General features: G+C 38.7%; 51 protein-coding genes and 1 riboswitch (2 of these 52 cut by a window edge). Of the genes, 16 read left to right on the forward strand and 35 right to left on the reverse strand.

The features are described from left to right. The 6 genes from der to AB3I00_RS11640 all read right to left on the reverse strand — a co-directional run. Positions 1–237 carry the beginning of a ribosome biogenesis GTPase Der gene (gene der, locus AB3I00_RS11615; RefSeq protein WP_002290177.1) on the reverse strand. The gene continues 1,074 nt to the left of window position 1, outside the view, so the window shows 237 of its 1,311 coding nt (coding positions 1–237); it begins with the start codon at positions 235–237; its stop codon lies off the left edge, out of view. Positions 238–418: 181 nt separating this feature from the next. Beyond that, complete coding sequence (rpsA, locus tag AB3I00_RS11620) at positions 419–1,648, reverse strand: 30S ribosomal protein S1 (protein WP_002290176.1); 1,230 nt, start codon at positions 1,646–1,648, stop codon at positions 419–421. Positions 1,649–1,782: 134 nt separating this feature from the next. Further along, positions 1,783–2,463: a (d)CMP kinase gene (cmk, locus tag AB3I00_RS11625; RefSeq protein ID WP_002309595.1), complete on the reverse strand. Its 681-nt coding sequence runs from the start codon at positions 2,461–2,463 to the stop codon at positions 1,783–1,785. A 48-nt stretch (positions 2,464–2,511) separates the two neighbouring features. Continuing rightward, positions 2,512–3,147 carry an SAG1386/EF1546 family surface-associated protein gene (locus AB3I00_RS11630; RefSeq protein WP_002315217.1) on the reverse strand — a complete coding sequence of 212 codons (636 nt, stop codon included), beginning with the start codon at positions 3,145–3,147 and terminating at the stop codon, positions 2,512–2,514. Positions 3,148–3,212: 65 nt separating this feature from the next. Beyond that, complete coding sequence (locus AB3I00_RS11635; protein ID WP_070770707.1) at positions 3,213–4,616, reverse strand: ATP-dependent DNA helicase RecQ; 1,404 nt, start codon at positions 4,614–4,616, stop codon at positions 3,213–3,215. Then, the gene (locus AB3I00_RS11640; RefSeq protein ID WP_070770726.1) at positions 4,603–5,634 is read right to left on the reverse strand and encodes a helix-turn-helix domain-containing protein; all 1,032 of its coding nucleotides are present in this window, start codon (positions 5,632–5,634) and stop codon (positions 4,603–4,605) included. Before AB3I00_RS11640 ends, AB3I00_RS11635 begins: the two co-directional genes overlap by 14 nt. 30 nt (positions 5,635–5,664) lie before the next feature. On the opposite strand from AB3I00_RS11640, the gene AB3I00_RS11645 reads away from it, so the two are divergent. After that, entirely contained in the window at positions 5,665–5,886 is a 222-nt protein-coding gene (locus AB3I00_RS11645) for a ferredoxin (RefSeq protein ID WP_002290171.1), read from the forward strand. A gap of 162 nt (positions 5,887–6,048) precedes the next feature. On the opposite strand, the gene AB3I00_RS11650 is transcribed toward AB3I00_RS11645, so the two are convergent. From AB3I00_RS11650 to AB3I00_RS11730, 17 genes are all read right to left on the reverse strand, one after another. Beyond that, on the reverse strand, positions 6,049–6,786 hold the full coding sequence (locus AB3I00_RS11650; RefSeq protein ID WP_002329099.1) for an alpha/beta hydrolase: 738 nt from the start codon (positions 6,784–6,786) through the stop codon (positions 6,049–6,051). 154 nt (positions 6,787–6,940) lie between these two features. After that, complete coding sequence (locus AB3I00_RS11655; RefSeq protein ID WP_368025257.1) at positions 6,941–8,281, reverse strand: M20 family metallopeptidase; 1,341 nt, start codon at positions 8,279–8,281, stop codon at positions 6,941–6,943. A 232-nt stretch (positions 8,282–8,513) separates the two neighbouring features. Continuing rightward, a complete protein-coding gene (locus tag AB3I00_RS11660) occupies positions 8,514–10,037 on the reverse strand; it encodes a YfcC family protein (protein ID WP_002290168.1) in 1,524 nt (507 codons plus the stop codon). 377 nt (positions 10,038–10,414) lie between these two features. After that, entirely contained in the window at positions 10,415–11,026 is a 612-nt protein-coding gene (locus tag AB3I00_RS11665) for an ECF transporter S component (RefSeq protein WP_002290166.1), read from the reverse strand. A 123-nt stretch (positions 11,027–11,149) separates the two neighbouring features. Continuing rightward, a riboswitch (FMN riboswitch) is annotated at positions 11,150–11,274 on the reverse strand. Positions 11,275–11,355: 81 nt separating this feature from the next. After that, positions 11,356–12,072 carry a pseudouridine synthase gene (locus tag AB3I00_RS11670; RefSeq protein ID WP_002313886.1) on the reverse strand — a complete coding sequence of 239 codons (717 nt, stop codon included), beginning with the start codon at positions 12,070–12,072 and terminating at the stop codon, positions 11,356–11,358. Then, a complete protein-coding gene (gene scpB, locus AB3I00_RS11675) occupies positions 12,073–12,648 on the reverse strand; it encodes an SMC-Scp complex subunit ScpB (protein ID WP_002290163.1) in 576 nt (191 codons plus the stop codon). It lies immediately after the preceding gene. Beyond that, positions 12,632–13,402, reverse strand: coding sequence for a segregation/condensation protein A (locus tag AB3I00_RS11680; protein ID WP_277885141.1), 771 nt, complete (start codon positions 13,400–13,402; stop codon positions 12,632–12,634). The genes scpB and AB3I00_RS11680 overlap by 17 nt, the downstream gene beginning before the upstream one ends. Then, positions 13,399–13,770 (reverse strand): GNAT family N-acetyltransferase, encoded by a 372-nt coding sequence (locus AB3I00_RS11685; RefSeq protein ID WP_002290158.1) that lies wholly within the window; start codon positions 13,768–13,770, stop codon positions 13,399–13,401. Before AB3I00_RS11685 ends, AB3I00_RS11680 begins: the two co-directional genes overlap by 4 nt. A gap of 18 nt (positions 13,771–13,788) precedes the next feature. Continuing rightward, the gene (xerD, locus tag AB3I00_RS11690) at positions 13,789–14,676 is read right to left on the reverse strand and encodes a site-specific tyrosine recombinase XerD (RefSeq protein ID WP_010732791.1); all 888 of its coding nucleotides are present in this window, start codon (positions 14,674–14,676) and stop codon (positions 13,789–13,791) included. 95 nt (positions 14,677–14,771) lie between these two features. Then, positions 14,772–15,245, reverse strand: a complete 474-nt coding sequence (locus tag AB3I00_RS11695; RefSeq protein ID WP_002290152.1) for a Fur family transcriptional regulator — start codon at positions 15,243–15,245, stop codon at positions 14,772–14,774. 104 nt (positions 15,246–15,349) lie between these two features. Then, entirely contained in the window at positions 15,350–16,213 is an 864-nt protein-coding gene (locus AB3I00_RS11700) for a virulence factor B family protein (RefSeq protein WP_002290150.1), read from the reverse strand. A 281-nt stretch (positions 16,214–16,494) separates the two neighbouring features. Next, positions 16,495–18,600, reverse strand: coding sequence for a cell division site-positioning protein MapZ family protein (locus tag AB3I00_RS11705; protein ID WP_368025284.1), 2,106 nt, complete (start codon positions 18,598–18,600; stop codon positions 16,495–16,497). Between the two features lie 219 nt (positions 18,601–18,819). After that, the gene (rpoD, locus tag AB3I00_RS11710) at positions 18,820–19,929 is read right to left on the reverse strand and encodes an RNA polymerase sigma factor RpoD (protein WP_002290142.1); all 1,110 of its coding nucleotides are present in this window, start codon (positions 19,927–19,929) and stop codon (positions 18,820–18,822) included. 23 nt (positions 19,930–19,952) lie between these two features. Beyond that, complete coding sequence (gene dnaG, locus AB3I00_RS11715; protein ID WP_368025258.1) at positions 19,953–21,794, reverse strand: DNA primase; 1,842 nt, start codon at positions 21,792–21,794, stop codon at positions 19,953–19,955. Positions 21,795–21,975: 181 nt separating this feature from the next. Further along, entirely contained in the window at positions 21,976–24,291 is a 2,316-nt protein-coding gene (locus tag AB3I00_RS11720) for a cation-translocating P-type ATPase (RefSeq protein ID WP_024634656.1), read from the reverse strand. A 188-nt stretch (positions 24,292–24,479) separates the two neighbouring features. Next, positions 24,480–25,340 carry a DUF368 domain-containing protein gene (locus tag AB3I00_RS11725; protein WP_368025259.1) on the reverse strand — a complete coding sequence of 287 codons (861 nt, stop codon included), beginning with the start codon at positions 25,338–25,340 and terminating at the stop codon, positions 24,480–24,482. Between the two features lie 57 nt (positions 25,341–25,397). Then, positions 25,398–26,030 (reverse strand): lysozyme family protein, encoded by a 633-nt coding sequence (locus AB3I00_RS11730; protein WP_002290135.1) that lies wholly within the window; start codon positions 26,028–26,030, stop codon positions 25,398–25,400. A 165-nt stretch (positions 26,031–26,195) separates the two neighbouring features. Here AB3I00_RS11730 and AB3I00_RS11735 point away from each other — a divergent pair, with 165 nt between their 5' ends. Next, positions 26,196–26,957 (forward strand): alpha/beta fold hydrolase, encoded by a 762-nt coding sequence (locus AB3I00_RS11735; protein ID WP_368025261.1) that lies wholly within the window; start codon positions 26,196–26,198, stop codon positions 26,955–26,957. Between the two features lie 25 nt (positions 26,958–26,982). Next, positions 26,983–29,574, forward strand: a complete 2,592-nt coding sequence (mprF, locus tag AB3I00_RS11740) for a bifunctional lysylphosphatidylglycerol flippase/synthetase MprF (RefSeq protein WP_368025263.1) — start codon at positions 26,983–26,985, stop codon at positions 29,572–29,574. 189 nt (positions 29,575–29,763) lie between these two features. Here mprF and tuf read toward each other — a convergent pair whose 3' ends face one another. Next, positions 29,764–30,951, reverse strand: a complete 1,188-nt coding sequence (tuf, locus tag AB3I00_RS11745; RefSeq protein ID WP_002289463.1) for an elongation factor Tu — start codon at positions 30,949–30,951, stop codon at positions 29,764–29,766. A 367-nt stretch (positions 30,952–31,318) separates the two neighbouring features. On the opposite strand from tuf, the gene AB3I00_RS11750 reads away from it, so the two are divergent. Next, entirely contained in the window at positions 31,319–31,675 is a 357-nt protein-coding gene (locus tag AB3I00_RS11750; protein ID WP_002290132.1) for a YxeA family protein, read from the forward strand. A gap of 293 nt (positions 31,676–31,968) precedes the next feature. Here the strand turns inward: AB3I00_RS11750 and AB3I00_RS11755 are convergent, their stop codons facing one another. Continuing rightward, positions 31,969–32,973, reverse strand: coding sequence for a nucleoid-associated protein (locus AB3I00_RS11755; protein ID WP_002290131.1), 1,005 nt, complete (start codon positions 32,971–32,973; stop codon positions 31,969–31,971). Between the two features lie 165 nt (positions 32,974–33,138). On the opposite strand from AB3I00_RS11755, the gene AB3I00_RS11760 reads away from it, so the two are divergent. From AB3I00_RS11760 to AB3I00_RS11770, 3 genes are all read left to right on the forward strand, one after another. Then, positions 33,139–33,990: an aldo/keto reductase gene (locus AB3I00_RS11760; protein WP_002290130.1), complete on the forward strand. Its 852-nt coding sequence runs from the start codon at positions 33,139–33,141 to the stop codon at positions 33,988–33,990. A gap of 16 nt (positions 33,991–34,006) precedes the next feature. Continuing rightward, positions 34,007–34,252, forward strand: a complete 246-nt coding sequence (locus AB3I00_RS11765) for a hypothetical protein (protein ID WP_002290128.1) — start codon at positions 34,007–34,009, stop codon at positions 34,250–34,252. Positions 34,253–34,437: 185 nt separating this feature from the next. Next, on the forward strand, positions 34,438–35,142 hold the full coding sequence (locus AB3I00_RS11770) for a hypothetical protein (RefSeq protein WP_002290126.1): 705 nt from the start codon (positions 34,438–34,440) through the stop codon (positions 35,140–35,142). 725 nt (positions 35,143–35,867) lie between these two features. Here AB3I00_RS11770 and AB3I00_RS11775 read toward each other — a convergent pair. Beyond that, complete coding sequence (locus AB3I00_RS11775) at positions 35,868–36,641, reverse strand: phosphatidylinositol-specific phospholipase C (RefSeq protein ID WP_368025265.1); 774 nt, start codon at positions 36,639–36,641, stop codon at positions 35,868–35,870. A 156-nt stretch (positions 36,642–36,797) separates the two neighbouring features. Further along, a complete protein-coding gene (locus tag AB3I00_RS11780) occupies positions 36,798–39,239 on the reverse strand; it encodes a hydroxymethylglutaryl-CoA reductase, degradative (protein ID WP_086286116.1) in 2,442 nt (813 codons plus the stop codon). Positions 39,240–39,423: 184 nt separating this feature from the next. Between AB3I00_RS11780 and AB3I00_RS11785 the strand changes: the two genes are divergently transcribed. Then, positions 39,424–40,578 carry a hydroxymethylglutaryl-CoA synthase gene (locus AB3I00_RS11785; protein WP_002335590.1) on the forward strand — a complete coding sequence of 385 codons (1,155 nt, stop codon included), beginning with the start codon at positions 39,424–39,426 and terminating at the stop codon, positions 40,576–40,578. Between the two features lie 22 nt (positions 40,579–40,600). Here the strand turns inward: AB3I00_RS11785 and AB3I00_RS11790 are convergent, their stop codons facing one another. Both AB3I00_RS11790 and AB3I00_RS11795 read right to left on the reverse strand, forming a co-directional pair. Continuing rightward, the gene (locus tag AB3I00_RS11790; protein ID WP_368025266.1) at positions 40,601–41,353 is read right to left on the reverse strand and encodes a methyltransferase domain-containing protein; all 753 of its coding nucleotides are present in this window, start codon (positions 41,351–41,353) and stop codon (positions 40,601–40,603) included. A gap of 245 nt (positions 41,354–41,598) precedes the next feature. Beyond that, positions 41,599–44,265 carry a cation-translocating P-type ATPase gene (locus AB3I00_RS11795; RefSeq protein ID WP_368025267.1) on the reverse strand — a complete coding sequence of 889 codons (2,667 nt, stop codon included), beginning with the start codon at positions 44,263–44,265 and terminating at the stop codon, positions 41,599–41,601. A 341-nt stretch (positions 44,266–44,606) separates the two neighbouring features. Here AB3I00_RS11795 and cls point away from each other — a divergent pair, with 341 nt between their 5' ends. Further along, positions 44,607–46,058, forward strand: a complete 1,452-nt coding sequence (cls, locus tag AB3I00_RS11800) for a cardiolipin synthase (protein ID WP_002315234.1) — start codon at positions 44,607–44,609, stop codon at positions 46,056–46,058. 185 nt (positions 46,059–46,243) lie between these two features. Here cls and thiD read toward each other — a convergent pair whose 3' ends face one another. Then, the gene (thiD, locus tag AB3I00_RS11805; RefSeq protein ID WP_002291833.1) at positions 46,244–47,059 is read right to left on the reverse strand and encodes a bifunctional hydroxymethylpyrimidine kinase/phosphomethylpyrimidine kinase; all 816 of its coding nucleotides are present in this window, start codon (positions 47,057–47,059) and stop codon (positions 46,244–46,246) included. Positions 47,060–47,353: 294 nt separating this feature from the next. On the opposite strand from thiD, the gene AB3I00_RS11810 reads away from it, so the two are divergent. Beyond that, positions 47,354–47,629: a hypothetical protein gene (locus tag AB3I00_RS11810; RefSeq protein ID WP_002315235.1), complete on the forward strand. Its 276-nt coding sequence runs from the start codon at positions 47,354–47,356 to the stop codon at positions 47,627–47,629. Positions 47,630–48,051: 422 nt separating this feature from the next. Then, positions 48,052–48,507 carry a Spx/MgsR family RNA polymerase-binding regulatory protein gene (locus tag AB3I00_RS11815; RefSeq protein WP_002291831.1) on the forward strand — a complete coding sequence of 152 codons (456 nt, stop codon included), beginning with the start codon at positions 48,052–48,054 and terminating at the stop codon, positions 48,505–48,507. Between the two features lie 161 nt (positions 48,508–48,668). On the opposite strand, the gene AB3I00_RS11820 is transcribed toward AB3I00_RS11815, so the two are convergent. The 4 genes from AB3I00_RS11820 to AB3I00_RS11835 all read right to left on the reverse strand — a co-directional run bounded on the left by AB3I00_RS11820 (position 48,669) and on the right by AB3I00_RS11835 (position 51,811). After that, entirely contained in the window at positions 48,669–49,418 is a 750-nt protein-coding gene (locus AB3I00_RS11820; protein WP_002315237.1) for a permease prefix domain 1-containing protein, read from the reverse strand. Continuing rightward, positions 49,419–49,745 (reverse strand): PadR family transcriptional regulator, encoded by a 327-nt coding sequence (locus tag AB3I00_RS11825; protein WP_002291828.1) that lies wholly within the window; start codon positions 49,743–49,745, stop codon positions 49,419–49,421. A gap of 147 nt (positions 49,746–49,892) precedes the next feature. Beyond that, positions 49,893–50,333 carry a universal stress protein gene (locus AB3I00_RS11830; RefSeq protein ID WP_002289467.1) on the reverse strand — a complete coding sequence of 147 codons (441 nt, stop codon included), beginning with the start codon at positions 50,331–50,333 and terminating at the stop codon, positions 49,893–49,895. 80 nt (positions 50,334–50,413) lie between these two features. Then, entirely contained in the window at positions 50,414–51,811 is a 1,398-nt protein-coding gene (locus AB3I00_RS11835) for a glycoside hydrolase family 1 protein (RefSeq protein ID WP_002291826.1), read from the reverse strand. A gap of 153 nt (positions 51,812–51,964) precedes the next feature. On the opposite strand from AB3I00_RS11835, the gene celB reads away from it, so the two are divergent. From celB to AB3I00_RS11855, 4 genes are all read left to right on the forward strand, one after another. Continuing rightward, positions 51,965–53,236, forward strand: a complete 1,272-nt coding sequence (celB, locus tag AB3I00_RS11840; protein WP_002315239.1) for a PTS cellobiose transporter subunit IIC — start codon at positions 51,965–51,967, stop codon at positions 53,234–53,236. A gap of 127 nt (positions 53,237–53,363) precedes the next feature. Continuing rightward, positions 53,364–54,083, forward strand: coding sequence for a GntR family transcriptional regulator (locus tag AB3I00_RS11845; protein WP_002315240.1), 720 nt, complete (start codon positions 53,364–53,366; stop codon positions 54,081–54,083). 351 nt (positions 54,084–54,434) lie between these two features. Beyond that, positions 54,435–55,409 (forward strand): ring-cleaving dioxygenase, encoded by a 975-nt coding sequence (locus AB3I00_RS11850; protein ID WP_368025269.1) that lies wholly within the window; start codon positions 54,435–54,437, stop codon positions 55,407–55,409. Between the two features lie 55 nt (positions 55,410–55,464). Beyond that, on the forward strand, positions 55,465–56,070 hold the full coding sequence (locus tag AB3I00_RS11855) for an alpha/beta hydrolase (RefSeq protein WP_002335586.1): 606 nt from the start codon (positions 55,465–55,467) through the stop codon (positions 56,068–56,070). A gap of 206 nt (positions 56,071–56,276) precedes the next feature. Here the strand turns inward: AB3I00_RS11855 and AB3I00_RS11860 are convergent, their stop codons facing one another. Beyond that, positions 56,277–57,251 carry an alpha/beta hydrolase gene (locus AB3I00_RS11860; RefSeq protein WP_002315245.1) on the reverse strand — a complete coding sequence of 325 codons (975 nt, stop codon included), beginning with the start codon at positions 57,249–57,251 and terminating at the stop codon, positions 56,277–56,279. A 114-nt stretch (positions 57,252–57,365) separates the two neighbouring features. On the opposite strand from AB3I00_RS11860, the gene AB3I00_RS11865 reads away from it, so the two are divergent. Further along, positions 57,366–57,671 carry the 5' portion of a MerR family transcriptional regulator gene (locus AB3I00_RS11865; protein ID WP_368025271.1) on the forward strand. Its footprint extends 129 nt past the window's final position, so the window shows 306 of its 435 coding nt (coding positions 1–306); its start codon is at positions 57,366–57,368; the stop codon falls past the right edge of the window.

Raw genomic sequence — 57,671 nt, forward strand, 5'->3', positions numbered from 1 at the left:
CGCGATTTCTGCTTGATGTTTGATCTGATCCATAAAAGGTTCATCACCAAGATCAATTCCGCCTGTGTCGATCACGCTAAATTCTCGACCTAACCATTCGCCTTTTGCATAAATACGATCACGAGTTACTCCAGGAGTATCTTCGACAATCGAGATACGCTCACCAGCGATGCGGTTAAAAATCGTAGACTTACCGACGTTCGGGCGGCCAACGATTGCAATTGTTGGATTTGCCATATTATTTCCTCCTCACAAGTTTCCAATCTCACTTAGTTTAACGAATGCAATGCCAACTTTCAAGCATAGATTGTCAATTAAACGAAGTATTTTTATTCCTTAATGAAATACTCACCGCTTTTCAAAAGAAAAACTGAGACAAAAGCAGCTGCTTTCATCTCAGTCACAGATACAAAATCAATTATTTTTCAGAATCATCGGTTGCTTTTTCTTCTACTTCTTCTTTCAACGCATCCCCTAAAATGTCTCCCATAGTGAATCCAGTATTTTCTTCTGGTAATTCATAAGACTCCACATTTTTTGGTTCTTCTTCTGAAGCTGGTTTTTCTTCTAAAGCTTTGATGCTCAATGCAATACGATGTTCTTCTGGATGGATCTCCAGTACTTTCACTTTCACTTCGTCGCCTTCATGAAGTACTTCGTGAGGTGTGGCGATATGTTTATGTGAGATTTGAGAGATATGGACTAGTCCTTCTACTCCAGGGAATACTTCAACAAAGGCACCGAAACTTGTTAGACGTTTAACAGTTCCGTCCAATACTGCTCCAACTGGGGCTTTTGTATCGATTTCTGACCAAGGTCCAGGCTGTGTATCTTTGATTGACAAGGAAACACGTTCTTGTTCAGGGTTGATAGACAACACTTTGACGTTTACTTCGTCATTAACAGCTAACACATCACTTGGTTTTGCTACATGACTATGAGAAATCTCTGAGACATGGACTAGACCGTCAATTCCGCCTAGGTCGACAAATGCCCCGAAATCAGTAAGACGTGCGACACGTCCGCTGAGAACATCTCCCTCATGAATCGTTGAAAGGATTTCTTTTTTCTTTTCTTCTCTTTCATTTTCAACTACCGCTTTGTGCGATAAGATCAAACGATTTTCTGATGGTTCGATTTCAATGATTTTAAAGCTCAATGTTTTGCCTTTATAATCTGAAAAATCCGCAACAAAATGATCTTCCACCATTGATGCAGGGACAAAGCCACGCACACCGACGTCAACGACTAAACCGCCTTTGACAACATTTGTAACAGGTGCTTCAATTACCTTGCCGTCTTGGAAATCTCTTTCAATGTCTTCCCAAACTTTTTTAGCATCTAAACGGCGTTTTGAAAGAAGATAGCTGCCGTTTTCTTTATCTTTGCCAATCGTACTGATAACGACTAAGTCTAATACATCGCCGACTTTCACTACTTCGTTGATATCTTCTACTGGTAAAGTTGATAATTCTTTTGCCGGAACGACGCCTTCAACTCCGGCCCCTTCGATTCCGACAATTACTTGTTTGTCTTCGATAACCAAAACTTCGCCCTTAACAACATCGCCAACTTTTACTTCTTGGACGCTTTTCATTGCGTCTTCCATTGACTGGTTGTTCTCTTGATTTTGATCAAATTCTGTCATAACACTTGTCCTCCTAACCAACATTCTGCCGTAAGTACGGTACTGTTTTTAGTTTAATTGATTATTCAAAAAAAATAAAGCGATTTCGTTCGTTTTCCTTGAAAAAACAATTGTTTTTCAGTTTTTTTCTTCATTTAAAAAAGAAGATATCCCTTTTCTAAAACGACGGCTTTTATCGCTGCAACGACTTCTGGAATGGATTTGCCGGTAGTATCGATACGAACAGCGTCCTCTGCTTGCTGCAGCGGAGAAACTTCCCTTGTTGAATCATAATGGTCTCTTGCCTGTATCTCTTTTGTTAGTGTTTCAAGATCAGTCGGAATCCCCTTTTCTTGGTTCTCTTTGAATCGTCTTTCTGCACGCTCACTTACGCTTGCTACTAAAAAGATTTTTACTTCTGCATTCGGCAATACAGCTGTCCCGATGTCTCTTCCGTCCATCACAACGCCACCGCGTTCGCCTATTTTCCGCTGGATAGCAACTAGTTCTTCTCTGACTTTCCCATGAGCAGAGACTTCTGAAACAGCTTTTGTGACATCTGGCTGACGGATTTCTAGTGTGACGTCTTTTGATGCTGTGAATACATGCTGCCCATCTTCTTGTTGTGAAAAAGAGATAGGATACTTTTTGATCAGTGAAACTAGTCCTTCCTCATCTGAAAAAGATACATTATTCGTAATAGCTAGATAAGTCACTGCGCGATACATGGCACCGGTATCCGTATAAATATAATTTAATTCTTTTGCTAAGATTTTGGCAACGGTGCTTTTTCCAGATGAAGCAGGTCCGTCGATCGCAATACTGATTTGTGTCATGATATAACTCCTTTTTCTCAAAAAAAAAGCCGCAAAGCGCGGCTATTATTATTTAATTCTTAGTTCTTGACCAGGGTAAAGCATAAAGTTGTTTGGATCTAAGCCATTCAATTCAAACAATTGGTCAGTGGTGATTCCTGCACGCTCAGCCACTTGTTTTGGACCTTCGCCTGCTTGAACAGTCGTTGTCGTACCGGCTACAGCTGAGGAAGAAGGTGTTGTTTCTGCTGCATTGCTGCTTGAATCCCCTGCTTGATAAGTTGTGTCACTTGAGGAAGAAGGTGTTGTCTCTGCTGCAATACTGCTTTCTGACGTTACCCCTGTATCTTGAGAAACAGTAGATTCTTCCGCCATTGTACTAGATTCTACTGTTGAAGTCTCAGTTGACTCCTCTTTTGTTGTACTTGTGGAACTTTCTACTACTGATGTCGAAGTTTCAGAAGAAGATGCTGCTGTTGCATTGTTGCTTGATCCGTTTCTGATCCAGAAATAAGCACCTGCTGGAATAGCGATACATAAGACTAGTAAAATCAAAAATAGCGAAAGAAATAATGTATTTCCTTTCTTTTGTTGTCTCTGAGAACTTCTTGATGAAACCTCATCATCTGTATCATAGATTGGTTGTTCCCATGGTTCTTGTGTTTCGTTATTTTCTGTAGATTGATGTCTATCTTTTCTGCTCACTGTTTTACCTCCTAAACTCTATCGTGTGTATTATACCATAGGAAAAAGTGTCTTGTCCTAAAAAATCAATGTTCCATGTTTTTTTTAAATAAATTTAGTAAAATCGATTCCCAATGAAGCGGTTCAGTCTTAGAAAAAGCCTTTTTCTTTGGTAGAAGTTCTACTTTTGCGCCATCAATATCACAACAATTCTGCGGCTTTTTGGAAAGTTCTTCCCCAAAATAAGCCAAGATGAATTTTCTGCGGCAGTCTTCTTCATGGATATAACGAAGCATCTGCTGCAGGCGGAATTCTTTTTCTTTTTCCTGACGTTTGAGCCGTTCCACCCAATTTTCTGGTTTTTCAGACTGCTGGATCAACTCCATCCATTTTTTTTGCAGCTCATCAAATGGCGCTTGCTCTGCTGCATATTCCAAATAAAGCTCAAAACTTTGTCGCTGTTCTCTAGAAAGTTGATTAAAGAAATAATGAATACGTTCATCTCCACTTTGATATAAAAGGATTGCTGCACTTTCTTCCTGATCTCTGCCTGCTCGACCGATTTCTTGTACATAGTTTTCCAGACTGTCTGGCAAATCGTAATGGATCACATAACGAATATCAGATTTATCGATCCCCATACCAAATGCGTTCGTAGCAATGAGAAACTGCAGCTGATTTTTTACAAACTGTTGCTGAAGCTGTCTTCTTTGAGCTGTGTCAAGGCCACCGTGATAATATCCAACTGAAAAGCGCTCCCTGAATAAATGATACAAACGTTCGACTTCTTTTTTTGTTGCACAATAAATAATTGCCGCACCATGTGCACTTTCCATGAATTGTTCAAGTTCTTGTTCTTTTTGCTGCGTTTTTCGAACAAAAAGCGAGATGTTTTGTCGATTGACTGATTGTCTAACCTCTTTTGTCTGTCGATCAAATAGCACCTGACGTATATCTTTCGCTACTAAATCTGTCGCTGTCGCGGTTAGAGCCAATGTGACCGGGTTTCCTAAATGCTCGCGGATTTTTCCTAACTGTTGATATTCTGGCCGAAAATCAACTCCCCATTGTGATACACAATGTGCCTCATCCACTACATATAGCGCTATATCCTGTTTTTTCAGCTGCTCTAAAAGAGAAGGGTTAGTCAACATTTCCGGACTCAAAAATAAAAATTTATATTGCGACAGATGACGGAGAACGTATCCTCTTTCAGCTCGCGAAAGCAAGCTATTGAAAGCAGCTACTCGTTTTTCCCCTCGTTTTTGCAGTTGTGTCACTTGATCTTCCATGAGAGAAAGTAGCGGTGACACGATGAGAACCATCCCATCCGTTAAATACCCTGTTAATTGATAGCACAGGCTTTTCCCCGTTCCTGTAGGCAAAATAGCGAGAGTATCTTCTCCATCAAGCAACGCCTGAATAATTTCTTCTTGGCCGGGTCGAAATGAATCGAATCCAAAATATTTTTTTAATTCATTTATTAACATTCTGTATCGCTTCCTTTCTCAATAGATAGATTTGATACAAACGAAATTCTCCATAATCTAATTGTCCATCTACATTCCATTCGCTGAAGCGCCACTCTCGCACGGAATCCTTATTTGGTTCCAATCGTTCGACCGTTTCTTGAGAGAGAACCCGCTCGTATGGAAAATCATCAAAAAACAAGGCCCACTCAATAAGATGATCTGTTACCGTCCCTTTTTTTAAATGACGGATTGCCATGATCTGGTCAATTGTCTGACCATTCATAAACATCTGCTTGGTGATCATCATGCTTTGATTGAAATTTTGCTGTAATAACGGATCAATCAACACATACCATAGCGAATCTGGCCGTTCTTCTATTTGTGCGAGCAAAAGATGGATACATCTGCTTTGTTGTAAATAAACAGCTGACTCATCATTGGTTTTTGCTAGCTGATACGGCAGAAGTCCTGTTTGATCATTTCCAGAGAATTGGTTAGCTAAAAAATTGGCTGCTCCTTCTGGTATCTCCGAAAACAGCTGCGCTAAACTTTCATACGCGCTATCAATCAAAATTCCACGTGGCAATCTGCTTCCACTAAGCCATTTTTTCAGTTGGAAAGTATAAAAAGGACTTGTCTCTGCTGGAAGATAATCTTGGTTCCCAGATGCCAGATTAGAAATCACTTGAACAGCAAATTTGATGAGCCGCCAACTAGTTTCCCCAGTTCGTCCATATCGGTCAAAACGCAAACCAGTATATTCTGTGTGAAGTTCAGACAACCTATCTGCTCCTGCAGACGTTAGTTTTGCTTCATTTTCATTTATTTCGATCCATCCTTGCTGTGCAAGTTTTTGCATAATCTGATAAAACTTGTCTTGCTTCAAATCTGGAAAACTGTTATGAGCAAATAAAAGTTCGTGAGTAAATCCGAAAATAAGTACTGAAGTCGTTCGTTTTCCCACAAGGAGCTGGTAAAGAGAGCTGACTCGCAGCTTGTTTCTTGATGAAAATAGCGATAAAATAAAAACAATCATATTATTCTCCTTAAGTTAGGATGGTTAGAAATGTCACTACTATGTAAACTTGTACCTGAACGCTGTATTGCATGCGGTCTTTGCCAAATCGAAGCGCCGGATATTTTCGATTATGATGAAGAAGGAATCGTTTTATTTGCCCAAGAACCAGAGGCTCATCAACAGTTCGTCATGCCGGAAGAAGAAGCGTATGTAAGAAAAGCGTATCAGAAGTGTCCAGTCCGGGCGATTTTATTAGAAAATAAAATGTAAGTCAAACTAAGCTTTAAAAATGGATACTAGATTTTCTAAACTTAAAGATAAGCCGGGATCTGTTTCTCCCGTTCCGTGAAATCCCGACTTATTTTGAAGGTTATATTTACTATCTATTTATTTGACTTGTTTTTTTCATAGACCCTATAGGTCCCATTTCGGTTATTTCAACTTTTTCAGCCAGTTTTCCAATGTATTGACAATCACAGTTTGCTGATCTGCGTTAGAAATTTCTGCTTCTCCATCTCCTTTTTGCTCACCATAGCTACCAAAACCTCCATGGTTCCCGCCGTTGATTGATACATACTCTGTTCTTTCTGGTAAGTACTGCTTGGCTTCTTCATAAGCTTTCTGATTCAATACTTTATCTTTAGTTGCTGTAATGGATAAAACTGGGACAGCTGATTCTTTCAATGTTCCTTTTTTATCGGGATAGCTTGCCATGAAGAATACCCCTTTTAAATGACTGTCTGAATGATTCTTATTCGCATATCGACTTGCCATGACACCGCCTAAAGAGTGACCACCGATCACATAATCGGAATCTGGAAAATCTTCTTTGATCTTATCCGCTTTGTTTCCACCTATCACTGCTAGATCAAGAGGCATTTTGACAATAGCAACTGAGTAGCCGTTTTTTGCTAAATCTTGCGCCCAAATACTATAACTTTCTGGTTCTACGAGAGCACCAGGATAAAAAATAAGTAATGGAGACTTTGCCTGATTCTTTTTCTCTCCTTCAAAAAACAAGTAATCTTCTTTGTTTCTTCCTTCTTTTACCACCTTTTGTGCTTCTGAAGATGGTTCGTACGTATTTTGCTGTATATAGTAATAACCGCCTCCGCCAAGTAATCCTAAAATAATGACTAAGCCAATTAGTATTCGTCTAAATATTTTCAATTTCTCCCACCTTTTCTATCTGAGTTTATACCTTCTTCTCAATCAAGTATGATTATACCTTAAAAAAAATAAGAGAAAAATGCAACCTTTCCAGCACCAAATAAAAAAGACGGAATATCCATTCGAATATCCGCCTTTTTTATATGATTGTTTTTTATTTAGCGCACAAACGATACACTGCTTCTGCATAAATTTCCATTGCTTTATACATACTGCTTAATTCCCATCGTTCATTTGCCTGATGCATGAAGTCAGGAGTATCAGGGAACATCGCACCGAATGCCACACACTGGTTCATCGTACGGGCAAACGTAGCGCCACCTGATACAAATGGTTCAGTCATGTCTCCAGTAATCTCGCGATATGTCCCCAATAGGTTTTTCACTAACTCACTGTCCAATGGCACGTATAATGAATCTAGGAAGTCAAACTCTTCATAAGACAACTCATATTTTTCTACTGTTTTAGTTAATTTAGCTACTAAATCCTCTTTTTTGAATGTCACAGGAATTCTCATATCTACACCGATTTTTGTTTGTTCTGGTGTGATTTCCAAACTTGCAAAGTTCATCGTTAACTCACCAGATTGTTCATCTTCTGTCTTGCCCACGACTGCTTCACCAGTTGCATTTTCTTGAACTAATTTTCCTAAGAAATTGATTGGGCCAAAATCGAATACTTCTGAAAGAGCGATTGCCAGACGAGAAATAGCATTCACTCCTTGTGCGGCATCTTTCGCGTGGATACTTTTACCAAGAACGACGATTCCTTCGCCTTGTTCTTCGAAATCGAATCCGTGTTTTTTCAATGCTTCTTTTACTTCATAAATCTTTTCACCAGAATAAGGAGCGGCATCAGGAACAACATTCAGCGCTCCGCCAGCTTTTACAGAAAAATCGTTCGTTCCAGGACCTGTCAAGTAAGCTTGTAGTAAGCCTTTTTCCGCATAAATTAAAGGGAATTCAGCGTCTGGCGCAAATCCTTGCGTAATGCCTTCTTCTTTCTCGTTATATTTTTCTAAACAACGCCACAAATTTTCTTCATCTGTACCAAAGATAAAACGAATACGTGTTTTGAATTCCACACCAGCGTCCATCAAAGCTTTTACAGCATACATTGCCGCAATGGAAGGACCTTTGTCATCTTGGGAGCCGCGACCAACTAACCAGCCGTCTTTTACGGTTGGATCGAATGGTTTCGTTTCCCAATTGTTTTCGTCGCCTGCCGGAACAACGTCCATATGACACAAGATACCGAATAATTCATCTCCTGAGCCAATCTCTGAATAACCGTAATAGCCTTCTGGATCTTTAAATGTTCTAAATCCTAGCTTTTCACTGATTTCCAATACTTTGTCCAAAGCTTCAATCACTTTTTTACCGAAGGGGTGTCCTTGCCCTGAATCTGCTTCATCTAGTACGGAAGGGATTCGGATCAATTCGCTCAATGATTCTAATGCTTGTTCATGATGTTGTTCTGTCACAAATTGTTTCATGATTTTAACCTCCTAATATGTTAAAAAGGGTTATGTCAAATGCCTCCGACACAACCTCTTCTTCTCTAATAATGACGTTTTAAGCCTGCTCCATCAGCAAGCAGAATGTTCTTAATGATGAAAGAAAAAACACTCACTGAATGGAGCAATCGACTTATCCACGTGCTTATTGATAGCCGTATATCGGTTTCTTCACTCTTATGATAGACCTTGTACCTGTATTTGTCTAGGTTTAGAACATTGCTGCTACACCTAGGATCACACAGATGGCAACAAATAATATCGCAATTAATTTACCAGTAAATTTCCACCACACTGAAACATCGAAACGAGCAATCGCTACAGCACCCATTACGATAGCAGATGTTGGCGTAATCAAGTTTACTAAGCCAGACGCAGATTGATAAGCAGTGATAACTAAATCCTTCCCTACACCGGCAAATTCACCCATAGGTCCCATGATTCCCATTGTTGCAGCAGCTAAGCCAGAAGTTGAAGGAATCAAGAATGACATAGGAATATAGAAAATAAATGTAATGATGATAAATACGCTTGAAGATAATGAACTTAATCCTTGTTCGCCCCAGTGTAAGATAGTGTCTGTAATCAACCCGTTGTTCATAACCACTTGGATACCACGAGCAACAGCTACTACGATAGCTACACCAATCAAGTCAGAAGCACCAGCTAAAAATTCAGAGACGAATTCAGATTCTTTCATACCATACGTGATTGCTACGACGATTGACATGACTAAGAACAACATAGTAATTTCTGGGAAGTACCAGTCACCTAGTGGAAGCATGCTTTTACCTAAAACAGTTCCTAGTACCGGAAGATTTGTTAACCAGTTTGTCAACGATTCAAAAATTGTGAAATTCGCATTCAAGGTTGTCCAAGGAATCAAACTGATGATCATGATACCAAAAGTAATGAAGAACAATACATTTACATGTTTTTGTTTTTTCGTGATTACTTCTTGGCGACCGATTGCTTCGATATCGAAATGTTTCATATCTTCTTTACGTTGATTGTATACTAATGATTTTGTTGGATCTTTTTCGATTTTTGATGCATAGCGATACACATATACAATAGAAATAGCTAACAAAATAACGAACATCAAGAATCGAAGACCAATCCCTTCACCCATCGAAATCCCAACAGCTTGCGAAGCTACGCCGGTTGCGAAAGGATTGACCGTTGAAGCTAAACAGCCTACTTGAGACCCTACTAATACGATGGCTACTGCTACCACTGTATCAAAGCCTACTGCCATCATAACTGGGATCAGTAAAGCATAGAACGGAATCGTTTCTTCCGCCATTCCGTAAGTAGATCCGCCTAATGCAAATAACAGCATCAATACTGGAATAAGCATTTTTTCTTTTCCTTTGAATTTCTTCACAACTGAAGCGATTCCGGCATCTAGGGCGCCTGTTTTGTTGATAATACCTAAAAATCCACCAACAACTAAAATGAAGAAAGAGATTGGGATTGCAGCAGGTGTTTCTTTAGTTAGCTCCCCCGCTGGTACACCTAGCATCCCATTGATTGGCGCCATGAAAATATCCCACAGCCCTTGAGGATTTTGTTGTACTCGTTCATATGATCCAGCGACAATGTTGCCTGCATCGTCTACACTATAGTGCCCAGCTGGTATAAACCAAGTAAGTACAGCGATTACTGCAATAATAATGAATAAGACCGTATACGCTGAAGGCATTTGAAATTTTTTCTTCTTTGTTTGTTCCATCTTCTTCTTCCTTTCTTTTCCGTTAGAGACATCATTTTTGGCTCTAATGTTATTTTATCAAAAAGAGTATCAGAACAAAAATAATAACACGCATTTTATAAAACTTTTGTTCAAAAAGTTCGTTTTTTCCTATTTTCTCCCCCTTTCCTTAGGTTTTTAAAGCTTTCTTCATTTTCATTGTAGCGTTTCCTTTTTTATATAAACAAACATTTCCGTCTTTTAAAAGGAGAAGGATTTCACATTCCAAAAGAACTAATTGATTTTTATGCATAAATAAAAAAAATACTCAAAACAAACAAATAAAACGTTTACAATATTGCATGTATTGTATTTTTTTCCAAAAAAAAGATCAAGAAATTTCTTGATCTTTTTGACATTTATTTAACTGCTGTATGACGTTGTTCCATCTGATGTTGTTTTCGACTTAACCATGGAAGAAGTTGCGCATGTAGCACTAAAAAGACAGCACTCACGATGAATCCTTTGATCAAGTTGAAAGGAACAATCCCAATCAATACATAATTTGCTAAAGACATCCCCAACATCTGTGTCGCGTTCAGTCCTAAAAACATTAAGTAAAGAGGCGTAATAACGAAATAATTCGCGATACTCATGAAAATAGTCAGAGCAATCGTTCCTGTAATCACACCTAAAAATTTATTTCTTCCTTTATGCTGTTTCTTTACACTAAAGAAGTAATAAATCGGAAAGGTAAAGATCGTTGTTGATAAGAAACTAGCTGTGTCTCCCACTAGGTTATCTGGAGAAAAACCTGTAGTCAGCAGATGTAATACTGAACGCAAGAACGCTGTTGCTACTCCGGCCGCTGGACCGAATAAGAACATACTGATCAATACCGGGATATCACTAAAATCAATCTTCAAAAAACTAAAAGCCGGCATGATCGGAAAAGCAAAATACTGTAAAACTAACGCGATCGCAGCAAACATCGCTACTGCAACCATTTTCTGTACACGGGTGTTCTTCATTTGAAATCCTCCTGTTAGGACTCCTCTTCAGCGAACTTTTTGACGTTTCTCTCCAAATGAAAAAACTCTATTTTCCAGGGAAAATAGAGTTAGAGTTATTTGATCAAGTGTGCGTCAAATAAGCCCTATCTTCTTTATCCAGACTGTACTGTCGGTATCGGAATTTCACCGATTCAGCTATTTTTTGCAAAATAGGTCGTGGACTATAACCACCGGTCGGGAATTTCACCCTGCCCCTGAAGACGAACCTTATATAATTTTTGTTTACATGTTCATTATACATATCTCTTCAAAAAACGCAACATTTAACGCTTATAAAAAGTAAGTGTTTATTTTGAATGATTCAATAAGCTGCTGACTTCTTTTTTGTTCAATTCACGATAATCCCCAGGGCGTAAACCTTGTAATGTCAAATCACCGTATTTTTCACGTTTTAACTTTTGCACAGGAAGCCCAACTGCTTGAAGCATATTTTTCACTTGATGATTCCGTCCTTCGTGGATCGTCAATTCCACGATACTGTGATTTGTCTTAGGATCCACTGATAAAATTTGGAATTTAGCTGGAGACGTTTTTCGTCCTTCGATCTTTATTCCTTTTGCCAAAGGTGCAAGCATCGATTTTGTCGCAATCCCTTTTACTTTTGCGACATAAACTTTATCCACTTCATGTTTTGGATGTGTCAGGCGCTGGGCAAAATCTCCATCATTTGTCAGCAGTAAGATGCCCGAAGTATCGTAGTCCAGTCGACCTACGGGGTAAATTCGTTCTTTTACCATTGGCAGAAGGTCCGTAACGACTTTTCTTCCTTTGTCATCTGCTACAGCAGAAATGACTCCTTTAGGTTTGTACAATAAATAATAACCGTATTCTTCTTGATAAATTGGCACTTCATCCACTTCCACAGTGTCATGTTTTCCAACTTTTATCCCTAATTCTCTTACAACTTGTCCGTTTACTTTTACACGTCCTGCAAGGATAAATTCTTCTGCTTTTCGACGAGAAGTGATGCCAGCGTGGGCAATTACTTTTTGTAATCTCTCCATTTACAATTGTTCTCCTTTATTCATTCCATCAAAGAATAGATCTGGTGACACATCTTCTTCAAGTGAAATTTCCATTTCTTGTGTATCAGGCAGTTCCTCTAATGATTTCAGCCCAAAATAATCCAAGAAGTAACCAGTTGTTCCATATAATATCGGTCGACCTGGTCCTTCTACTCTGCCTTTTTCTTCAATCAGTTTATGAGCAGCCAGACGCTGTACCGCTCCTGAAACCTGAACGCCTCGAATCTGCTCGATCTCAGCTCGTGTGATCGGTTGTTTATAGGCAATGATTGCTAAAGTCTCGACAGCGGCTTGAGATAACGTGTTCGATGTTCCTTGTGCATATCGCTTGAGCAATGGCGCTAGCTCTTTTTTAGTCGTTAATACATAATGGCTTTCCGTTTCAAAAATATGCAAAGCTGAGTGCGGGTTTTGAGCGTAAGAGTCTTTTAATTCTTTCACTAAATTTGCGACTTCTGCTTCACTGAGATTCAACAGTCCGCTTAATTCTTCATTACTGATTCCTTCCTCGCCAACAATAAAAAGAAGGGCTTCAAGTTCACTTAATTTCGTCATGTTCGGTATCTCCTACTGCTGGATAAAGCATAATTGATTCATAGTTTTCTTTTTGTTGCGCAATAATCTGTCCTTTTTTCATCAACTCTAGCAAAGCCATAAAAGTAGTGACAACTTCACTTTTGGAAGGCGACTCAAAAAAAGAGTCGAAGGTACAGCCATGCGTATTTCTTTTTATACGCTCTTCGATAAAGATCATTCGTTCTTCAATCGTTGTATCATCGGGCGTGATCGTTTTTTCCACTTTTTGAGAAAATTTCTTACGTTCCAAAATTTTCTGCATGGCACGGATCAGATCAATTTTTTTGACTTGTCCTCGCTTCAACGGTTTTTCAACATCCGCCAATCCATCGATGTTCATAGGGTCTTTTGTGTAATAAAGACTTCGTTCCTCTGCTTTTTCTGTTAATTTTTCAGCCGCATACTTATACTTACGGTATTCTAAAAGCTGAGTGACCAATTCTTCTCGAGGATCTTCTTCCCATAGTTCTTCATCATCTGTAACAAACTCTTGGATAGGGAGCAACGTCTTACTTTTGATTGCCATCAATGTAGCAGCCATCACTAGGTATTCTCCTGCAACAGCTAGCTCTAGTGTCTTCATTGTATGGATATAATTCATATATTGCTCTGTGATCGTAGCGATTGGTATATCATATATATCGATTTCCATTTGCTGAATCAGATGAAGCAGCAGATCGAGAGGTCCCTCGAATACATCTAATTTAATATTGATCTCCGTCAACTCATTCACTCTTTCTTCTTTTTCTTTGCTAGCCACTTTCCAATATAAGGCTCTGTGATTTCAGTTGCACGGATGGAGACATCCGGATACTTTTCTTGTAATTCATCTAACATTTGGAAGCCCATGTTCTCACCGCGATAAGATGGATTCAAAGAAATGTCATGGATAATCAGCTGATCGTTCGTTGCCCAATAAACACCAATGATTCCTTGAATGTTGGTCGAACCTTCCGGCGTAAAGAAAAAAAGTTCATAATCATCTTCAGATTCGTACGTATCTATCTCCTTCAACAAAGAAGACTTACCTGTCAGCTTCTTATGGAAACTCAACAGTCCCATAGCAATTTTACGGTTTTCTTTTCGGTAATGTGTTAACATCTTCTCACCTTCCTATGACTAAGCCCTTGGAAAATGCTGCTTATAAACATCTGTCATCCTTTTTTTCGTGATATGTGTATAAATCTGTGTCGTAGAGATATCCGCGTGACCTAACAATTCCTGTACTGTCCGCAAATCTGCTCCGTTTTCTAGCAAATGGGTGGCGAAGCTGTGCCGTAGCGTATGCGGCGTTACTTCTTTGTAAATCCCAGCCTCTCTTACTAGCTGTTTCAGATTTTTCCAGATTCCTTGCCGGGAAAGACCTTTTCCATGATTATTGACAAATACATGCATTTCAGATGCGTCCTTTACAAGTAACGGACGTGCTTCGTCTAAGTAGCGTTCCAGCCATTGGATCGCATAATCACCTAAAGGAATAATCCGCTCTTTATCTCCTTTACCGACTGTCTGTACCAGCCCAAGAGAAAGATGAAGATCTCCCAATTTCAATCCAATCAATTCACTGACGCGCATCCCAGTAGCATACATGACTTCTAAGATTGCACGATCTCTTATTCCTAACGTTTTTGTCGTATCAGGTGCTTCAATCAGCTTTTCTACTTCTGCCAGCGTCAATGTGCTTGGTAATTTCTGCGCTTTCTTTGGCGTATCGATATGCTGCATTGGATCATGATCCGTGATACGTTCTTGTCGTAAAAACTGATGGAATCTTCTGAGGCTTGAGATCATCCGCGTAACGGTTGCTGTCGCTTTTTTTTCTTCATGCAGTTTTTCCAGAAAACGGATGACTAAAAAACGATCGACATCTTGCCATGAAGCAACTTTCTGCTCTTCTAGAAAATGCAAGTACTGTTCCAAATCACGTTCATAGCTTTGACGTGTATTGGCGGATAATCCCCGTTCAATATTCAAGTAGTGGAGATAATCGTTGATTTGCTCTTTCATAATAATCCCCCTCATGCCTCTCTATCATATCAGATACCGCTTCATTCTGATAGTCTTTTTCCATAATCTGAGCAAAGAAAAAGCCGTCTAGACACTCAGACGGACTGGTTTCTTTTTTCTTTTTCATAGCATTCCTGACAGATTCCATGGAACGTCAGACGATGATCTTTTACTAAAAAATGATAACGTTCTTCTACTACTTGCTCCACTTCAAGTAATAGATCCTCTTCTACTTCCTCGATTGTGCCGCAGTTCAAGCATAGTAAATGATGATGGAAATGTTTAGCGCCCTCTTTTCTCAAATCATAACGGGCTAATCCATCATTAAAACTTACTTTATCGACAATTTTTAATTCTGTCAAGATTTCAAGGGTTCGATAAACAGTAGCAAGTCCAATTTCTGGACTCTTTTTTTTCACTAAAAAGAAGATCTCTTCTGCAGACAAATGCTCTTTCTCATTCTCCAAAAGCACAAGCAGGGTAGCTTCTCTTTGCGGTGTCAGCTTGAACCCCGATTCATGTAGCTGCTGTTTTGTTTTTTTCATCGCCGAAATAGCATTCATGACCATTTACTCAACCCCAACAATTTATAATAATTACAATTTAGAAAAACAATAACACTGTGTTAATTAAAATTATTATAAGCTAGTTAAGAAAAACATGCAAGGGATTCTCAATTAGATTTTTTGACTAATTTTGTCACACCGTTTTCTTGTTTAATCAGTCCTTGTTTCAAAAGATTGCCTAATGCTCGCTTAAAAGCACCTTTGCTGATGCCGAAAGCTTTCATGATGTCTTCTGGATCTGATTTATCTGTAAAGTTGATTTGCTGATCTGCAGAACGTTCTAAAATGGTTAAAATCATTTGTGCATCATCTGATATTGCTTCATACGCTCTTGGTTTCAATGAAAGATTCAGTACACCATCTGGTCGGACACCGATCACACGCCCTTTTACCTGCTCGCCTAGTCGAGGTTCGTTATATCGTTCAGAAGGATGGATAAACCCAAGATAGAAATCTTCAGTCAAAACATACGTACCTGTTAATTTCAAACGGTAGGCTGTTCCTATCACATCTTTGTTTTTCATTTCTTCTGTTCCATACTTGCTTAAAGATTTGAATATTTTTTCGTCTGCTAAACTACCCCAAACACGATCCTTTGCATCAACTCTAAGGGAAATCATCAAACGATCTCCCTTTTTAGGCCACAGCTCTGTCATGGTCGGTAATTCATCAAGAGATACGACAAAGTCTTTATCTGGAAGACCGATATCGACAAATGCGCCTAAATCTTTTCGTGTAGCAGTAACGATCCCAAATGCATAGTGACCGATGCGACTTTTTGGAATTTGTGTAGTGATCCGGTTTTCATGTTTTTGATTTTGGTAGCCGAATCCTTCCACTGCCTCACCGATTTTGTGCTCGCCTTCTGATTTGCTTAAGCCAAAGGTTTGCCCATTTTTTTGGACAAAGTAATTTTTTTCATTTTCATCAATAATAATACCTGTAAATATAGTTGCTAATAAATCGTTCATTTTTTTCTCCCTCTATAGTGAAAGGTTTTCTTAATACATTTCTTTGCTATCATAACATAATGTTATCTACTTGAATAGCTGAGCCTTGCTTTGGAAAGGTGAAAAAAGGAGTATGACAACAGTTATGTCATACTCCCCTTTTTTGAATAAACGGTGTTTACCTGCCAACTCCTCGGTTTCAAGTCACACTATTCATCAAACATGAGAAGCTGTTTTTTGAAATTGTTCCTTGTGACTCAGAGTGAAACGGCAGGCTCACAACCTCTTTCGTTTAGTTAAAACTAATTGCTCCCATTTCCTCCGAACCACCCAGTTTTACAGTTGATCGTTACGATATAAAATGGCAAAGCACTTTCTCCAATGCCTTTCATCAATGCAGATTTTGTTGAAGTAGCATATAGATTGTAATAGCCTTCCCCATTTTCGATTCTGGCTTTTTCTAATCTGTATCCTCCTTCAACGATATATCCACGTTGGATACATGTAGCAATCACTTTGCTTTGGACACCTGGTGCCCACGTCCATGCTGGATTAGATGCATCGGCAATATCACTTGCTCTGGCAGATTTGATTGGCTGATTCGCTGAGTTTGAAGAGGAAGGAGTCGAGGATGCCGCTTCTTGCTGTGCTGCTTGTGCGACCGCAGCTTGTTGAGCGGCTTGAGCTGCAGCTGCTGCTTGAGCAGCTTGTTTTGCTTGTTCTTCAGCTGCTTTTTTCGCTTCTTCTGCTTTTTTCTTTTCCTCTTCTTCTTTTTTCTCTTTATCAGTGAGCATCTTGTCTACTTGTTTCAATTGTTCATTCAACTGAGCAGATAGATCTGTATTTTTCACCTTTTCTACTGCTTCTTTTGCTGTCTTGTATTGGTCGCGTGTCGCTGAACCCACTACTTTTCCGTCTTTAAAGACTATAGCTGTTTTTTCTTTAGCTGTTTGCAATTCAGCATATTGATTTTTAGCTTCTGTTTGTGCTTGTTGAATCAATTTTCCAAAATCTGTGTTATCCGTTTCGATCGTTTGTATCTCTTTATCTGCTTTCAACTTGATGTCATCTGCTAGATGATCATCGACGATCACAGGTGCTACGAACCATTCATTCACTTTCTGGATATCTTGGATCTTAGATTGGATATCTTGATAAGTTGTTTCTAACGCTGAATATCCTTTTTCATTCTTAAGACTTGATAAATCATTTTTTAGTTTCGATAGATCTTGATGAATCATATCTGCACGAATAAATTGATGGTGATCATCTGTATAAAAGGCAGCAAGTTTCCCATGAAGGTCTTCCATTTGTTGCTGTCTTTTTGCTTCTGCTGCTACTTCGGCTTCTACTTTTTGATGATGGTCATAATAAGCCCAGCCTCCCCCACCTAGTAGAAGAACTGCTGCTAAAGCGAGATAAGGCACTTTTTTTGATTTTTTCTTTTGTGTCTTATCTAGATCTTTTTTTTCTAGGTTTGATTCTTGAGGCGTTTTTTCAGTATTTGGCACGATTGTTATTGGTTCTGTTTCTGCTTCAATCAGCTCAGGCTGGTTCTCTTCTTTTTCTATTTTAGCTTCAAGAACAGTGTTATCTTCACTTGCAGATTGACTTTCAGCATCGGCTTCATTATTTATTTCATCTGACTCTGTTGACTTCTTGTCTGCTTTTTCGAGCATTTCTTTTTTCTCTGCTTCCGGCAATCCATTCGATTTCTCGTCTTCTGATTGTTTTTCAGACAATACTTCAGTTTTTTCCGAGATATCCGTTTTTAGATCATTCGTTTTTAATGATTCTTTACCTGCAGCGTTTACTCTACTAATGGCTTTTTCAGCGTCTTTTTCAGCTTCATGTTCTGGATCTACTTTGTTTTCCTGTGCAATTTTTTCACTGATCATTTTGAGTAGCTCTTCCGCGTGCTCTTCCTTTGTATCTTCACGATGTGCTTTGATATAGGCGGATAGTATCGAATTTTCTTCCTCATTATCGACGATTTCTTTTAGTTCAGCTACTCTTCTTTTTTGTTTTGATTCAAGGGTTTCTTCTTGATTCTTTCCTGATTTTTCCAAAGTCTCACGAACAGTCGCTTTCTTCTGTTCCCTTTTTTCTTTATTGGCTACTTTATCGTGAGTAGATGATACATCGTCTTCTGATTCTGTTTTTTCGAATAATTCCATCACAGATTCGAGAGGTAGATCTTTCAATTCCGACCATTCGATTGGATCGTTTAATTCTGTATCAGGAAAGACTGCGTCTTCAGTTGATTTATCCTGCATAGTTTCATCTGCATTTATTTCTTCGATTGTTTCTTTTGTTTGCTGATCTTCTGCAGTTAGTTGATGACCGCAGTCTGGACAGATATTGTTCTCATCCATTTTTTTCGATCCGCAATTTGGACATTTTTTCATCACTTAGCGATCGGCTCCTTTACTAGGTTTACGCTACCATTTAATCTATCATATTCTATACGTTACGCCAATAGCTTATTTTTAGGATTTACTTAAAAATAATGAATAAATTTTCTTCCTATAGAAAAAAAAGCTTGAGACCGCGTAGTCCCAAGCTTTTTTTCTTTTAAAATAAACCAAACCATTTGACTGATTTCTCTTCTGGTCAATAGTTTGTGCTTATTCTAAGAAGTCTTTTAATTGTTTCGAACGAGAAGGATGGCGTAATTTTCTCAATGCTTTAGCCTCGATCTGACGAATACGTTCCCGAGTAACACCAAATACTTTTCCTACTTCTTCCAGTGTTCTCGTACGTCCATCGTCTAGGCCAAAACGTAAGCGAAGGACATTCTCTTCCCGATCAGTCAATGTATCTAGTACATCTTCCAATTGTTCTTTTAGTAGTTCATATGCTGCGTGTTCTGCTGGACTTGTTGCTTCTTGGTCTTCGATGAAATCACCTAAATGAGAATCATCTTCTTCACCGATTGGCGTTTCAAGGGAAACAGGTTCCTGCGCGATTTTCAAGATTTCGCGGACTTTTTCTGTCGGAAGGTCCATTTCTGCACCGATTTCTTCCGGCGTAGGTTCTCTTCCCAGGTCTTGCAACAATTGACGCTGGATACGAATCAATTTATTGATTGTTTCTACCATGTGAACTGGAATACGGATCGTACGTGCTTGGTCGGCGATTGCACGAGTAATTGCTTGACGAATCCACCATGTAGCATAAGTAGAAAACTTGAATCCTTTGCGATAATCGAATTTTTCAACTGCCTTCATCAGCCCCATATTTCCTTCTTGGATCAAGTCAAGGAACTGCATGCCTCGCCCTACATAACGTTTAGCGATACTTACTACTAAACGAAGGTTTGCTTCTGCTAAACGCTGTTTTGCTTCTTGGTCGCCTTCTTCGATTTTCAATGCTAACGCTACTTCTTCTTCCGCAGTTAAAAGGGAGACACGGCCAATTTCTTTCAGATACATACGAACCGGGTCATTGATTTTTACACCGGTTGGCGCAGAGAGATCTTCTGTTTTTGCCTGTTCAGCTTTTTTCTCAGCACTTTTCAAGCTGTGAATTGATGGATCACCATTTTCATCCACCACACTGATACCTGCGTCTTCAATCTTTTGGATCAATTTGTCCATTTCATCTGCATTCAAAGTGAATGGTGTAGCAAGCTGATTGGATAAATCATCATATACAACTTGTCGTTTGGGTTTGTTTTCTTTGATGAAAGCTGCTACTGCTGCTTCATACTTTTTTTTATCTGTTCCATTTGCCATAAAAGAAGGCCCCCCTTGAGTAGCTATTTGGCTTGTTTTAACTGTTTCGTTAAATTGATGATTTCGATCGTCAATTCAAGCTCAAGCTGTTTGTTCCCAGTACGTCTGGCTTCTTGCTGCATTTGTTTTTTTAATGTTATTTCATCAGCTAAGCCAGATTTGCTGATCACATCTAGCAAGTCTTGGATTTCCCGTGGCGAACTTTCTTCTGCCACCGGTAGATATTCGATCTCCATCACCAACCGCCTTAAATTTTCATCTTGCAAAAAGTCTAAAAACTCTGCAAGGTTGAATTCATAATGTTGTGAGACATATGCATCGAATAAAAAATAAACTTCTGCATATGCGTCGTGGATAAACTGAAATTCTCGTTCTTTTAAAATATTGCGGACAGAAACTTCTTTAAATGCGCGGTACAACAGAATCTGCTCTGCCTTTTCTACCTGCGTCAACGGTCTCTTCTTCCGTGCAGTTTCTTGTCTCTTGGTCTGCGTATGTTGGTTTTCCTGAGGTTCTTGACGATTTTGCTGATTTGTTCTTCGGAGCTCACGCAATTGTTTTTGTATCGTCTCTCTGCTGACCTGAAACTCTGTGGACAGCTGCGATAAATACATATCTTGTTCAATTGGTGAAACGACTCGGCTAAGTTCAACTAATAATTCTTCAAGGTATTCGATTTTGTCTTTTTCATTCTCTAAATTTTTCCCTTGTTTCAAATAACGTGATTTAAAAGTAAAAACTGTTTCACGCCCATGAGCCACTAATTCTTGAAAAGATGCTTCCCCATACTTACGGAGATATTCATCAGGATCAAGCTTTTCTGGAACGACTACGACCGAAAGTCCTAAGCGACTATTTTGCCGAAGCAATTCAATCCCTCGATTGGTTGCTTCAAAACCTGCGTTATCTCCGTCATAACAAAAAACCAGTTCTTTCGTCAGTTTTTCCATTTGCTGGATCTGTTGAGCTGTCAGACTTGTTCCCATGGAAGCTAATCCAGTTTTGATACCAGCCTGCCATGCAGCAATCACATCCATAAAACCTTCGAACAACAAGATTTCTCCATTTTTTCGGATATCGCTTCTTGCTTTATCAAGATTAAATAAAACTTGTCTTTTATTAAACAATTCTGTTTCCGGACTGTTCAAATATTTGGGCTGATCTTTTTCCTGCCCTTTTTCAGGTGCAAGCCAGCGTCCTGAAAACCCGATTGTCTGGCCTTGAGGATTACGAAGGGGAAACATCACCCTTTGGTAAAAACGGTCCGACAGACGGCCATCATCATGTGTGACAAACAATCCAGAACGTTCTAACAATTCATTTGAGAATGATTCATTCTTGAAGACTTGCTGAAGAAACGAGCGTTCATTAGGCGCAAACCCGATATTGAATTCTTCAATCAATTCTAAAGACAACCCACGACTTTGCAAATATTCTAGGGCTGGCTGTCCCGCTTTTGTATGCAACAGCATGTGATGATAGATTTCCGCTGCTTTTTCATGAGCAGCAATCAATTTTCCTGTAGCAGATTCAGGATTTTGTACAGCTACCGTTCGCTGACGCCATTGATCTTCCAACGGAATCTGTTCGAAATCTGCTACTTTTATCACTGCTTCTGGAAAACTCAGTCCTTCTAGTTCTTGAAGAAAAGTAAACACGTTTCCGCCCTTGCCGCAACCAAAGCAATGAAAGATCTGCTTGTCTTCTGCAACAGAGAAGGATGGTGTGCGTTCTTCATGAAAAGGACACAGCCCTAAGTAGTTTTTACCAGACTTTTTCAATTGGACATATTGTCCAATCACCTCAACGATATTCGTTTGACTGCGTACCGTTTCGATAACTTCTTGAGGAATCCGTTGAGCCATTTTTCCACCCCCTGCTTTATTGATATCTTTTCGTTTTAACAAAAGATATTTCAGGAGAATAACCGGTAAAAAATCGCACTAACTGAAATCAGTGCGATTTTAAAGGACACAATTATACATGTTTGATTGTATCATATTTCAATTCTTTTTCAAGTATAACACATTTCTATTTAATTAAGCATCAATTTGCTACTCTTTTCAGTAGCTGATTTTGAATATCAGCCTTCCAGTACAATAATCGAAGGACAATATTTATGATCATGAACATAACGAAGTATCCTATGGTTTCTCCTAAACCTAAGTTTACTTCCAAAATTCCGTGGAACAGCATCGCAGCTACATATATCCCTACGATTGTCGTTACTGCTAAGAATATTCGCAACGGGTTGAAAGGATAACAAGCTTTTACAACTGCCATGCAGCTGATTCCAATTAGCAAGTAATACATCAACGTAGTGGTTTCACTACTTCCCCACGCGAACGTTTTTCCAAGTAGATACACTGCTATGATATTCACTACTACAAGCAAGGCATTCGGCAACGCGTTGATAAGTGCAGTAGGCAAGTAACGGTAAGTGATTTTGCGTTTATCTTGTTCAAATGATAAAAAGAAGGAAGGATACCCTTCAATCGCCAAATCAATCAGCGTAATCTGGATAGGGATAAATGGAAATCCAATAGCTGTAACGGCACAGATAATCGATAAAATAAAAGAATAAATCGTTTTGATGAAAAAGATACCGGAGACTTTCGTCACATTGTTGACTACCCGACGTCCTTCAAACAGGACTTCTGGCAATGTCGTAAAATCAGAGTCCAACAATACCAGATTAGCAATTTGACGTGTCGCTCCGTCACCTTCTGCCATGGCGATACTACAATCTGCTTCTCTTAATGCCAAAACATCATTTACGCCGTCACCTGTCATCGCAACCGTTCTGCCGCTATCTTTCAATTCATTTACCAGTAATTTCTTTTGCTGAGGACTCACTCGACCAAAAACGGTATATTGATGTGCAGCTTCTCGCACGTCCGATTCTTCAGTAACCTGAGAAAGGTCGATATACGCATCATAATTCGGTAATCCTGCACGTCTAGCAATATTGGAGACAGTAAATGGATTATCTCCAGAGATTACTTTCAGGTCAACGCCTTCCTCATGAAGATAAGCTAGTGTTTCTGGCGCATTTTTTCGGATTGGATCATCGATTTCAAACAGAGCAACTGGCTCAACAAACGCGGGGTTTTCTTCGTTTAATTGCTGATTTGGAGCAATCCCCAACATAAGTACGCGATAGCCATTCGCTTGAGCTGTTTTTAGACTATCTGGCAGCCGATCTTCTTCCACCAAGCGTTCAGGTGCTCCTACGTATACGACTCCTAATTCTGGAAACTCCATCGCACCCCATTTGCGATCAGAAGAAAATGCGACTTTGTTTGTTACATCATAACGATTAGAAAGCTCAAAATACTCTCTCATCGCCCGCATGGTGATGTTGTTATCACTGCTTTCTGCAAGATACGTTCCCATAATTTCTGGAATAGCTTTTTCATACAGCGGATGTAATGCTTCTACACGCTGGATACTCATTTTCCCTTCAGTAATGGTTCCTGTTTTATCCAAACATAATGTATCGACGTGAGCAAGTGTTTCAATGGAATACATGTCTTGAACAAGAATCCGTTTTTTTGCCAGTTTTGTTACACCTGTCGTTAACGCAATACTTATCAGCAATACTAATCCCTTTGGAAGCATCCCTAACAAAGCTGCTGCAGAGGCAATAACTGAAATCTTGATAGAAGCATCGCGAATGAACAGTGCCTCCAAAAATAGTATGATCCCTAAAGGAATAATCACGAAACTAGTGAACTTGGATACTTTACGAATCGAATCTACAAGTTCAGAATGAATAGCTTTGTGGGTTTTTGCCTCGCTAGTCAAGCGGACAGCATAATTATCTGCCCCTACTCGGATGACTTCAGCCATGACAGAACCACTTGTCAAAAAGCTCCCAGAAAGCAATTCAGCTCCAGCTTCTTTGACAATCAAGTCAGATTCACCTGTCAAAAGAGCTTCATTTGCTTCTGCCCGTCCTGATATGACCTGCAAATCGGCTGGTATCTGTTCTCCTGCTCCGATTTTTACCAAATCTCCTAATACCAGCTCTTTAGTAGAAATCGATTGTTCTTTACCGTCCCGAATCACTAGTACTTCTGATTGGGAAACAATCGATAATTTCCGTACAAGATTTCTTGCATGTATTTCTTGATAAATTCCAATAACGATATTCACGATAATAATTGCTAAATACGCCATGTTGGAATAAGCACCTACAAATAACAGGCAAATCCCGATACCGAAGTTCAGAAAATTGAATAACGTCAATATATTATCGCTGAATATTTGCTTTGTACTTTTTGATGCATCTTCCTGGTAGTCATTTTGCTGGCCAGAAGCCATTTTTTGAACTACTTCTTGCTGTGTAAGTCCATTCATTTTCTTTTTCTCCATTTTCCGCCAACTTTCAAAAATAATCACGTGTTTAAGTCTAGCGTGTTCCAAGATTAAAAACAACTTGTTTTTATAAAATTTATAGAAAAACACACGAATGATTCTTACGAAAAAGATGCTGATCTTTTTTGTATGAATCACCCGTGTGTTGTTTTTTTATTATCGAACTATCTTTACTTATATTGTTCTTCCAAACGGCTCATCCACCATCCTAGTGCTGTACCAGCTACAAAAAGAACAGGACAAGCTAGCACGCCAGCGACTCCCAATCCCGCGTAATCAGTAGGGATGATCATAATCGTTGAAGCAAAAACGACGCCTAAAATAAAATGGAATAGCTTACTGTATGCCTTTGAGAAAATATAATCCATGATTTTTGACAAGCCAAGGACACAAAGAACCCCACCAATTCCGATCGGCAAGATGACTTCAAACCGAACTTCTTTAAATCCGTCAGCCATCGCTTTGTACAATCCCATATATACCAAAAAATTAGAAGGACTCAATCCTGGGACAATCATCCCTAAACCAATCAATCCGCCGGCGATCAGCCAAGTCCCAAAATTCTGATCTACTTGTCCATCAAATAATCGAGCACCGTATAATAAAAACAAATAAGCCAGAACAAAAGTAACAACCACGATAATCACATCAGAAGTATCTCGTCCTTTTTTTCCTGCTTCTTTCCATAACGCAGGAACAGTTCCGACGATACACCCAACAAAAAACCATAATATTGTTGTTTCATACGCCCCTAATAAAAAACTGACTAAAAAAGAAAGTAAAAAGATGCCTGTCACTCCGCCTAGACCAACAGGCAGGAAAAACAAAACATTTTCTTTGAAATTTTTTGTGATATGGGCTAGAAAAGAAATCAGTCGCTCATACATGCCAAAAACAGCTGCTAATGCACCACCGCTGACCCCCGGCAAGATAAATCCTGAACCGATAAACATTCCCTTCACAAACCGCAACATCCAATCTTTGGTTGTGTACCCCACTTTTTGATTTTCCATTTTTTGCCTTTTTTCCACTATTTGCGCACTCCTTCTTTCAACTCATTTTATTATGTTTAGATATTTCCTACTCGTTTATTTAAAGACTTTTTCGTAAGTCTCTATTATTTTTTCATTCATTTTGACAATATCAGGATAAAACATGTTACCTCCATTATGATAGAGATAGCCGCCGTTGTAAAGCAAGGACTGGATTCGCCAATATCGGTACTGTTTTCCTTCCTCATTTCCTAAAAGCGGGCTTAACACATCTTTAGAATACGCTTCTGCTAGTTCTACTGTGTTTTCTCCGCCATGATTTTTTACATAGGCAATATAATCTTTCCCAAAATTATACGCTTGGACAGCGGTCCACAGATCACATCCTTGTTTTTTTGCTTCCATTATCATCTCCGCCAAATATTTGACCCCTTGATCAATACTGTCAGCTGGATTATCAATGATATCGGCTTCTCCATGCAAACTCTCTGAACTCTGCATGAGATCTGTGCCTTTTCCTTTTGATTCGGTCAAGATTATTGCCTTGATCAATTTTTCGTATGCTTCCATATGATAATTTTTTGCAGCTGTCGTTATTTCTATTTGATAGCTTTCCACCCGTTTTACTGAGCGATAAGTTCTTCCTCCTAAAAACAACACCGCACCAATGACCGTTAGAAGGATCATGTAAAAAAGAATACGGATAATAGATAATCGTTTTCGCTTCATTTCATCACCTAGTTATTTTGACATCTTTTTTATCTTACTATTTCTTTATCTTCTTGGCTATTTCTTCCTTAAATTCTGTGTACACCTTAAGAAAAAATGAATTTTCCTGTGTTTTTTATCATCTTACGAAAATGATCGTTGTTTTTCAGTAAAAACGATTGCCCAATGACTGTTATAATCGTTATACTTTACACAGTAGGTGATTATGTGAAAAAAGAAAAGAAATATGCAAAAATGGCAGATGGGAGCGAAATTTATTATGAAAAGAGTGGTCAAGGCTTCCCACTCTTTTTACTGCATGGCAATGATGGCAGCGGCCGCTTTTTTTCAGAACAGGTTCCCGTGCTTGAACGCTACTATACTGTTTATCTAGTAGACAGCCGAGGACATGGCCGTTCAACAAATGAAGCATCTATATTGAATTTTCATTTGATGGCTGAGGATCTGAATACGATTATGTTGCTAGAAGAAATCAATCAGGCAGATTTTCTTGGATTTAGCGACGGCGCAAATTTGGCATTGGTATTTGCCAGCAGCTTTCCTCAAAAAGTTCATCGATTGATTTTAAATTCTGGAAACACGCTAGTTAAAGGCGTTCGTTTTTCTGCCAGAGTCATCAGCAATTTTCATTATGCATGGGTATGGTTGCTCTCTTTATTTCGCCCAAGCCTTCGCAAAAATCTGTTAGTTATTAAGCTATTGCTGCATGATATCGGCCTTACAGAAAATGATTTAAAAAAAATCAACTCCCCAACTTTGATTATTGTAGGAAAAAAAGATGTGATCAAACTGAAACATTCTCTGTATATAGCTAAAACTATACCAAAGGCTTCTTTTGTACTTGTAAAAGAACAAGGACATGAATTAGCTAGAAAAGATCCTGAACGCTTCAACCGAGAAGTTCTTCAATTTCTTTCTGAAACATAATTATTAGGAATAGAAGGTGATTTATTTGTTAAAAACTACCATACGATGGCTGAAAAACCATCTAGGACTGTTCAAAACAATCTTTTTGATTTCTGTCATTGTCATTATTGTCGGTGAATTGATGTCCATCGGTAAGACTCTATCTATCCAGCAATTAGGAGAAACGTTTGCCACTATACCTATTTGGAAAAGCGGACTTATGCTGTTGATTGGTCTTGTCTCTGTGTTACCTATGATTGGTTATGATATTATTTTGAATCGGATGCTTGAACAAAAGCAGAATCCTCGTTACTTGTTTGAGACAAGCTGGCTGATCAATACAATCAACAATATTGCCGGTTTCGGCGGGTTTGTCAGTGTGGGGCTTCGCTCTGAGCTATATGGACAAAAGAAAGAGAGCAGAAACGTGATCCAGGCATTATCGAAAGTTTTCTTGTTTTTGATGGCTGGACTTTCTATTTACAGTCTGCTTTCTTTTTTACTTGTAGTCTTCACGCCAGTTGCTCCTTTCTTGAAGCAATATTGGATATGGCTGATTGGCGGTGGTCTGTATTTCCCTGTTGTCTTTTTATTCACTACTTTCAAAAAGAAAGGATTCCTGGGTGGTACCTCACTTAAAACGCAAGGACAGCTCTTGCTTGTTTCATTATTGGAATGGTCTGGTGTCCTGTTCAGTTTCCTTTCTGTTGGTTACCTAATGGAAATCCGAATCGATCTGTGGCAAACGATTCCGTTATTCATTGCTGCTTCAGTGATAGGGATCGTGTCTATGATTCCTGGCGAGATCGGCAGTTTCGATGTAATGATGATTATCGGATTATCTGCTATTGGTGTGCCAAGAGAAACAGTCGTTGTGTGGATCTTGCTTTATCGTCTGTTCTACTACATCATTCCGTTTTTGATTGGAATCGTCTTTTTCTTCAAAAATATCGGTTCCACTTTTGATCAACGTTATTCAGGGATCCCTAAGCAGTTAGCAACAGAAATCGCGCATAAAATCGTGGTTGTCCTCTTATACTTTTCTGGAATCATGTTGGTACTTTCTGCCACTATTCCGCAAGCTTTTACAGAGTTTCGCTGGCTTCATAGTTTGAACCCATTGAAATTCCACTTTATTATCCAATTTCCTAGTATATTATTAGGATTTCTTTTGATTGTTATGGGGAGAGGGATCGCTGCACGCGTAAAACGAGCCTATCTGCCTACAATTTTCTTGATCGCACTCGCTTTGTTTTATGTTTTATTAAGCGATTTTAGCTTCACACCGGTGATTTTCTTGTCTATTCTGCTTCTGATCATTCTTGCGTCCAAAAACGAACTGTTTCGGGAACAACTCATCTATTCGTGGGAATGGCGTACGATCGACGGAATCATTATCGGTGCATTGACATTGCTTTATATCGTTATTGGTGTATACAATCTGCCTGACTTTCCACATCGGCGTCACCATTTTATTTCCTTTTTCTTATTCCCTTCTGAAAAGATTTGGTTTTCAGGGTTGTTGGCCATTATCGCCGTTAGCTTCATGATCGTTCTATTTGTCCATTTTCTTCAAGGAGAAAAGAAACAGATTGGCGAAGCCTTTAATGAAGAAAAGGCACTGAAGATCCTCACAACTTATGGAGGAAACTCCGACAGTCAATTGATCTTCTTAAAAGACAAGCGGATGTTTGCCTACGAAAAAGACGGTGAACCAACTGTGCTTCTCCAATTCGCTTGCTTCAATAATAAATGCATCGTAATGGGCGATCCTTCTGGTAAGAAAGAAGATTTTCCAGAAGCAATTGAAGCTTTCATCGAAGAGACAGACCGATTATGTTATTTACCTGTTTTCTACGAAACAAGCGAAGAGATCGTTATGATTTTGCATGAATTCGGCTATGACTTCATTAAAATGGGGGAAGAAGCTTATGTAGACCTGAATAGTTTTACAACATCAGGGAAAAAAATGAAGGGCACTCGGGCTGTCTTGAACCGAATTGAACGAGAAGGATTTACATTTGATGTCTTACAACCGCCGTTTTCTGCTGAGCAAATGAGTATTTTCAAAAATATTTCTGATAATTGGTTGGGTTCACGAAAAGAAAAAGGTTTTTCTTTAGGCTTTTTCTCGGAAGATTATTTACAAAGAGCGCCTATTGCTGTAGTCAAAAATACTCAAGAAGAAATTGTCGCTTTTGCGACGATCATGCCTACTTACACGAACAACAAAGTAGGAACGATCGATTTGATGCGATATGATCCCAAAAAAGCCCCTTCCGGCAGTATGGATTTCTTGTTCCTGCATTTATTTGCTTATATGAAAGAAGAACATATCCAATGGTTCAATTTAGGGATGGCACCTCTTTCAAATGTTGGAACTTCCAGAAAGAGTTTTTTACAGGAAAGAATTGCTTACTTGGTTTACGAGTTTGGCTCTCATTTTTATTCTTTCCATGGATTAAGAGAATACAAAAGCAAGTACGCTACGAACTGGGTCTCACGCTACACCCTATATTCGCGAGATAGTTGGATTGCATATGTTATGATTGCTTTGCTGATTATTGATAATGCGCCAGTTGAGCAGACACAAGGTAGAATAAATGGTTTGAAAAAATGGATACGAAGAAAGTACTAAAAACTGCGTAGTTAGTAAGGAAACACTCACAATATAAATAAAAGAGACTGAACCAAAGCGTGAGGTACGGCTCCTGCCCTCTCTTATTGTACAATTGAAGAACAAAAAAAGCGGTCAAAACAAGATTTCTGTTTTGACCGCTTTTCATTTTAAACATTTTTCATTACCAAAATATTCGAGTCACGTTTCTTATGCTTCGATTTCTGTAACGATACCTGAACCTACTGTACGGCCACCTTCACGAATGGAGAAGGTCGTTCCGTTTTCAACAGCGATTGGGTGGATCAAGTCAACATCAATCGTCACATTGTCACCAGGCATGACCATTTCTGTATCTTCTGGTAACGTGATTGTTCCAGTAACGTCAGTTGTACGGAAGTAGAATTGTGGGCGGTAGTTGTTAAAGAATGGTGTATGACGTCCACCTTCTTCTTTTGTCAACACGTACACTTCAGCTTTGAATTTTGTATGTGGAGTAATGGAACCTGGTTTAGCAAGTACTTGTCCACGTTCGATATCGTCACGTTGGATACCACGTAACAGTACGCCTACGTTATCCCCAGCTTCCCCGTAATCTAACGTTTTACGGAACATTTCTACACCTGTGACAACTGCTTTTTGTGTTTCAGGTTTGATCCCTACGATCTCTACTTCATCACCGACACGAACAGCACCGCGGTCAATACGACCTGAGGCAACAGTTCCTCGTCCTGTAATGGAGAAAACATCTTCCACTGGTAATAGTAATGGTTTATCTGTATCACGTTCTGGTGTTGGGATATATTCATCCACTGTATCCATCAGTTCCATAATAGCAGCTTCAGCATCTGGATCGCCTTGCAATGCTTTTAATGCGGAACCTTTGATCACAGGAGTATCATCGCCTGGGAAACCATATTCGCTCAATAACTCGCGAACTTCCATTTCTACCAAATCGATCAATTCTTCATCATCGACTAAATCTACTTTGTTCAAGAAAACAATTAGGTATTTTACACCAACTTGACGTGACAACAAAATGTGTTCACGTGTTTGAGGCATCGGACCATCAGTGGCAGAAACGACTAAGATGGCACCATCCATTTGGGCTGCCCCTGTAATCATGTTTTTCACATAGTCCGCGTGTCCTGGTGCATCGATATGCGCATAGTGGCGTTTTTCTGTTTCATATTCTACGTGTGCGGTATTGATCGTAATCCCGCGTTCACGTTCTTCTGGAGCTGCATCAATACTAGCATAGTCTTGAGGATTTGCTAGGCCTTTTTTGCCTAATACTGTAGTGATCGCAGCAGTTAAAGTAGTTTTCCCATGGTCAACGTGTCCAATTGTACCAATGTTAACGTGTGGTTTACTTCTGTCGTAATGTTCTTTTGCCATAATTTACAAACCTCCTAAATAATATAGATCACTGAAGGATTTCAGCTCTCACTTTTTTATTATAGTCTTTTTTTGAATAAATCAAAAAGAATACGTCCGGCTTACTTTTTGTAAGATTCGAACTAAGCTTATTATACGTCAAATTTGGTCAAAGTCAACTAAGAGCACTCGCCTGTCTTATACGCGAAAAAAGTACCTTTTATAAATAAAAAATTATGTTTTTTGAGAAAAACTTCAAGCTCTTCCTTAACTTTCTTTTGAAGCAATAAGAACAAAATGAGGAAAAGTTTAAAATTCAGCTGTCGCCAACAACTTTCAATAGACGAAATCTTCTATTTCGTTAATAATAAGAAGAGAGGTGAAGTACATGAAAAAATTAATTGGCGTACTTGTCGTTTTAGGCATCTTTCTCGGCGGAAGTTTTGCAGCCTATCATTATTTTTACGGCGGCGAAGCCTATTATACAAAAATCACGACGAATGGCGAAATGTCAGCTTTCCGAACAGATAATGGAGAAAAATTTACGACTTATACCTACAAGCAAGCGGCTTATAACAAAGATGGAGAAAAAAAACAAGTGACGCTTCATGAAGTAAGAGAACATCCATTAAAAATGAATGCGTATCTCCAACTCAAAGTCAATCCTCGTAAAGGTGTATTAAGCTGGGAAGAAATAAAAGCTTCTGAAGTCCCTAAAAATGCGGCAGAAAAAATCGATCAATAATCGGTGGTCTTAAAATTTTATTAGATAAAAAGAGGCTGGGACAGGAGCGTTTAACTCCAAGAAATAAGAAGAAATTCATGAAACTTGCTTTTCAAATTCTTGTGAATTTCAACTTATTTCCGAAGGAGTTGCTTCTGCTTCCGCCGTTTATACATGTTTAGAGCGTGAGACAAAAGTGTTCTTTACTTTTGTCTCACGCTCTTTTTTTGTTATATTCGTCTTTTCAGATCCTTCTCATGGACCATTCATTCAACTAAACATCGGTAGTTGAACATCTAATGTTCCAGTCTCTTTTATAAACGATTCAATACTTCATCCACATTTTTGATCATCACAGATATCGTACCATCCGGATTATTCACAAATTCAATCAAATCTGGGTTGCGATATACATCGACTGGTACAATCAGTTCGATTCCGTTTGATAGTTTAAATTTTTGTTTTCCAAATTTTTTCTCAGAAATTTCTTGTACTTCTTTTACAGGGGGTGCTTCTGGGACAAACCCTTGCTCCTGTACTTCTTCTTTAAAAGCCAGTTTTGCCGTAATGTTTTCCTTGAAGACTTTTTCTGCGATCATCTCATGATCCAACCGTCCTTTTTCTTCTATCGTATCATAGACAGCTTCTTTTAAATCAGCCATGATATCAAATTCTTCTGTCTCGAATTTTTTTCCGAGATGCTTGGCTACTTTTTGGATCACTTTTACGTTTTCCTCTAAAGAAGGTGCAGGAACACTTTCGATCACTCTTCCAGAAAAATAAAGCTCTTTTTTACCGGAAAACTCATATTTTTTTTCAATCAATTCGTAGGTCCAATCGGACAAGTTCACCGCGAAGGCTTCATCTGCTTTTTGTGTTTTCGCGCCTAGTATTGCTCGGTTCAAAATCAAACGGTTGTCAATCCCTACTTCGTCTGCTTCAACAAAATGCGTATAAGCCTCACGATAATTGACTTTCAATAAAGATAGGTACATCACTGTATCTAATTCATACAAAACAACAAATACATCTGCACTTGGCGCCTCTTCACTTTCTTGGTAAATATCGAACCATCGCTGAACGATTGCTTCACTTGCTTCCACAAAATTTTCTTGAGCGATTTTAAGTGATTCAACGATCATGCTTTCTTCTGCCAATTGTCCAGTTTTCGTTTGGGCAGAAGAGATTTTTTGGATTTTCTTTTGAAGAAAATCACGAATATATTCTTTTGTCAGATCCAGCTCTTTTTGTGAAAAGACCGGCGAACCCGTTTCTCTGTCAATAATATGCAGGATTGCTTTTTTTAAATAGATATCCATTTCCTCATTCCCTTCTGTCCTAGTTTACGGAAAAAAAATCAAAAATGCCAGAATCAAAATCATTTTCTTTTAAACAAAAATTTCAATAGTAGAAACAAAATGGATTCTTTTTTTTGGAAAATGCGCTAAACTTATAGATGAACGAATAAAAAAGGAGCTGAAAGTATGAATTCATTAACAAGCACGTATCGTCTATCAAATGGTTACGAAATTCCAGTAGTAGGATTCGGCACATGGCAAACACCTGACGGGGATGTCGCTGTTTCCTCTGTTAAAGAAGCACTGGCTGCAGGTTATCGCCATATCGATACTGCCCAAGGATACAAGAATGAAGAAAGTGTCGGCCAAGCGATTAAGGAAAGTGGCATTCCTAGAGAAGAGATCTTCCTAACAACAAAGTTATGGAATGCCAATCACAGTTATGAACTTGTGATGTCTTCTTTTGAGGAATCATTAAAGAAACTCCAAACAGATTACGTAGATCTGTTCTTGATTCACTGGCCAAATCCAGTTGCTTTTCGTGATAATTGGGAACAAGCAAACGCAGATACATGGCGAGCATTTGAAGAACTGTATGAAGCAGGTAAAATCAAAGCAATTGGTGTCAGCAATTTCTTGCCCCACCATCTAGATACACTTGCTAAAACAGCAAAAATCATGCCAATGGTCAATCAAGTTTTCCTTGCACCAGGTGAATTACAGCCAGCTGTAGTTGAGTATGCAAAAAAACATGAGATGATCCTTGAAGCATACAGCCCATTAGGCACTGGGAAAATCTTCGATGTACCTGAAATGAAACAAATCGCTGAAGCGCATGACAAGACGATCGCACAAGTTGCTTTACGTTGGTCATTGCAACACGGATTCCTTCCTCTTCCTAAGTCAGTCACACCAAGCAGAATCAAAGAAAATACTGAACTGTTTGATTTTGAATTGACAGAAGAAGAAATGAAACAAATTGATCAATTAGATGGTGTAGTTGGCAAGGCAAAAGACCCAGATACTACCCAATTCTAAGTCGAAAGGTGATTTTATGGATCCAATCGAACGCTTGAATTCTCTCTCGGAAGAAGTCATTCAGACTTTTCATTCCGATTTTGTCTTTTTGATCGATGCAGAGAAGATCCAACATTTTCCTGCAAGAAACTGGACACATGATCAAATTATCGAAGAGCTAAAAAAACGGTTCGATCATTCACTAATGGTCACAACTTGGCACGAACACGAAGTCATTTATTCACCTGAGTTACCTGTTTTTGCCTTGATACCGAAAAGATAAAAAGATTGGAACAGGTTATGTGAATAGATAACCTGTTCCTTTTTTTTATTTTTCTTTCAAAAAATGGAAAAATAAGCAAATTTTTCTGTTGTAATTTGCGTATACGCAAGTTTTTTTGCATTACTCCTTTTCATTTGGCTTTTTTTTTCTTATAATCGAAAGGGTATGAGCGAAGGAGAGAACATATGAAGAAAAAACAGAAACAAAAATTATTAAATCAATTCCGTCCTTCATTGGATGGTGTAAGAGGACAGTTATTCCGTTCTCTAGAAGATGAAAGCTTGAGACGTTATGGTTTGCCATTACAAGTCATGCTTGATCCCAAAAACCGTCAAATCTTAACGATCGGATTAGCTGGAAAAACAAATGAAGATACACGAATCAACGTGCCTATCGATGATAATTTCAATACTGTATTAAAGCGGATCCGTTCGGGAGAAAACGGTATTTTCGAACGATTCCGTGACAATCTTCTTATTGAGATCGTATCTTACTGGAATGATCAACGATTGAAAAACGATGAACCAACTGCACAAACCGTTGCAACACCAGTGACAGAAGAAACAGTCAGTGTGCCAGAAGAAAAAGTGGAAGAACCAAAAGCGGACACAACTGAAAATACACGCTCAACTGATACGAATGCCGCTTTAAGTTTTGCTGATTTTTCAAAAGCTGTTGCTGAGTATCCTAAATTTTACACAGAACAAAATGAACAAGAAGTAGTTATTTATGAAAAAAATGCGGATGAACCTCGTAAGTTAGCAACTATTTCTATGACTGCTGAAAATGAATTTGTCATCGAAAAAGCACTTGAACGAAAATACAAAGTCAAATTGACTTTGATTCCTTTAATTGAACAATTTGCAGCGACAGCGATTACCGATAGATAAAAATTCTATTTGTCACAAAAGGCTGGAATCGAAGATTCCAGCCTTTTTAGTCATATAATAAATAGTTAATATTAAAAATATATATCCGAATATAACAATAGATTCGTGCTTTTTTCAATTTGTTTTTCTTGTCTATTGCATGTCCTCTCTGTGAATGACAAAGCGTTGTCTTTGCGCATGTTCCAAAGGTTGCATACGCAAAGGACGATTATCTAAATATATGTCGTTTTGCACAGTTAAGACTCGTTGGCTCCGAACACTTTGTAGATAATAAACATCCCCATTTACATGCTCTTCCCAGTTGGTATCAATCGCCACCTTGCACGGTTATTTATACTTGCCTGATTCATTACATCTACAGTGAAAGAATTATTTTCTGATAACACGCGATTTCTATCAAGATGACTTTTCAACACATATGATTTACTCACAACATCATAATCTAGGAACCACTTTTGATTGCTTCCTCCATGGTTATGGTAAATAACCCCTGTGTTGTTTCCCCGATTCTAGTCTACTACTCTCCAAACATCTGCTTGACATTGAATAGAAGCGATATAGCCATGGTATTTGCCTCTGCTTTCAGTATCTTTTAATAAGCGATGATTGATGTCAATAATCGCATTGACGAGCTTTTCGCTTGGGTAATCGTTAGGAACGATTCCTATGTGTCTGATATTTCTATGTAATATACGACGATAGGTAAAAGGATTGGTTACTGCTGCCTACCCCTGTACGCCGCTCCAAAATCCGTTTACACTTAAAAAATTGATATATTTAACACCATTCGTCCCTCTACTTTGATTTGCTCTATCAATTTGCTGCTCGACAGCCCATCGTTTATCATTTGGATTCACTGGATTCCAATAGTCTTGTATATCAAAACTTGACGGATAAGGGATTCCGACATTATTTCCCAAGAAATTACGAAAAATGACGATTTTTCCTCGTGTCTCGCTAAGAGTCGGATTAGCGTTTCCATAATAAAAGTAATCTCTCCAGCGACTATCTTGTAAATATCGTGTATTAAGAATATGGTTGAATGTATGGTCATTTTTACTACTGTATTCTTGTTTCAATCTCATATAGACTACTTCTTCAGGATTGTCACGAAGAAAGGCCACTGTTTTATTAAGTACATCACCGAAATTCTGGTTTAGATAGTACCTGTCGTGATGCATCGTAAAAACACCATCAATGGCACGTATATCTAAAAAACGTATTCCATTGTCAAGTTGCTTGCGGATGTCGATACTTTGTGTTCTCACATAATCACTGAGTCCTCCTCTATAAGTTGCTGTCGCTGAATTGTGTGTCCCTGGAATAGATAATTCTGATAGACGTACATCATCTCTTAACTGACTCATCCAATTCCGATTATATGTACGAGCTGTCCAAGATTCGGTAGTCATATTGGCATAAGAGATTGGGACTTTATAACCTAGTAAAAACACCCCAAAACAGATGCTCAGTAGTACGGTAAGTTTTTTCTTATTCATAAGTTCTCCATTCTTTTTTATTTTGTGCGCACACTTAATTATAGCTAGAAAAATATTCTAACAATGAACGCATTTTTCTCGTAAAAGAAAAAAAGGCAAGATCTGCAGTAAATAAAATAACTGCAAATCTTGCTTTCTTCCTCTAAAGATACTTTTTTATTTTTCTCGGATTTTTTCCAATAGCTGTATAGCTGTCTGCTGATTCATCTTTTCTGCTTCACGTAATTTTTGCGCAACTTGCTCGATTTCCTCACCAACTGCCCCAATTGAGATCGCTAATGAACGAGCTTGAAGCCCCATGTGTCCTTTTTGGATTCCTTCCGTAACTAATGCTCGCAAAGCAGCAAGATTTTGAGCTAACCCTACAGCAGCCATTACTTGCGCTAGTTCCTTGGCTGAATCGACATCTAGCATAGCTAAGGATACTTTAGCTTTTGGCAGGATATTAGAAGCTCCGCCCACTGTAGCCACAGCCAAAGGCACTGTTAACTTCCCAACTAGTTTATTTTCTTTAATCTGCCAGTCTGTTAATCCTTGGTATAATCCGTTTCTTGCCGCATAGGCATGGATCGAAGCACTTACCGCACGTGTATCATTTCCTGTAGCTGCTACTACAGCTTCTATACCATTCATGATTCCTTTATTATGCGTCGCTGCACGATACGGATCAAGCTTCGCGTATTCCCCTGCTTGCTGGATTTTTTTAGCAATTTGTTCACCAATTTCTTTACTTCTTCCTAAGCGTTCAAAGGGGATTTCACAACAGGCAGAAGCCAACGATTCTGTAGCAAAATTACTTAAAATACTGAATAGAATCTCCTCCTCAGGGAACCATTCCCGTAATTTGTTTGCTACGCTCTCAAGAATCGAGTTGATCATGTTGGCACCCATTGCATCTTTTACATCCACTAAAAAATCAATAGATAGGTAGGCATGGAAACTTCCCATAAATTCCCGTGTAGAGATATCTTGAACACCGCCCCCGCGTTTCACGATGGAAGGATAGCTTTCATTTGCACAAAGAATCAGTTCTTCTTTTCGATGATTCACTGCATTGATCACTGCTTGATACTCCGATTTTCCTGATAGAACGATTTGTCCGCGCATCAGCCGTTGAGGTGTTTCTGCACAGATATTTCCGCAGATTTTTGCGCCATTGCTTGCAGCTGCAATAACAGATGGTTCTTCTGTAGCCATCGGGATCCATTTTTTCTTGCCATTGATTTGGAAATTTTGTGCAATGCCCATTGGGATTTCCACTTCGCTCACTTGGTTTTCAATCATATGATCTGAGAGCTCTTCAGAAAGTGTTTGTTCCTCAAAAATCAGTGCATTTTCCTGTGTCAATACACCTTTTTCAACTAATTGACTGCGCCGTTCAGATGGCGTGAGCTGATAGAACTTTTTTTTTTGCAAATCCTCACGTGTTTGCTCCGTATTCGCTTCTAACAAGACTGCCAAGCCTAAACCTCCGCCAACACATAATGAAGCAATCCCGTATCTCTTCTGCTCACGAAGCAATCCGTAAGCTAACGTGGTCAAAATCCGTGCACCGCTTGCCCCAATTGGATGTCCTAATGCGATTGCTCCTCCATAGATATTGACCTTTTCTTCATCTAACTGTAGTTCTCGATTGACCACGATAGATGAAGCCGCAAATGCTTCATTGATTTCAAAAAGATCGATCGTTGGTAAAGCTATTCCTGCTTTATCTGTCAATTTTTGAATGGCTGTGATTGGAGCGATTCCCATGATGCTTGGATCAATACCAACTTCCGCTACTTCTTTGATGGTTGCCAAATAAGGCAGATTATTATTCTCTGCGTATTCTTTGGATGCAAGGATCACCACTGAGGCACCGTCATTCAATGGAGAAGCATTGCCTGCTGTTACTGTTCCTTCTTCCGAGAATACTGTACGTAATGTACCCAATTTTTCCAATGTACTATTTCCACGAACTGCTTCATCCTCAGATAACACGTCTTCAGCAGAAATCTTGAGCGGAATGATCTCCTCAGAAAACATGCCAGCTTCAACAGCTTGAGCTGCTTTCAATTGGGATGCCAAGGCATAACGATCCTGTTCTTCTCTGCTCACAGAAAATTGGGTTGCCACATTCTCTGCGGTTAATCCCATATGTGCATTTGAAAATGCGTCAGTCAATCCGTCGTTGACCATACTGGAAATTGGTTCGCCATATTCATTTGTTTCTGACTGATAGGGTTTCAGCATAGGTGCTTGTGACATACTCTCTGTTCCGCCTGCTACCACAAGCTCTGCTTCACCTAATTGGATCAGTTGACGTGCTAAAATCACTGCTTTCATACCAGATCCACAAACTTCATTGATTGTCATTGCAGGGACATCCACTGGGATACCGCTGTTCAAAGCAATTTGTCTAGCAACATTTTGACCATTACCAGCCTGCAGGACATTCCCGAATATTACTTGATCTATTTTATCTTTTTTCAGTTTTGTTTTATCTAATAATTCTTTGGTCACAAGTGTGCCTAATTCAACTGCAGTAAATGGACTTAAACTTCCGCGATACTTTCCTATCGGCGTTCTTGCAGCATCTATCATTACGACTTCTTTCAAGTAAGCCACCTCCTACAAAAATATACCATTCTTTGCTATAAAAACAAATAGCTCTTGTTCCAGTTAGTTTTTTCTAAGATTAAATTTTAACAATCCTTAAATATTCGCTTTTTTATATTTCTTTTAATCTTTTTATGATACTTTAGTAAAGTAAGTTTTTTATCATGAGTAAAGAGGTGTTGAAATGAAAATAGGGATTGATCGTCTTTCCTTTTTTATTCCTAATTTATATTTAGATATGACAGAATTAGCAGAAAGCCGTGGAGATGACCCTGCAAAATATCATATCGGTATTGGTCAAGACCAAATGGCAGTCAATCGTGCGAATGAAGATATCATTACACTAGGGGCAAATGCTGCCAGCAAGATCGTGACAGAAAAAGACCGTGAGCAAATCGACATGGTCATCGTCGGAACAGAATCCGGGATTGACCATTCAAAAGCGAGTGCGGTAATTATCCACCATTTACTAAAAATCCAATCTTTTGCTCGTTCTTTTGAAGTAAAAGAAGCTTGCTACGGTGGCACCGCAGCTTTACACATGGCAAAAGAATATGTCAAAAATCATCCAGAACGAAAAGTACTAGTCATAGCAAGTGATATTGCTCGTTACGGCTTGGCAAGCGGGGGTGAAGTGACACAAGGTGTCGGTGCTGTTGCGATGATGATCACTCAAAATCCGCGTATTTTATCGATTGAAGACGACAGCGTATTTCTGACAGAAGATATCTATGATTTCTGGCGTCCAGATTACAGTGAATTTCCTGTTGTCGATGGACCTTTATCTAATTCTACGTATATCGAATCGTTCCAAAAAGTTTGGAATCGACATAAAGAATTATCGGGTCGAGGACTCGAAGATTATCAAGCGATTGCTTTCCATATCCCATATACGAAGATGGGAAAAAAGGCATTGCAAAGCGTATTAGACCAAACAGATGAAGGAAATCAAGAACGGCTACTGGCTCGCTATGAAGAAAGCATTCGTTACAGCCGACGAATCGGTAATCTTTACACTGGTTCATTATACCTTGGACTAACTTCTCTACTGGAAAATTCGAAATCATTGCAGCCAGGAGACCGCATTGGTTTATTCAGCTACGGTTCTGGTGCAGTAAGTGAATTTTTTACAGGTTATCTGGAGGAAAACTATCAAGAATATCTCTTCGCGCAATCTCATCAAGAGATGCTGGATTCTCGAAAACGAATCTCTGTTGACGAATATGAAACGATTTTCAGCGAATCGCTTCCTGAACATGGAGAAAGCGCAGAATATACATCAGACGTACCTTTCTCGATTACAAAAATTGAAAATGATATTCGTTATTACAAAATATAATACACGCATAAAAAAGATCCCTTCACGAAATGTGAAGGGATCTTTTTTTGTCCTTGGACCAGAGAAGCAATCGATAGGTCAACCTAGTCGTACTGATGATTTCTTGTTTTTCACTGAATAGTTTGCGAATATATCTAGTCATAACAGGATCTTTTGCGTACTCTTCATAGTACATCTTCATCCACTCTTCAGTAATTGATTCCTGTGCAAAATAAGTAAAATCTTTTTTCTTTACTTTGAATCCTTTATCAATTAAATATGATTCAAATTGATCCATGATAAATGGGGTTGTATTAGGATCTTCTTCTATCATTCCTAGTTGCTTTTCGATAGGATAAAAAACATCATCGATTGATTCCACTACTCTCATTATCACGCACCATTTGCTTGACTTTTTCATCAGTTTTTCTAATTGATTGGGATGTGTCAAAGCTGGGTTTGCTGCTGTAAAAACCACTTCATATGTCTCACTGGATTGGATAAATTCTTCTAATGATCGTTTGATAAAGAAAACATTTGATAAGTCAATTTTTTCTGCTTCTTTTTTTGCATTTGCTAACATTCCTGAAGAAAAATCAATCAAATCGTAGTGATTAACTTCTTTTGCTAAAGAAAGAAATCTGCCAGATCCTCCGGCAACGTCTGCTACTATTTCAGCAGGCAGGACTTTCTCCGACTTCAGATATTTTCTTACATCTTCTGCAATAGTTGTTTGTGATTCTTGCTGGATTTCATAATATTCTTCCGCAAAATCATCCCATTCTTTTTCATTCATTTGAATCCCTCTTACTTTTTGATTTTTGTTAGATATTTTCACTTTTCGGAATAAATAATTCTCCTCTTTTATCTATTATATCTCTTTTGATGAATAAAAAAATGTTTTGCTTTCCGTCTATTATAAATAAAAAAAGACTGTGACAAACGTCGTGTCACAGTCCCTTATTCCGAATAAACGGTGTTCAATCAGCTGACCTTCGGTATTAGCTCAGAACGCTGATTTCACAACCTCCTTGATTCGTTTTATTTATTTCCTTGTACTCGTATAATGATCAATTTCGTGATTTCCATCAAGATGATTGTCACAAGGGCGATTCCCATACATGTAAAGACTTCTGTCAATCCAAATGCTGATGGGATAGAGAAGACTTCTTTCAGTCCTGGAATCATTGTTAAGCAGTAAAGCGCGCTACATACAACTACAGCTAGTAAGACACTTCTGTTAGAGAAGAACCCTGCTTGGATAGCTGTTTGTGTATTTGAACGTGCTGGGAATGTTTGCAATGTCCGACACCAAATCAATGTTGAAAATGACATAGCTACACCGAATTCAGGTGAATGCTGCATGCCAAGCCATTGAGCGAAGATAACAGCAATCCCAATCAGCACACCACGATACGTTACAGAAATCAATGTTTTGTCCGTAAAGATTCCTGAATTTGGATCTCTTGGCGGACGGTTCATCGTAGCGGGTTCTGCTTTTTCTGTACCTAATGCAATCGCTGGCAGTGAGTCATTGACTAAATTGATGAACAGCAGTTGTAATGCTGTAAATGGATTGGACCAGTCAGCAACTAAGGCAAAGATGATCGCAATGATCGCACCTAAGTTTCCGGCAAATAGATAAGAAATAGCTTTTTTGATATTGTCAAACACATTACGTCCTACTTCTACTGCGCTGACAATAGAAGCAAAGTTGTCATCTGTCAATACCATCGCTGCTGCATCTTTTGCCACATCTGTACCAGTTCCCATAGCAATCCCAATGTCTGCTTGTTTCAATGCTGGTGCATCATTTACGCCGTCACCTGTCATAGCGGAGATATGACCTTTATTTTGCCAAGCACGAACGATACGGATTTTATTTTCAGGAGAAACACGTGCATAAACGGTGACTTTTTCTAACACTTCGTTTAGTTGCTCTTCTGTTAATTCATCTAATTCCGTTCCAGTCAGAGCTAAGTTTCCTTCTTCAAAAATTCCGATTTGTTTTGCGATAGCAACAGCTGTTGTTTTGTGGTCACCAGTAATCATGATCGTTTTGATTCCTGCACTTCTTGCTTCTGTCACCGCTTGAGTGACTTCAGCACGTGGAGGATCGATCATAGCAAGCAAACCAACAAGGATCAAATCATCTTCATCTTCAAATGACAAATCAAAATTATCAAGTGGACGGTAAGCAAAAGCTAGTACACGTAATGCTCGTGTTGAAAAAACTTCATTTTGCTCTTGGAATTTTTTCATCAATTCATCCGTCATCGGAACAACTTCGCCATTCAATAATACCTTTTTACTGCGTTGAAAGACGATATCTGGTCCCCCTTTGACAAATAAGTAATTTTCGTTATCGATCGTGTGTCCAGTAGACATCAATTTTCGATCTGAGTCAAAAGGAAGTTCTGCTTGTCTTGGGTAGTTGTTTCGAATTTCCTGATAAGGCTGGTTTAGTTTTTCACTAAAATCGATAAACGCTACTTCCGTAGGGTCGCCCAATTTAGTCCCATCTTCACTGATTGATGCATCATTCGCTAAGACACTGATTTCAATCAAACGACGTTCGTCAGCTGTCCACTTTGAAGGATCGTTTGTGAAATCTCCAGTATCGCCATTTCCTAAAAAGTAGTCAACAACTGTCATTTTGTTTTGTGTCAATGTACCCGTTTTATCTGTACAGATGATGCTTGTCGAACCAAGTGTCTCAACTGCTGGAAGTTTTCGGATAATGGCATGACGTTTCGCCATTTTATTCGTTCCCAAAGATAACACGATTGTTACGATAGACTGTAATGCTTCTGGAATAGCAGCTACGGCTACGGCTACGGCAAACATCACTGCGCTGACGATATCTGCAGTCATATCTCCTGTACCTTCTCCAAGATAAATACGGAACAATTGGATACCTAAAATCAGTAGAGATAATGCCAAAATAGCCAGACTTAATTTTTTACTGAATTTATCCAGACCTCGTTGTAACGGAGTGACTTGCTCAGTTGTTGATTCCAAAAGACCAGCAACTTGTCCGATCTCCGTATTGTTCCCAGTTGAAGTCACTAAGAATTTACCGCGTCCGTAAGTTACGATCGTTCCACTGAATACCATATTCGTACGATCACCGATTGGAACAGTACTTGTAATATCCATTACTTCTTTTTCTGCGGAAGTCGACTCTCCTGTCAGCATGCCTTCATCTACTTTTAATGAACCCGCATCTAGTAATCGTCCATCAGCAGGTACATAATCGCCTGCGTCTAACAACACGATATCCCCTACGACAAGTTCGTTTGCCGGAATCGTTTTTTCTTTACCGTCACGAATCACTCGAGCATCAGGTGCTGAAAGATTTTTCAATGCCTCTAAAGAACCTTCTGCTTTTTTTGTTTGGACAACACTGATGATAGAATTCAACATCAACACTGCAAAAATAACTAAGAATTCGATGTAGTCTCCCATGACCATCTGAATCAGTGCGACAATCAGCAATACGATAACCATTGCATCTTTGAAGGTTTCTAAGAACAATTTCCAAGTTGGCTTCTTCGGCTTTTCTTTTAGCTGGTTCAAGCCATCTCTTTCTAATTTTTCCTTCGCTTGCGTGGTGCTCAATCCATCGGTTGAGCTCTGCGTTTGCTGCATCAACGAATCGATCGTTTCTTTATAGACCGCTTGTTGTGCTTGTTCCTTGTTTTCCAAATTTCATCCCCCATTTTTTGATCTCGGTCCTAGTCCTGTCTGAAAAAAAAGAGACCTAAGACAAATACGCATTTGTCTTAGGTCTCACCATTTCATACAATACCAGAAAACCATTTGGTTAACTTACTGTTGATATTATCGCAACAAAATGTTGCCGGTTACTCCCCTAAGGAGATATTCAACTGTACTAATATCCTACCTTATTAAACTACAAAAAGCAACTACTTTAGCCCGATTTACCTACATTTTCATGAAAAGAGTGAAAAGTATATTCACCTTGGTAGGCTTCTTTCTTCTATCATGCTATACTAATGTTATTGTATGTAAGGAGGAACATTTTTGTGGTATCTAGTATTATAACCGCCCTTTATCTATTGAATGCACTTATTGCTTTAGTGGCTATCTTGATCAAACCCCGAGATGTAGCAGCTATTTGGGCATGGCTCTTAGTATTATTTGCCCTTCCTGGGGTGGGTTTTGTATTATATTTATTTTTCGGACGTGGATTAACGGATAAGAAAAAATTCTATCTCCGACAAAGTGACTTGAAAGAATTAGAAAACTTTCAGTCTTTTAGAGGAGATACCATTGAACATTACGATCCTGACATGGGCGACAAAGACAAACAACAATTTGTCGACTTCTTCTCTTCATTAAATCGTATGCCGCTGACAAGAATGAATTCTGTCACTCTTCTCACAGACGGACAAAAGAAATTAGATTCACTGCTTCAAGATCTAAAAAAAGCCAAACATTCGATCCATATCGAATATTACGCATTTGTGACAGATACTATCGGTCAGCAAGTCTTACGCGTTTTAGAAGAAAAAGCCGCAGAAGGCGTAGAAGTTCGTATATTATATGATGCATTTGGCTCCCATGGCACAAAAGCAAAAGATTTCAATCGTCTAATCAAAAATGGTGGACATGTCCATACATTTGTTACCTCGCAAAAAGCATTGCTTCGGTTCCGATTGAATTACCATGATCACCGGAAAATCGTTGTGATCGATGGAAAGATCAGTTACACCGGTGGCTTCAACATTGCCAATCAGTATGTAAATACGACAAAAAAATTCGGCTATTGGCGTGATACGCATATACGGATTTTCGGTGCCGCTTCTTCTTTGCTTCAACTTCGTTTTTTAACAGACTGGAACGTCTCAGTACCTGAAGAAAAAAAGGTCGGCTATCATTTGAATTATTTCTTTAAAAAAGCAGATCAAGACGAATCCAAACTTGCTGATACGTCCATCCAGCTTGTCTCAAGCGGACCAAATAACGAACGCGAACAAATCAAGCTTTCGTTTATCAAATTGATTACTTCTGCTAAAAAACGTGTTTGGATACAGACACCTTACCTCGTTCCTGATGAAAGTGTCATTGCTGCTTTGAAAATCGCAACTGCTTCTGGTGTCGATGTGAAAATCATGATCCCCAATAAACCGGATCATCCTTTTATTTATCGAGCAACACAATATTATGCTCGTCAGCTCATCAAGGAAAACGTACAAATCCTTGTCTATGAGAATGGCTTCCTCCATGCAAAAACATTGATAATGGATGATGAAATCTGCATGGTAGGTTCAGCAAATCAAGATATTCGTAGCTACCGATTGAATTTTGAAACAAGTGCTGTCATCTACGATCCTGAGTTTTTAGAAGAACTTGCTACTCAGTTTAAAGAAGATGAGACACATTGTTCACCAATGACGACTGAAACAGTGAAGGAAATGTCTAACTGGCTGTTATTCAAACAACAAATTTCTCGATTATTTTCTCCAATCTTATAATTTTTCCATTCAAGTAGAGAAAAGAGGCTGTGACAAAACGTGTCACAACCTCTTTTTCTGAATAAACGGTGTTCAATCAGCTGACCTTCGGTATTAGCTCAACAAACGGCAAAATATGAGGAACTATTTTTCCGTTTGTTTCTCTAATACTCAGGACAGGACGCTGATTTCACAACCTCTTTCTTTTACTCTAATTCACTGGCTGCCCAATGATTGATTGGTCCATATTTATGCCCTACGTTTATTTCTTCACGAATCGCACGGTTTACATAGTCTTTTGCCAATCGGATCGCTTGTTCTACTGTTTTTCCTTTAGCTAATTCGGCTGCAATACATGCAGATAACGAATCGCCAGTTCCATTGATCCGGTCAGTAGGATAAAATGGCGCATTCAGCCAAAATGATTTTCCTGATTCAAGCAATACGTAGTCGTTGACTGTTTCTTGTTGCGCATCTTTTGCATGATGTCCTTTGATCATGACGTTTTTCGCACCCATCTCTTGCAGTTCTTTTGCTGCTTGCACAAAATCTTCTTCAGTTGCTAATGTCCGTCCAGTCAGCTTTTCTGCTTCGTAAAAATTAGGTGTCAGTACTTCGGCCAAAGGGACAAGTTTTTCTTTCAAGCTTTGCAAAGCAGATTCTTCTAGTAAAAGATTTCCATGTTTCGTTACGATCACGGGGTCCACGACTAATGGTCCAAAATCATATTTTTGATAATTTTTTACAACTGTCTCAATCAAATTTGAATCTGCTAGCATACCTGTTTTAGCTGCACGTATTTGAAAGTCCTCTGCAATCAGTTCAAATTCTTTATCGATAAAATCGGTTGGCAAGGTCACACTTGCTCCGATTCCGTAAGAATTTCCTGCAACACATGCGGTCATGACAGAAACACCGTAAACACTTCTTGTAAAGAATGTATGCATATCTGCTTGCATCCCTGCGCTTCCATCGCTATCTGATCCTGCGATCGTCATTGCTTGTACATACTGCTCTTCCATCAAATCGATCCCTCCATTTTTATAAAAAAATTTTTTCATGATGCTGTTACTGTTTCTATTATATGTTTTTCAAAGTATCCCTCAGTAAATATACCACTACCTTTTCTTGGTAATCAAATTTATTTGAAAAAACATTTGTAATAAATCAGAAAATAGTTGTCATTTATTTGAACTAGTTATTCTAATAACAAATACCTGCTATTCGATTTGTATATATTTCAGTATCCTTCTTGTTTTCATATAACCAATGGCGCTATGATTTCCATATGATAAAAAATAAAGTCAGGTGAAAAAATGAAACTTGAGGATAAAAAAGTCATTTTGAAGAAAATCAAACGTCTCCCAGACCAAATAGAAAACTATACGATCTGTTCTTTCAAAAAAGACAGGAGTATAAAAGCTTATACGCAAAACACAGAAAAAGGAATAATCTATTTCCTAAATGAAGAAGGTTACGATACCCAAACCTTTATGTTTACTGAAAAAAAAGAATTTCATAAACAGATGAAAAAACTGATTGAAAAAGAATTTCCAAGAAGTCATAAACTCTATGTGCATCAGCAATTTTAACTTTTAACTATACGCTCTTAATTAAATATGCTCTGTAATAAAATAAAACTTTATAACAACTATAACAAAACAGAATACAAAACGACGGTTCTATAAGTTATAATCATAGTTGTTAGATGATTCATCTAGTAAAAACACCAGATTTCAAATTTCACACAATTGAAACTAGATCAATCATCAACCTTCTTCAAATTGTTAGAACCCTTTCCCGAGGAGCTGCAGCATAAGCAAGAAAAACAAACAGGAAGCCAAATGGCTGAGACATTCCTTCTATTAGTCTAGTTGTTTCTCGTCGCAAATTTAAGACTTTAGAAAGTTATTTCTATTGATGTTTGGGTTGTTTCACGCTTATACACAGCTCCTTACCTATTATTTATCTCAACAGATCGAACAAATTAATGGAAAATTTAAGGAGTTTTGTTATGCTTACGATCTATTCTTCTCGTACACATAGTTACCATCTGATGGCAAATTGGCTGAAAGACCACCAAATGCCTTACAGAGAACGAATTTTCACACCTAAACAGCCTTTAACCAGAAAAGAAATCTTTTATTTATTATCATTAACAGAAAACGGATTTGACGATCTATTAGCTAAACGCTCGATTGATTATAAAAATTTGAAAGATCAAATTGACCAATGTACGACCTCAGAACTTGTCGATTTAATCGTGTCTCATTTTACTTTGTTGCAACGTCCCATCATTACTGACGGAAAAAAATTATTAGTCGGGTTCAATGAAGATAGTATGCGTCTTTTTATCCCTGTACAATGGCGCAGAAGCCAGCTCAAATCTGTCTATAACGATTTCACGTGGGTAAGCGATCTAGACAATTCTATGGAATTAGATGATGAATTTTTAAATTATTATATATAAAAAGGACGGTGACAAAAAAGTGTCACCGTCCTTTTTTCCGAATAACTAGTGTTCCAGAAGTAGCTTCTACGAAAAATAAGCCGAAATTTCTTGAAGCTAATTCTTGAAGATAACTACTTCTGTCACAACCTCTGATTCATGGCGTTCAAATTTGTGCACACTTACCACGAATAAGTGCTTTGAGTGAACTGACGATAAGAATGACGAACAAGACTGCCATAAATAATCAAAAAGACACCCGTTCCTACTGTAACAAAAAATCCAGAAGCACCGATACTACCATCCATATACCACAAAATCGAAGCAAAAAGTGGGAAAAGTGAAAAAATACATAATCCGATTCCTGCAATCAACGAGAAGCCAAAACTTCGCTGATATGCTTCTTCTTTTTCTTTTGCTTCTGCTAATACTTTTTCAGGTATTTTTCTATTATACAAAAAGTGATTTAAGCGGGTGATTTTCATACCAGAAGCGATGAAAAAACCGACAGCTAATGCTATACCGAAAATCAGACAAGAAACACCCATGAATGCATAGCCTGTTGAACAGAAGAACAGAAATCCTGCAAAGGATAAACAAGTGAATAGGACACCTGACGCTACTTGAAGACTTGCTGCTCTGTATTCTTTCCAATAATTTTCTGCTTCGCTTAAATAAATCGAAGCTGGATTTGATTCCGTCTCGGGACTTGGATTTTCTTTTTTGACATCTAATTCTTCTAATAATTCGTCGATTGAACCAAATGTCGAGATGACTGTACCAATGGCCTCTTGTTCATTTTTCCCTTCTCCCATTAATTCATGATAATGATCTTCCATATTTGCCAACAAATCAGCTTTCAGCTTTTCTATCTCGTTACTTCGGGGTACTCCGATAAAAAGACTTTCTAAATAATTACGGATTGTATCCATTTACTTTCCCTCCAAAAATTGATCGACCACGTCTTTCGTCGTCAGCCACTCTTGCTTTTTTTCTTCTAAAAGATTACGTCCTATTTCAGTGATTTTATAATAGGTCCGTTTTTTTCCATGGGTCACTTCACCAGGGTACGAAACAATCAATTGATTCTTTTCTAAACGGGCAAAAACGGAGTAAAGTGTCGTCTCTTTGATTACATAGGAATCATTTGTCCTCTCACGGATCGTTTTAGAAATTTCGTATCCATAAGAATCGTTTTTGTTAAGGATCGATAAAATAATCGCATCATTGTATCCGCGTATTCCATCACTTGAAATCATGTTCTCTCCTCCATATTACTCCATCTGTCGTTGTAATCAGCATAGCATGATTACTTCATCAGGTAAAGTAATTTTTTGCAAAAAATAAAAAGGAACAGAAAGCAAGAGAAGCGTTATGCTTTTTTGCTTTCTGTTCCTTTAATTTATTTATTTTACAACCATGACGTTACATGATGCGTGGTTGACTACATAGGAAGTAGTGGAACCTACTAGCGCACGTTCTACCGCATTCAGACCTGTCGCCCCCATGACAATCAGATCGATTGGTTCTTTCGATTCATGGAAATTAGCAATCAGTGTCTTTGGATAACCGTAAAGAACATATGTCTCGATATCTGTCAGGCCTTTTTCGATTGCCAAGTTTCGATGTTCTTTCATCTGGTTTTCCGCAACCTCATCCAATTCTTCCTGCAGGCTTGTTGTAACAAATGCAAAATCACCAAAGTAATTGCCTGTTACTTCATTGACATACAGGATGTGCAACGTTGCTTGATTTCGTTTGGCAATCGTGATTGCCTCAAGAAATGCTTTTTCTGCCTTTTCAGAACCATCAATTGCTACTAAAATATTACGATAAGTGTCTACCATTGTAAACGCCTCCTTCACTGTTAGTGTAGCACGATTACAGTGTTAGGACAAACATTTTGTGAACGTTTTATCAAAAAATATCAAGCATCAAAGCCGTTTTTTTCGGAGACCGTTTTAAACCAGCGACCTGATTTTTTGATCGTGCGTTTGCCGTCTTGTGCCAAATCAACAGCGATAAAGCCATAGCGATTTTTGTAGGCATTTGTCCATGACCAGTTGTCCATACATGTCCACATGTGGTACCCCACACAATTCGTTCCTTCTTGGATTGCTTGATGGACATATTTCAAATGATCCGTCACAAATTCGATCCGATAATCATCTTCAATCATGCCTTCGCTGTTAACAAATCGTTCTTCTCCTTCGACCCCCATCCCATTTTCAGAAATATAGCATTTGATATTACCATAATTCTCTCTTGTATTCGTTAAAATATCATAGATGCCTTTTTCGTAAATTTCCCATCCACGATATGGATTCATTTTTTTATTGGGCATGTCGTAATTATCAAAATAATCATCTGGCATGGGGCTATGTTCGTGATCGATCGGTGTTTCTTTTGCTTTGATCCGACGAGGCTGATAATAATTGATTCCTAACAGGTCAATCGTGTTTTCTCTGATGAGTTCTAAGTCTCCTTCATGAATGTCAGGCATTATACCCAATGTTTTGACAATCTCGATCAACTCTTGTGGAAACTCGCCTTTCACTGCAGGATCAAGGAATGATCTGTTGAAGAATGCATCCGCGATTTGCGCTGCTTTTACATCATCTTGGTTTGTTTCATCTCTCGGATAACTTGGTGTCAGATTCAAGATGATTCCGATCTCACCATCATGACCGCCTTCATGGTAGGCTTTGATTGCCTTTGCACTTGCTAGATTCTCATGATAGCCTACTTGGACCGCTTCTTTCATATTGATATGATTTGGATAGTGGAATTGATACAAGTAGCCTCCTTCTACAGGTACGATTGGCTCATTATGAGTAAACCATTTTTTGACTAGGTCTCCAAACAATTCAAAACACGCGGCTGCATAAGAAACATAAGCGTCAACCGTTTCTCTTGATAACCATCCGCCTTTTTCTTGCAAGGACAGTGGCATATCAAAATGGTAAAGATTTACAAAAGGCTCGATACCATTGTTCAGCAATTCAGTAAAATAATCTCGATAAAAAGAAACAGCTTTTTGATTGATTTCACCTGTCCCTTCCGGAATCAAACGACTCCATTGGATAGATGTACGAAATGTGTTATGGCCAGTTTCTTTCATTAACTGAACATCTTCTTTGTATTTTGTGTAAACTTGCGAAGTTTTTTCAGGTCCTACTTGATCGAAGAATTTTTCAGGCTCTAATGCATACCAATGATCCCAAATATTTTCTCCTTTCCCGTCATTACTTACTCTTCCTTCTGTTTGCGGTCCGCTAGCAGCAGAACCCCACCAAAAATTTTCTGGAAATGTGTAGGTTTTCATTTTTTTACTTCCTCTCTTTTCTTCTTGATATCGTAATCATAACGAACCTAAAAAAATAAATCAATACTTTTTATAAAAATGACTAGACATTTAAAATATTCGGCGTTATACTTTGTATGTAATCGATTGCAAATAAATTTGAGGTGAATAAAAATGAACGGTTTTATGGACAAGCTTTCTGAGAAAATCATGCCCTTAGCTAATTTATTAGGGCAAAATCGTTACCTTACAGTTTTACGGGATGCGTTTATGCTTTCCTTCCCTTTAACGATGTTCGGTTCGATCGTTGTCGTTATCAATAACTTGCCTTTTTTCAGTGACGCAACAAAGGGAACTTTATCGAACTTATTCGGTAATGGGCAAAATGCAACAATGAGCATCATGTCGGTTTTTGTTACTTTTGGTATCGGCTATTATTTATCAAAATCTTATGACGTTGAAGGTATTTTCGGTGGTGCCGTGTCTTTTGCCAGCTTCTTGATTCTTACGCCTTTTGCAATGAAAACCGTTGGTGGTGAAGATGTAACTGGTGTTCTTTCACTTGATCGTCTTGGCGCAAAAGGAATGTTCATTGGAATGATTGCTGCTTTCTTGGCTGGAGAAATTTACTGCAGAATCACGAAACGCGGCTGGCAGATCAAAATGCCTGATGGAGTTCCACCTGCAGTAACAAAATCATTTGCCGCTTTGATCCCTGCTGTAGTGACACTAACTATTTTCTTAGTAATCAACGCTGTTATGACTGGTATTTTCAATGCTAACTTACATGATGTCGTTTATGAAGTGATCCAAAAACCATTAACTGGTTTGGGAAGTAGTTTGCCTGCAACATTGATTGCTTTGTTCTTTGTCCAATTCTTATGGTTCTTCGGACTTCACGGACAAATCATCGTCAACTCTGTAATGGACCCAATCTGGAATACACTGATGCTTGATAACTTAGAAGCTTATCAACATGGAAAAGAATTACCACACATCATCACAAAACCATTCATGGAAACCTTCACTGTTGGTATTGGTGGCTCTGGAATGACTTTAGCTGTCGTTTTATTGATGGCCTTTGTTCTTAAAAAGAAACAGTATCGTGATGTTGGTCGATTAGCTTTAGCACCTGGTATTTTCAATGTAAATGAACCAGCGATCTTTGGTCTTCCAATCGTATTGAATGCAACAATCCTTATTCCTTGGGTCGTGGCACCTCTAATCGTAACGACGTTCAATTATTTGGTAATGGCTGCTGGACTTGTCCCTGCACCAACTGGCGTCTCTGTTCCATGGACTGTGCCAATCATTGCAAGCGGTGTCTTAGCAACAAATTCATGGCTTGGCGGTATGCTGCAAGTCATCGACTTTGTCATCGTTGCCTTTATCTGGTACCCGTTCTTGAAAGTATTAGATAAACAACCAGACCTAGATATTGCTTAATGGATCATTAAGGGGATGTGACAAGAAACTTGTCATATCCTCTTTTTTCGAATAAACAATGTTCCAGATGCTACTTCGAGTTGTCGGAAGCATAATCTTTCGTTATACTCTAGAAGAGGTGAATAACGTGCCAAAATACGAAGAAATCGCAAATATTTTAAGGGAACGAATCCGTTCAAAAGAGTATCCTCCCGATAGTTTTTTGCCTAATCAAGTGGACTTGGTAAAAGAATTTGGTGCGAGCCGGATGACAATCAAAAAAGCCATCAATATCTTAGCAATGGAAGGACTTGTCTATTCGCAGCGAGGATCAGGAACGAAAATCTTGAATCATCCATTCATGCAAAAAGACACATCGCCCGCTAACGAGTATGAAGGTTTGAGTCTCCAAATGAAACGCAGACATCGCTCTTTGAAGAGTCAAATCATTCATTTTGATGTTGAATTCCCTGATCAATATATCCAAGAACGATTGATGATCGATGCCGAGCAACCTGTCTACAATATTCACCGGTTAAGGATCTTAGATGGCGAGCCTTATGTTTTAGAGCATACCTTTATGCCAGTCCATCTTGTGCCGGGTTTAAAAAAAGAACATTTGTTAGCCTCTATCTATGATCATCTTCATCAAGAATTGAATGTCCATTTTGCAGGGGCTTATCGTGCTATTTCTGCAGATAAAAGTGATGAATATGATCAGCAATATTTGAACTGTGCAGAAAACGATCCTGTACTGGAAGTTCAGCAAGTCGTCTATCTCAAAGATGGCCAGCCGATTGAATATTCTTCCAGCCGAAACCGATTTGATGTTCGGAACTATTCTGTGCTGGATGTGCGTTCAACTTAACCAAAGAGGTTGTGGAAAAGCCGCTTAGTTTCGAGTCGATTGATTGTCACAGATACAATCTTTTGAATAACATTTACCAAGTACTTTCAGAAGCTCGTTTCTATCTAATCATAAAAAGACTTATGACCACTCGCAATGATTCTAAAGTTAGCTTTTTAAAGCTAATTTTTTTGAAATCGATGCAACTAGTCGTAAGTCTTTTTATTTTATTGATCTGCTCCTTCTCTTTTCCATTCTTGACTCCTTTATAATACTTTAGAAGACAAATTAATTGCAAAATAGAGATGCACCCTCTATACTATGTCTAAATCAACTACTTACTTTTTGTAAGTTAACAGGAGGAAATTTATCATGGATACACAAATCAGAGGAATTCACCACGTCACAGCAATGACATCTAGCGCAACAAAAATCTACCGCTTTTTTACAGATATTTTAGGAATGCGCTTAATCAAAAAAACCGTTAACCAAGATGACATCGAAACTTACCATCTTTACTTTACAGATGATACTGGTGCGCCGGGAACAGATATGACTTTCTTTGATTTTCCAAATCAGCCAAAAGGAAAAAAAGGAACAGATACGATCTCTCGTGCTTCTTTCCGTGTGCCAAGTGACGCTGCATTAGACTTTTGGTTGGAACGATTTGAAAAATATGATGTCGCTCATTCAGCAATCAGTGAACGTTTCGGCAAAAAATATATCGAATTTGAAGATTTCGATAATCAATATTATCAATTGATCTCTGACGAAAATAATCAAGGTGTAGCAGCTGGCATTCCTTGGAAAAACAGCAATGTACCGACAGAATTTGCAATCACAGGACTTGGACCTGTCTTTGTCCGTGTCAGTCAATTAGAGCATATTCGGTTGATTCTTGAAAAAATCTTAGGATTCAAAGAAACAGACCATTCAGGAGATTTCTACTTATTTGAAATCGGTGAAGGCGGAAATGGTGCAAGCATCATTATTGAACATCGGACAGACTTGCCAAAAGCAATCGAAGGATTTGGAAATATCCATCACTTAGCATTGCGTGTAGCAGACAAAGAAGCATTGGAATACTGGATTCAAGTAATCAATAAGATCGAATTGCCAAATTCTGGTTTCGTCGATCGTTTCTATTTCCAATCTGAGTACTTCCTAGCCGCGCATCACGTACTGTTTGAATTAGCAACTGATGGTCCTGGATTCCTTGAAGATGAACCAGCAGAATCAGCAGGAGAAAAACTATCTCTTCCTCCATTCTTAGAAGAACGTCGTGAAGCCATTGAAGCCTATGTCCGTCCTTTCGATACAAGTGATGCAAATAAAAAACGTGAATAATCTCTTCATGCTACTTCATTTTTTGTATCTATAGAAACAGAAAAGAGGGAACAAAATGACCTACATTTTTGAAAAAGGAACAAGTGGCAAGCATTTGATCTTACTTCATGGCACAGGTGGCGACGAACATTCTTTACTGGATATCGCTCACTTTCTTGCACCAAACAGTACGTTGCTTTCTTTTCGCGGCACGGTCCAAGAAGATGGGATGAATCGTTTTTTCAAGCGTAATGGATTGAATCAATTCGACCTGGACAGTTTGGAAAAAGAAACAGATAAACTCCATGAAAAAATCAAAGAAATCAGCGAAAAAGAACAGATAGCTTTAAGCGATTGGCTGCTTGTCGGCTATTCAAATGGCGCAAACATCGCTGCTCATTTATTATTGGAGCGTGAGACCAAGCTAAATAAAGGGTTGTTTTTCCATCCAATGTCTCTAGGTGTCCATCAAAGCCGTTCCACATTAGAGGATAAAACCGTCTGGCTTTCTTATGGTGATAACGATCCAATCGTTTCCCCTGCTTCCTTTAAAGAATTGGCCGATCAATTCGAAACACGCCAAGCAAATGTGACGATTCAGCTAACTGTGACAGGTCATCAGTTGACAATGGACGAAATCGAGCAAGCGAGGGAATGGTCAGAGCATCTTCTAACTAAATAAAAGAAAAGAACTACGACTTACATGACACAACCTGAAGCAGACATCAATCTGGATCATAGTGTGTGAAAGTCGTAGTTTTTTTGTCGAATAAACGGTGTTCAAAAGCTTGCATCTGCGGTAATGAGTTCAACCAAGTCAAAAATGAGGAGCTTTTTTGGCTGGCCTTATTACTTGATGCAGGGCAGCTTTTTCACAACCTCTTTTGGTTACACAAGGTTCTCTTCAAAGAATGTTGCCATTTTTTCAAATGGAATGATATCTGTCTGGTCGTATAGATCTGTATGGGAAGCTCCTGGAATGATCATGAGTTCCTTGTTATCGCCTTTCAGCTCATTGAAAGCATCCTCCCCAAAGTAACGTGAGTGAGCTTTTTCCCCGTGAATGACTAATACTGCATGACGGATTTCTGGAATATAATGCAATAGTTTCGCATTCATAAGTGATAACCCTGATGTCCTATTCCAACCGTCGTTAGAATTTAAAGAACGAACATGGTATCCGCGATCTGTTTTATAATACGCATGGTAATCTTTAACAAACTGAGGAGCATCTTCAGGCAATGGGTCAACCACTCCTCCAGCACGTGCGTAGTCCCCTTGTTTGAAATCAATGATACGTTGTGCATTTAATTCTTCACGCATTTTATATCGGGCATCTTCATCCATAGCATCGAAGTAGCCATTTGCTGTTACTCGAGTCATATCGTACATTGTTGAGACGACTGTTGCTTTGACCCGTGTATCGATCGCTGCCGCATTCAATGCCATACCTCCCCATCCACAAATACCGATGATTCCGATTCTCTCAGGGTTTACATTTTTTTGTACAGATAAAAAGTCTACTGCCGCTTGAAAATCTTCCGTATTGATATCAGGCGAAGCAACATATCGTGGTACTCCTCCGCTTTCTCCTGTAAACGATGGGTCAAACGCAATCGTTAAAAAGCCTCTTTCAGCCATCGTCTGCGCATATAGACCAGACGATTGTTCCTTTACTGCGCCAAATGGTCCGCTCACAGCAATTGCTGGCAATTTCTCTTCACTTACTTCTTTTGGTTCATATAAATCAGCGACTAATGTGATACCGAAACGATTTGGGAAGGTCACCTTTCGATGATTGACTTGCTCGCTTTTTGGAAATACTTTGTCCCATTCTTGGGTGATATTTAATTCTTTACTCATATTCTAAACGCTCCTTTGATCAAAATTGACATTTGTTTTTGAATGTATTATCATGATAAAACTTAAACCTGACTTTAGGTCAAGGATAAAATTTTAATTTAGGAGGATTTTTTTATGTATTCCATTGGACAAGTGTCTGAAATGTTTGGATTGCCTGTTTCTACTTTACGTTATTACGACAAAGAGGGATTATTTCCTGATATCCAGCGTGTTTCCGGTATTAGAAAATTTTCAGAGAGTGAATTAGAGGCTTTGAGAGTCATTGATTGTTTGAAAAAATCTGGTTTAGAAATAAAAGACATCAAGCAATTCATGGAATGGAGCAAAGAAGGCAGTAAGACATTTGCGGTTCGTAAAGAACTATTTGAAAAGCAAAAAGAAGTTGTAGAAGAAGAAATAACGAAATTAGAAAGAGTACTC

Source organism: Enterococcus sp. C76 (genome assembly GCF_040886985.1).
GTDB classification, from domain to species: Bacteria; Bacillota; Bacilli; order Lactobacillales; family Enterococcaceae; genus Enterococcus_B; species Enterococcus_B lactis.

Coding starts and splice junctions, on each gene's coding strand:
- rpsA (WP_002290176.1), bottom strand. CDS start 1,648: ATGACAGAATTTGATCAAAATCAAGAGAACAACCAGTCAATGGAAGAC.
- cmk (WP_002309595.1), bottom strand. CDS start 2,463: ATGACACAAATCAGTATTGCGATCGACGGACCTGCTTCATCTGGAAAA.
- AB3I00_RS11635 (WP_070770707.1), bottom strand. CDS start 4,616: ATGTTAATAAATGAATTAAAAAAATATTTTGGATTCGATTCATTTCGA.
- AB3I00_RS11640 (WP_070770726.1), bottom strand. CDS start 5,634: ATGATTGTTTTTATTTTATCGCTATTTTCATCAAGAAACAAGCTGCGA.
- AB3I00_RS11645 (WP_002290171.1), top strand. CDS start 5,665: ATGTCACTACTATGTAAACTTGTACCTGAACGCTGTATTGCATGCGGT.
- AB3I00_RS11655 (WP_368025257.1), bottom strand. CDS start 8,281: ATGAAACAATTTGTGACAGAACAACATCATGAACAAGCATTAGAATCA.
- AB3I00_RS11660 (WP_002290168.1), bottom strand. CDS start 10,037: ATGGAACAAACAAAGAAGAAAAAATTTCAAATGCCTTCAGCGTATACG.
- AB3I00_RS11665 (WP_002290166.1), bottom strand. CDS start 11,026: ATGAAGAACACCCGTGTACAGAAAATGGTTGCAGTAGCGATGTTTGCT.
- AB3I00_RS11670 (WP_002313886.1), bottom strand. CDS start 12,072: ATGGAGAGATTACAAAAAGTAATTGCCCACGCTGGCATCACTTCTCGT.
- scpB (WP_002290163.1), bottom strand. CDS start 12,648: ATGACGAAATTAAGTGAACTTGAAGCCCTTCTTTTTATTGTTGGCGAG.
- AB3I00_RS11685 (WP_002290158.1), bottom strand. CDS start 13,770: ATGTTAACACATTACCGAAAAGAAAACCGTAAAATTGCTATGGGACTG.
- xerD (WP_010732791.1), bottom strand. CDS start 14,676: ATGAAAGAGCAAATCAACGATTATCTCCACTACTTGAATATTGAACGG.
- AB3I00_RS11695 (WP_002290152.1), bottom strand. CDS start 15,245: ATGGTCATGAATGCTATTTCGGCGATGAAAAAAACAAAACAGCAGCTA.
- AB3I00_RS11700 (WP_002290150.1), bottom strand. CDS start 16,213: ATGAACGATTTATTAGCAACTATATTTACAGGTATTATTATTGATGAA.
- AB3I00_RS11705 (WP_368025284.1), bottom strand. CDS start 18,600: ATGAAAAAATGTCCAAATTGCGGATCGAAAAAAATGGATGAGAACAAT.
- rpoD (WP_002290142.1), bottom strand. CDS start 19,929: ATGGCAAATGGAACAGATAAAAAAAAGTATGAAGCAGCAGTAGCAGCT.
- dnaG (WP_368025258.1), bottom strand. CDS start 21,794: ATGGCTCAACGGATTCCTCAAGAAGTTATCGAAACGGTACGCAGTCAA.
- AB3I00_RS11720 (WP_024634656.1), bottom strand. CDS start 24,291: ATGAATGGACTTACACAGCAAGAAGTAGTTCAAAAAATGGCTTCTGGC.
- AB3I00_RS11730 (WP_002290135.1), bottom strand. CDS start 26,030: ATGAAGCGAAAACGATTATCTATTATCCGTATTCTTTTTTACATGATC.
- AB3I00_RS11735 (WP_368025261.1), top strand. CDS start 26,196: ATGACTGTTATAATCGTTATACTTTACACAGTAGGTGATTATGTGAAA.
- tuf (WP_002289463.1), bottom strand. CDS start 30,951: ATGGCAAAAGAACATTACGACAGAAGTAAACCACACGTTAACATTGGT.
- AB3I00_RS11750 (WP_002290132.1), top strand. CDS start 31,319: ATGAAAAAATTAATTGGCGTACTTGTCGTTTTAGGCATCTTTCTCGGC.
- AB3I00_RS11755 (WP_002290131.1), bottom strand. CDS start 32,973: ATGGATATCTATTTAAAAAAAGCAATCCTGCATATTATTGACAGAGAA.
- AB3I00_RS11760 (WP_002290130.1), top strand. CDS start 33,139: ATGAATTCATTAACAAGCACGTATCGTCTATCAAATGGTTACGAAATT.
- AB3I00_RS11765 (WP_002290128.1), top strand. CDS start 34,007: ATGGATCCAATCGAACGCTTGAATTCTCTCTCGGAAGAAGTCATTCAG.
- AB3I00_RS11770 (WP_002290126.1), top strand. CDS start 34,438: ATGAAGAAAAAACAGAAACAAAAATTATTAAATCAATTCCGTCCTTCA.
- AB3I00_RS11775 (WP_368025265.1), bottom strand. CDS start 36,641: ATGAATAAGAAAAAACTTACCGTACTACTGAGCATCTGTTTTGGGGTG.
- AB3I00_RS11785 (WP_002335590.1), top strand. CDS start 39,424: ATGAAAATAGGGATTGATCGTCTTTCCTTTTTTATTCCTAATTTATAT.
- AB3I00_RS11790 (WP_368025266.1), bottom strand. CDS start 41,353: ATGAATGAAAAAGAATGGGATGATTTTGCGGAAGAATATTATGAAATC.
- thiD (WP_002291833.1), bottom strand. CDS start 47,059: ATGGAAGAGCAGTATGTACAAGCAATGACGATCGCAGGATCAGATAGC.
- AB3I00_RS11810 (WP_002315235.1), top strand. CDS start 47,354: ATGAAACTTGAGGATAAAAAAGTCATTTTGAAGAAAATCAAACGTCTC.
- AB3I00_RS11815 (WP_002291831.1), top strand. CDS start 48,052: ATGCTTACGATCTATTCTTCTCGTACACATAGTTACCATCTGATGGCA.
- AB3I00_RS11820 (WP_002315237.1), bottom strand. CDS start 49,418: ATGGATACAATCCGTAATTATTTAGAAAGTCTTTTTATCGGAGTACCC.
- AB3I00_RS11825 (WP_002291828.1), bottom strand. CDS start 49,745: ATGATTTCAAGTGATGGAATACGCGGATACAATGATGCGATTATTTTA.
- AB3I00_RS11830 (WP_002289467.1), bottom strand. CDS start 50,333: ATGGTAGACACTTATCGTAATATTTTAGTAGCAATTGATGGTTCTGAA.
- AB3I00_RS11835 (WP_002291826.1), bottom strand. CDS start 51,811: ATGAAAACCTACACATTTCCAGAAAATTTTTGGTGGGGTTCTGCTGCT.
- celB (WP_002315239.1), top strand. CDS start 51,965: ATGAACGGTTTTATGGACAAGCTTTCTGAGAAAATCATGCCCTTAGCT.
- AB3I00_RS11850 (WP_368025269.1), top strand. CDS start 54,435: ATGGATACACAAATCAGAGGAATTCACCACGTCACAGCAATGACATCT.
- AB3I00_RS11855 (WP_002335586.1), top strand. CDS start 55,465: ATGACCTACATTTTTGAAAAAGGAACAAGTGGCAAGCATTTGATCTTA.
- AB3I00_RS11860 (WP_002315245.1), bottom strand. CDS start 57,251: ATGAGTAAAGAATTAAATATCACCCAAGAATGGGACAAAGTATTTCCA.